Annotated in this window: 44 protein-coding genes (1 of these 44 only partly in view); 19 read left to right on the top strand and 25 right to left on the bottom strand. The window is 67.5% G+C overall.

Annotated features, from left to right (window positions below; genetic code table 11):
* From EEJ31_RS04975 to EEJ31_RS04965, 3 genes are all read right to left on the bottom strand, one after another.
* Positions 1-1,162 (bottom strand): DUF222 domain-containing protein (locus tag EEJ31_RS04975; protein WP_148040130.1); only part of this gene is annotated, 1,162 nt, incomplete at its 3' end.
* 230 nt (positions 1,163-1,392) lie between these two features.
* Positions 1,393-2,121 carry a hemerythrin domain-containing protein gene (locus EEJ31_RS04970; protein ID WP_233563739.1) on the bottom strand — a complete coding sequence of 243 codons (729 nt, stop codon included), beginning with the start codon at positions 2,119-2,121 and terminating at the stop codon, positions 1,393-1,395.
* Between the two features lie 43 nt (positions 2,122-2,164).
* Positions 2,165-2,548, bottom strand: coding sequence for a hypothetical protein (locus tag EEJ31_RS04965; RefSeq protein WP_123045172.1), 384 nt, complete (start codon positions 2,546-2,548; stop codon positions 2,165-2,167).
* Positions 2,549-2,641: 93 nt separating this feature from the next.
* Here EEJ31_RS04965 and EEJ31_RS04960 point away from each other — a divergent pair, with 93 nt between their 5' ends.
* The gene (locus EEJ31_RS04960; RefSeq protein ID WP_123045171.1) at positions 2,642-3,085 is read left to right on the top strand and encodes a DUF1294 domain-containing protein; all 444 of its coding nucleotides are present in this window, start codon (positions 2,642-2,644) and stop codon (positions 3,083-3,085) included.
* A 177-nt stretch (positions 3,086-3,262) separates the two neighbouring features.
* Here EEJ31_RS04960 and EEJ31_RS04955 read toward each other — a convergent pair whose 3' ends face one another.
* Complete coding sequence (locus tag EEJ31_RS04955; RefSeq protein ID WP_148040129.1) at positions 3,263-3,706, bottom strand: protein-tyrosine phosphatase family protein; 444 nt, start codon at positions 3,704-3,706, stop codon at positions 3,263-3,265.
* A gap of 245 nt (positions 3,707-3,951) precedes the next feature.
* On the opposite strand from EEJ31_RS04955, the gene EEJ31_RS04950 reads away from it, so the two are divergent.
* Positions 3,952-4,869, top strand: coding sequence for a YDG/SRA domain-containing protein (locus EEJ31_RS04950; protein ID WP_199727278.1), 918 nt, complete (start codon positions 3,952-3,954; stop codon positions 4,867-4,869).
* Positions 4,870-5,127: 258 nt separating this feature from the next.
* Here the strand turns inward: EEJ31_RS04950 and EEJ31_RS04945 are convergent, their stop codons facing one another.
* Positions 5,128-5,931, bottom strand: coding sequence for a nuclease-related domain-containing protein (locus EEJ31_RS04945; RefSeq protein WP_158603903.1), 804 nt, complete (start codon positions 5,929-5,931; stop codon positions 5,128-5,130).
* Between the two features lie 192 nt (positions 5,932-6,123).
* Between EEJ31_RS04945 and EEJ31_RS04940 the strand changes: the two genes are divergently transcribed.
* From EEJ31_RS04940 to EEJ31_RS04920, 5 genes are all read left to right on the top strand, one after another.
* The gene (locus EEJ31_RS04940) at positions 6,124-6,546 is read left to right on the top strand and encodes a (deoxy)nucleoside triphosphate pyrophosphohydrolase (protein WP_123045168.1); all 423 of its coding nucleotides are present in this window, start codon (positions 6,124-6,126) and stop codon (positions 6,544-6,546) included.
* Positions 6,547-6,646: 100 nt separating this feature from the next.
* Entirely contained in the window at positions 6,647-7,132 is a 486-nt protein-coding gene (locus EEJ31_RS04935) for a DUF2510 domain-containing protein (RefSeq protein ID WP_158603902.1), read from the top strand.
* A 119-nt stretch (positions 7,133-7,251) separates the two neighbouring features.
* A complete protein-coding gene (locus EEJ31_RS04930) occupies positions 7,252-8,109 on the top strand; it encodes a uracil-DNA glycosylase (RefSeq protein WP_123045166.1) in 858 nt (285 codons plus the stop codon).
* Between the two features lie 642 nt (positions 8,110-8,751).
* The gene (locus tag EEJ31_RS04925) at positions 8,752-9,246 is read left to right on the top strand and encodes a bifunctional nuclease family protein (protein ID WP_123045165.1); all 495 of its coding nucleotides are present in this window, start codon (positions 8,752-8,754) and stop codon (positions 9,244-9,246) included.
* A gap of 140 nt (positions 9,247-9,386) precedes the next feature.
* Positions 9,387-11,711 (top strand): EAL domain-containing protein, encoded by a 2,325-nt coding sequence (locus tag EEJ31_RS04920; protein ID WP_148040128.1) that lies wholly within the window; start codon positions 9,387-9,389, stop codon positions 11,709-11,711.
* Between the two features lie 4 nt (positions 11,712-11,715).
* Here the strand turns inward: EEJ31_RS04920 and EEJ31_RS04915 are convergent, their stop codons facing one another.
* A complete protein-coding gene (locus EEJ31_RS04915; RefSeq protein WP_123045163.1) occupies positions 11,716-12,561 on the bottom strand; it encodes a hypothetical protein in 846 nt (281 codons plus the stop codon).
* Positions 12,562-12,768: 207 nt separating this feature from the next.
* On the opposite strand from EEJ31_RS04915, the gene EEJ31_RS04910 reads away from it, so the two are divergent.
* On the top strand, positions 12,769-13,539 hold the full coding sequence (locus tag EEJ31_RS04910) for an N-acyl amino acid synthase FeeM domain-containing protein (RefSeq protein WP_123045162.1): 771 nt from the start codon (positions 12,769-12,771) through the stop codon (positions 13,537-13,539).
* A complete protein-coding gene (locus EEJ31_RS04905) occupies positions 13,539-14,477 on the top strand; it encodes a ThiF family adenylyltransferase (RefSeq protein WP_123045161.1) in 939 nt (312 codons plus the stop codon). The genes EEJ31_RS04910 and EEJ31_RS04905 overlap by 1 nt, the downstream gene beginning before the upstream one ends.
* A gap of 90 nt (positions 14,478-14,567) precedes the next feature.
* Here EEJ31_RS04905 and EEJ31_RS04900 read toward each other — a convergent pair whose 3' ends face one another.
* The 6 genes from EEJ31_RS04900 to EEJ31_RS04875 form a co-directional block, all read right to left on the bottom strand.
* Positions 14,568-14,984, bottom strand: a complete 417-nt coding sequence (locus tag EEJ31_RS04900) for a type II toxin-antitoxin system VapC family toxin (protein WP_123045160.1) — start codon at positions 14,982-14,984, stop codon at positions 14,568-14,570.
* A complete protein-coding gene (locus EEJ31_RS04895; RefSeq protein WP_123045197.1) occupies positions 14,981-15,223 on the bottom strand; it encodes a FitA-like ribbon-helix-helix domain-containing protein in 243 nt (80 codons plus the stop codon). Before EEJ31_RS04895 ends, EEJ31_RS04900 begins: the two co-directional genes overlap by 4 nt.
* Positions 15,224-15,330: 107 nt before the next feature.
* Positions 15,331-17,262 carry a glycoside hydrolase family 127 protein gene (locus EEJ31_RS04890; RefSeq protein WP_123045159.1) on the bottom strand — a complete coding sequence of 644 codons (1,932 nt, stop codon included), beginning with the start codon at positions 17,260-17,262 and terminating at the stop codon, positions 15,331-15,333.
* A gap of 59 nt (positions 17,263-17,321) precedes the next feature.
* Positions 17,322-18,215, bottom strand: a complete 894-nt coding sequence (locus EEJ31_RS04885; RefSeq protein ID WP_123045158.1) for a carbohydrate ABC transporter permease — start codon at positions 18,213-18,215, stop codon at positions 17,322-17,324.
* On the bottom strand, positions 18,215-19,180 hold the full coding sequence (locus EEJ31_RS04880; RefSeq protein WP_123045157.1) for a carbohydrate ABC transporter permease: 966 nt from the start codon (positions 19,178-19,180) through the stop codon (positions 18,215-18,217). The genes EEJ31_RS04885 and EEJ31_RS04880 overlap by 1 nt, the downstream gene beginning before the upstream one ends.
* A 38-nt stretch (positions 19,181-19,218) precedes the next feature.
* A complete protein-coding gene (locus EEJ31_RS04875) occupies positions 19,219-20,523 on the bottom strand; it encodes a sugar ABC transporter substrate-binding protein (protein ID WP_158603901.1) in 1,305 nt (434 codons plus the stop codon).
* 171 nt (positions 20,524-20,694) lie between these two features.
* Here EEJ31_RS04875 and EEJ31_RS04870 point away from each other — a divergent pair, with 171 nt between their 5' ends.
* A complete protein-coding gene (locus EEJ31_RS04870) occupies positions 20,695-21,714 on the top strand; it encodes a LacI family DNA-binding transcriptional regulator (protein ID WP_233563738.1) in 1,020 nt (339 codons plus the stop codon).
* A gap of 114 nt (positions 21,715-21,828) precedes the next feature.
* On the opposite strand, the gene EEJ31_RS04865 is transcribed toward EEJ31_RS04870, so the two are convergent.
* The 5 genes from EEJ31_RS04865 to EEJ31_RS04845 all read right to left on the bottom strand — a co-directional run bounded on the left by EEJ31_RS04865 (position 21,829) and on the right by EEJ31_RS04845 (position 27,285).
* On the bottom strand, positions 21,829-22,743 hold the full coding sequence (locus EEJ31_RS04865; RefSeq protein WP_148040127.1) for a hypothetical protein: 915 nt from the start codon (positions 22,741-22,743) through the stop codon (positions 21,829-21,831).
* 135 nt (positions 22,744-22,878) lie between these two features.
* A complete protein-coding gene (locus tag EEJ31_RS04860; RefSeq protein WP_199727277.1) occupies positions 22,879-23,796 on the bottom strand; it encodes a GntR family transcriptional regulator in 918 nt (305 codons plus the stop codon).
* A 53-nt stretch (positions 23,797-23,849) separates the two neighbouring features.
* Positions 23,850-24,875 carry a 4-hydroxythreonine-4-phosphate dehydrogenase PdxA gene (gene pdxA / locus EEJ31_RS04855; RefSeq protein WP_123045154.1) on the bottom strand — a complete coding sequence of 342 codons (1,026 nt, stop codon included), beginning with the start codon at positions 24,873-24,875 and terminating at the stop codon, positions 23,850-23,852.
* Positions 24,876-24,877: 2 nt separating this feature from the next.
* Complete coding sequence (locus EEJ31_RS04850) at positions 24,878-26,209, bottom strand: four-carbon acid sugar kinase family protein (protein ID WP_123045153.1); 1,332 nt, start codon at positions 26,207-26,209, stop codon at positions 24,878-24,880.
* Between the two features lie 2 nt (positions 26,210-26,211).
* Entirely contained in the window at positions 26,212-27,285 is a 1,074-nt protein-coding gene (locus EEJ31_RS04845) for a 2-keto-3-deoxygluconate permease (protein ID WP_233563737.1), read from the bottom strand.
* A gap of 191 nt (positions 27,286-27,476) precedes the next feature.
* Here EEJ31_RS04845 and EEJ31_RS04840 point away from each other — a divergent pair, with 191 nt between their 5' ends.
* Positions 27,477-28,841, top strand: a complete 1,365-nt coding sequence (locus tag EEJ31_RS04840) for a protein kinase domain-containing protein (protein WP_158603900.1) — start codon at positions 27,477-27,479, stop codon at positions 28,839-28,841.
* A gap of 4 nt (positions 28,842-28,845) precedes the next feature.
* Here the strand turns inward: EEJ31_RS04840 and EEJ31_RS04835 are convergent, their stop codons facing one another.
* Positions 28,846-29,346 (bottom strand): TspO/MBR family protein, encoded by a 501-nt coding sequence (locus EEJ31_RS04835; protein ID WP_123045150.1) that lies wholly within the window; start codon positions 29,344-29,346, stop codon positions 28,846-28,848.
* A 95-nt stretch (positions 29,347-29,441) separates the two neighbouring features.
* Between EEJ31_RS04835 and EEJ31_RS14285 the strand changes: the two genes are divergently transcribed.
* The 4 genes from EEJ31_RS14285 (at position 29,442) to EEJ31_RS04815 (ending at position 31,984) form a co-directional block, all read left to right on the top strand.
* Complete coding sequence (locus tag EEJ31_RS14285; RefSeq protein WP_123045149.1) at positions 29,442-29,675, top strand: FitA-like ribbon-helix-helix domain-containing protein; 234 nt, start codon at positions 29,442-29,444, stop codon at positions 29,673-29,675.
* Complete coding sequence (locus tag EEJ31_RS04825) at positions 29,575-30,081, top strand: type II toxin-antitoxin system VapC family toxin (RefSeq protein ID WP_199727276.1); 507 nt, start codon at positions 29,575-29,577, stop codon at positions 30,079-30,081. Before EEJ31_RS14285 ends, EEJ31_RS04825 begins: the two co-directional genes overlap by 101 nt.
* 200 nt (positions 30,082-30,281) lie before the next feature.
* Complete coding sequence (locus tag EEJ31_RS04820; RefSeq protein WP_123045147.1) at positions 30,282-30,653, top strand: DUF7715 family protein; 372 nt, start codon at positions 30,282-30,284, stop codon at positions 30,651-30,653.
* 59 nt (positions 30,654-30,712) lie between these two features.
* The gene (locus EEJ31_RS04815) at positions 30,713-31,984 is read left to right on the top strand and encodes a phospholipase D-like domain-containing protein (protein ID WP_123045146.1); all 1,272 of its coding nucleotides are present in this window, start codon (positions 30,713-30,715) and stop codon (positions 31,982-31,984) included.
* An 18-nt stretch (positions 31,985-32,002) separates the two neighbouring features.
* On the opposite strand, the gene EEJ31_RS04810 is transcribed toward EEJ31_RS04815, so the two are convergent.
* Together EEJ31_RS04810 and gdhA are read right to left on the bottom strand one after the other, a co-directional pair.
* Positions 32,003-32,743: a hypothetical protein gene (locus EEJ31_RS04810; protein WP_148040126.1), complete on the bottom strand. Its 741-nt coding sequence runs from the start codon at positions 32,741-32,743 to the stop codon at positions 32,003-32,005.
* Positions 32,744-32,992: 249 nt separating this feature from the next.
* Complete coding sequence (gene gdhA, locus EEJ31_RS04805; RefSeq protein ID WP_123045144.1) at positions 32,993-34,333, bottom strand: NADP-specific glutamate dehydrogenase; 1,341 nt, start codon at positions 34,331-34,333, stop codon at positions 32,993-32,995.
* 125 nt (positions 34,334-34,458) lie between these two features.
* Between gdhA and EEJ31_RS04800 the strand changes: the two genes are divergently transcribed.
* On the top strand, positions 34,459-34,812 hold the full coding sequence (locus EEJ31_RS04800) for a DUF488 domain-containing protein (protein ID WP_123045143.1): 354 nt from the start codon (positions 34,459-34,461) through the stop codon (positions 34,810-34,812).
* A 183-nt stretch (positions 34,813-34,995) separates the two neighbouring features.
* Here EEJ31_RS04800 and EEJ31_RS04795 read toward each other — a convergent pair whose 3' ends face one another.
* Entirely contained in the window at positions 34,996-35,670 is a 675-nt protein-coding gene (locus EEJ31_RS04795; protein ID WP_158603899.1) for a TetR/AcrR family transcriptional regulator, read from the bottom strand.
* A gap of 144 nt (positions 35,671-35,814) precedes the next feature.
* On the opposite strand from EEJ31_RS04795, the gene pdhA reads away from it, so the two are divergent.
* From pdhA to EEJ31_RS04780, 3 genes are read left to right on the top strand one after another with little or no spacing between them, the layout of a single operon-like run.
* Positions 35,815-36,936 (top strand): pyruvate dehydrogenase (acetyl-transferring) E1 component subunit alpha, encoded by a 1,122-nt coding sequence (gene pdhA, locus EEJ31_RS04790; RefSeq protein WP_123045141.1) that lies wholly within the window; start codon positions 35,815-35,817, stop codon positions 36,934-36,936.
* Positions 36,933-37,928, top strand: a complete 996-nt coding sequence (locus tag EEJ31_RS04785) for an alpha-ketoacid dehydrogenase subunit beta (protein ID WP_123045140.1) — start codon at positions 36,933-36,935, stop codon at positions 37,926-37,928. The genes pdhA and EEJ31_RS04785 overlap by 4 nt, the downstream gene beginning before the upstream one ends.
* A 17-nt stretch (positions 37,929-37,945) precedes the next feature.
* Positions 37,946-39,385 (top strand): dihydrolipoamide acetyltransferase family protein, encoded by a 1,440-nt coding sequence (locus tag EEJ31_RS04780; RefSeq protein WP_123045139.1) that lies wholly within the window; start codon positions 37,946-37,948, stop codon positions 39,383-39,385.
* A 254-nt stretch (positions 39,386-39,639) separates the two neighbouring features.
* Here EEJ31_RS04780 and EEJ31_RS04775 read toward each other — a convergent pair whose 3' ends face one another.
* The 4 genes in view from EEJ31_RS04775 to EEJ31_RS04760 are tightly spaced (at most 6 nt apart) and all read right to left on the bottom strand, a layout consistent with a single transcriptional unit that may run on beyond the window.
* Complete coding sequence (locus EEJ31_RS04775) at positions 39,640-41,016, bottom strand: LLM class flavin-dependent oxidoreductase (RefSeq protein WP_123045138.1); 1,377 nt, start codon at positions 41,014-41,016, stop codon at positions 39,640-39,642.
* A gap of 6 nt (positions 41,017-41,022) precedes the next feature.
* Complete coding sequence (locus EEJ31_RS04770; protein WP_123045137.1) at positions 41,023-42,687, bottom strand: dipeptide ABC transporter ATP-binding protein; 1,665 nt, start codon at positions 42,685-42,687, stop codon at positions 41,023-41,025.
* On the bottom strand, positions 42,687-43,580 hold the full coding sequence (locus tag EEJ31_RS04765; RefSeq protein WP_123045136.1) for an ABC transporter permease: 894 nt from the start codon (positions 43,578-43,580) through the stop codon (positions 42,687-42,689). Before EEJ31_RS04765 ends, EEJ31_RS04770 begins: the two co-directional genes overlap by 1 nt.
* Positions 43,577-43,722 carry the 3' end of an ABC transporter permease gene (locus EEJ31_RS04760; RefSeq protein WP_123045135.1) on the bottom strand. 859 nt of this gene lie beyond the right edge of the window, so the window shows 146 of its 1,005 coding nt (coding positions 860-1,005); the start codon falls outside the window, past its right edge; the stop codon is at positions 43,577-43,579. Before EEJ31_RS04760 ends, EEJ31_RS04765 begins: the two co-directional genes overlap by 4 nt.

Raw genomic sequence — 43,722 nt, 5'->3', positions numbered from 1 at the left:
AGCGCCTCGCCTTCCCGAGGTCGAGCACCTCGCTGTCGCCGCCGAGGACCATCGGGATGATCTCCGCCTCTACCGCCAGACGCCTGGCCGTTCCGGCGGAGATCGGCTGCTCGATACCGTCGATCTGGGCTTCCCCCAGGCCCGTCATGAGTTCGTCGAGGCCGATCCGCACGATCATCGTCGTCGTCACCCCCGGCCCGAGGCCCGGGACGGTGCGGTCCGTGCAGGAGAGTCCGTGCCGGACGAGGTCAACGATCGCGTCGGCGCGAAGCTGCGGGAACGTGCGCGGGTCAGGCAGCTCATGGTTCTCCCCGCACTGGTCAGGGTCGTGCGCCGCGGTGTCGTGACCGGTGTCGGTCGTGTCGGGCACGGCCTCCGCCTCCCGCATCCGCACCCCGCGGATCGCGTTGCCGACGTGCGCGTCGACCCAGGCGTCGACGAACCCGGCCGAGAGCGGGTCGGCGTCGAACACGTAACGCACCATCCCGTCGCGCCGGTTGATCCGATGCCAGCCCCGCTTGGCGACGAGCTGCTCCTCCCTTGGCTCGATACCATCCGTGTCGAGCCGGTCCCGGGTGCGGATCGCAAGCTTCCGCACCAGATCCGCCGGATTCTCGGTGGCGAACTCCACCAGAGCCTCCTCCGCGAACGCCAGATCCTCCGGGTTAGCGTTCGCCCTAGCCTGCTCCAGGTTCGACATGATCGCCTCGGCCGCGTCCACCGGGATCCGGCCCGCAGAGAGCGCCTCGGCCACCGCCGGGAACGCGACCGGCAGCCGTTCCCCCAGCAGGGTCACCGGCGTCGCCGTCGCCGACCCGACCCGACACAGGCGGCTCGCCTCCGCCACCGTGATGCGGCCGATATCGGCCAACAGCATCGCCGCCGTCGCATTCCCGGTGCGCTTGGCCAAACCCTCCTGCCCGAGCGACGGGCGCGACCGCTCCACGACCTGCCCGGCCAGTCTGGTAAGCAGCGCGTCATTCTCACGCTTGACCGCGAAACCCGCCCTAAGCGCCTCCAGCAGACCCGCATCGCTCATCCCGATCGCGTCGTTCTCCGCATCGGATGCGCCCCCGACCGGCTGGGCGAAGTTCAACGCACCCGCCCACGCATCGGCGAGCGCGCCGACCAAGGCGACCACCGCATCCGTTGAACCTGACATACCCTCACAGTAAAGGTGACCACTGACATTCCGACCCTCTACCGATTCCCCACCCCACCAGCGGATACACCCTGTGGACAACTCCGCTCGGAGCGCCCCTGTGGAGGAAGCGACACAGGGTGCAGGTGCTGTCGCCGATACCACCCCGGAGGCTCCCCTGTGCAGCCAAAGCGACGGGCGACGGATGCCTGGGCGGAACGCGTGGGACCGCTCGCCCCGCAATCCCCGTCTCAGCGCGTGCCGATTAGCGCAGCGCGGTTCCGCTCGTACTTCCCCTTGCCGATGACGCGCCAGATGACACGCACCGGCGCCGGCAGGTGTGCACGCAGCCAGGCGTCGCCGCCATCCGGTTGGGCCGCGAGGATCGCGCCCAGCTGCATGAAGGTCTTGCCCTTGGGCGTCGCCTTGCGACCGTGCTCAGACAACCCGTCGACCTCCGGTTGCGTGAGGGTGGTCTCCATCACCGGCACGATATGCGTCTCCTCGTCGGGCAGGTGCACGGCGAGCGCCGCGTTGATCCCGTCAAGCGCTGAGACAACGGATGCCGCATCCGCCGCCCGGCCGCTCGCCCGCCAGGTCGGCAGGCTCGCGTCGAGCTCCTTGAGGTGCGCGAGCATCGCCGCGTGCTGCGCCTTCATCCGTTCGACGTGCGTCGCGCACGACGGGGCACGGGTTTCGAGGCGGTCCCACACCATCGTGTCCTCGCCCTCGTGATGCGCGTGCAGCGCGGTGGAGAGCATCGCAAGGTGGTCGCCGACGACGTCAGCATGGGCGGCGTCGCTGTCGGCGACGCCGTCGACCAGCGTCGGGCCTTCGCGAAACCCGGCCCGGAACATCCGGTGGATCTCGGCCATGCCGCGCGCGTCGCAGGTCTTCGTAGTGGCCGATCCGTCGTCGGGTGTGCCGCCGCTGGAGGGCAGCCGAGTTGCAGCCATGATGCTCCGATCGTCATCGATCATTCGCCGGAACTGTACTGCGTCTGCCCACCGGCAAGCAAGAGCCCTACGCGATGGCGAGCACCAGAAATAGCGCGGCCAGCACAAGTGACACCGGCGTCATCGTGAACCGCTCGGGCTTGCTGCGGGAGATGCCGTTCATGACCACGCCGAGCGCGAAGTAGCCGGCGAGTACCCAGGTCGCCACGGCGATGAACGTCGCGCTCGGAACGAGCGCGATGAGCTGCGCGCGTTCGAGCGCGACGCCCGAGAACGCTGCGTAGAGCACGACCGACACGGCGCTGCCGATGCGGAGCCGCGGCGGCAGCACGACGTGCTGACCTCCCCAGGCGAACCGGCCGAAGGGAAGCCCGGCGACGAGGCCGAGCTGGAAGACGGCGAGGAGGCCGAGAACGGCACAGACCAGCACCGCGGCAACGCTAGGTGTCATGAGCGAAATCATAGGGACCGGGGCCGAAAACGGGCAACAGACAGGGAAAACACGCCGGCCCGCTAACGCTGTCGCATCAACTACGCTCGCATCATGGCTCCCAGACCCGCGCAGACCCGGGCGCGGGAACCGCTCCGGGCGAGAACCCGTCGAGAACGCGGAGCCGCGAGCTACCTCGTGATATTCGCCCTCCTCGTCGGATACGCGACTGTCAGCGTCCGCTGGCCCCTGCCCCCTTGGGTAGCCGCGATCTACGTCGTGGCGAGCGTCGCCTGCTTCTGCGCGTACGCCGCCGACAAGCGCGCGGCGCAGGCCGGGCGGTGGCGGGTGTCAGAGAACACGCTGCTATTTCTGAGCGCCATCGGCGGATGGCCGGGCGCCATCGTCGCGCAGCAGACCCTGCGCCACAAGACCAAGAAGGCCAGTTTTCGCTTCGAATTCTGGGTAACGGTGGTGGTGAACGTCGTCGCCTTCATCGTGTTCTGCACGCCGGTGTTCGCGCTCCTGACGCGAGCACTGTCGCACCTGGCGACGTGAGCCTCTCACTTCGTCCGTAGACATGCGGAATCAGGGAAGCTGCCATCATCTTCAGCCCATCCGATCGACACCTCTCCTATGCTCCCGGTCAACCGCCACAGCGCCAACCGCACCTCGAAGGTAGATCCTGAGGACTTCCGTGGCTGACGTACAATCCAGTGTTCGGCCCGAGGTGCCCTAGGCGGTTGCCTCGGCGATCGGCACGCGCAGGTGCCGCGCCGCGTACAGCGCCGCCACCGACGGTGTGCGGCTCTGCGCCTGAACGCAATGCAGCAACACCGTGCGGCCTTCCGCCCGAAGCGCTGCGATCGCATCCGCTGCGTCCAGCAGCACGTCGTCGAGGTTCGGATTGTGCGCAGCGTCGTCGTTGTCGATCAGCCACTCCTCCACCCGGTTCGACTCCTCGATCACCGCGGGAACCTGCGCCGCCCCCACCCGGCAAAGCGACACGACCGCGTCGACGTCATCGGGAAGCGTGTCGAGGGCGCCCACGGCTCCCAGCCACACGCCCGGGTCATGCGGATGCTGCACCAGCGTCGACAGATCCCCGTAGCCCGTGTAATCCACGCGTTCGCCGCCCGTGCCATGGTCGGGCGCGACCGCCTGCAGCGCCAGCCGCACCAAGTCTCTGCCACGCAGTCCTGGCCAGCCGTGGATGATCCGCCGCCACTCCGCAGGCACAGCGGATGCGCCCAAAACCCTGTCCAGATTACGAGTAATGGGCGTTCGCTCTACGGCAAGGGGTACGCAGATCGCGGGGATTGTGGCGTTGGCATTCAACTGGTTGGCGGTGCACCCATGGAGCACATAACGTCTGCGTGAGCCCATGATTGGGGCTACCTACCCGCGAACCACACATCTATGGTGTGCTGGGGGTTGAAATGACACGGTTTTTTGGAACGCCAGCAGACGTGCATGTGGGGCAGCAATTCATCGATCGTAGAGAGCTTCACGATGCTTACGTCCACAGGCCTCTCCAGGCAGGAATCTCAGGCACAGCAGCAGAAGGAGCCGACTCCATCGTCGTTTCCGGTGGATACATCGATGACCAAGATAATGGTGACTACATTCTCTATACCGGCCACGGCGGAAATGATCGTGGTACCCGGCGGCAGATCGCGGATCAGAGCCCAACGGCAACTGGAAATGCGGCGCTCATCACCAGCATGGTCAACGGCTTTCCTGTGCGCGTCGTCCGCGGCGCGCACAAGAAGTCGGCCTACGCGCCGCTCGCCGGATACCAATATGCAGGGCTTTTTACGGTCAGCAATTACCTGACCCACCCGGGCAGGGACGGCTTCCTAATAATCCAATTCAGACTCGACCGGCTGGCAGAGCAGCCTCCTCTGGTTACTCGCGGACCGGCTGAGAGCGATCCAGCCTTCGCCACAACAACCGTGTCGAGACGGGTACGCGACTCCGCGCTCTCCCGCGAGATCAAAGCGCAATACGGGCATTCGTGCCAAGTGTGTGGAACCGCCGTTCCCGCATCTGGCGATCGACTCTATGCAGAGGGCGCTCACGTGCGCCCCCTCGGACGCCCCCATTTGGGCTCCGACAGTATTCTGAACATCCTCTGCCTATGCCCGAATCACCACACTCAACTTGACTTTGGAGGCATGGTTATCCTCGACGACATGTCGGTGGCACCCACCAAGACCCTAAAGCCGTTCGCAGAGCTCACGTGGCGGCGGGGGCACCGCATCGACGCGGAGAACGCTGCGTATCATCGGGCGCTTTGGGTTCAGGCCGTGCAGGAATCACTGGAGACTTCAGCGGCGTGACGCCGTTTAGAGTCCAGTGTTGACCATGCCAACGCCCTAGGCAGCACACTCGTGAGCACCAGCCAACGTTCCGAGCTGCATGGGTGCTAACGAATGCGCTCTAACTCAGCGACGCCGGTTCCATAGGCCGCGGCTCAGACGGCGCGAAGGCCGACCGAGGGCTAGACGCCATTTCGCTTTGCGCGCGTGCCGCTCGGCCAACAATGCCTGCTTCTAAGTTGGTGCCGAAGTGTCCGTTCCACTCAGACTGCACGCGCCCTATCCGAACCTCACCGCTCGGAAGTATGCACCGAGAAGCGCGGTGAGCAGGGGCGGCCCCGCGAGGACCGCGCCTGCGATCAAAAGGAGACCGCAGGTGAACGACCAGACGCGGCGCCGGAACTGGGCGCGCTGCACCTCATGGTGGAGCTCCGCGAAACGTTCGCTTGAATCGCTAAAGCTTGGGAGCGCGGTCGACGGCCATGTGGCCGGGTCATCCATGACCGTCGTAATTTCTCTGAGTTTGGTCTCTGAGAAAACGGAGGTGCGTTCTGTCAGCCACCTTCGAAGTCGAGTGGCTCTGATCACTGTCACGCGTTCGGGTTTCGTCTTGATCGTCAGCGACTTGGGGTTGACTAGAACCAGCACGGGCTGCACAGCAGGGATTTGCGGCATCCGCTGTCTCAGCAGCTTTGTGACTCGCTTAGCCTCGAATTCCGCGTTGCGGATGTGGCCCTGCTTCTGGCCGGAGACCATCAGTGTCGACCCTGCGACCCACACCGCCTTCTTGTTGTGGTGCTTCGTGTTGATCGAGAACACGCCACCGGGCCCGACCACCATGTGATCGATGTCGGAGCCCTTTGTGCCGATCGGAAGGGAATGGAACGCCTTCCATCCATCGGGCAGGGTCGCGAGTATCTGCCCGACGATCAGCTCGCCGCGGGCGCCTTCGTACCAACTGACGCTGCCAGCTGCGAGCGGGGAGGCACCGAAGAAGCGAGCCAGCGTCGAGCGCGGCTTCCTTCCTAACTGCTGCCGCAACAATTCCTCGATCACCGCTTGCCCGGGTGCGCGGTCCCCCATTGTCGCTTTGTGAACTGGCATTGATTTCCTAACCCCGGGATCGAACCTAGCGGAGACGACGCACCACAAGGCATCCCCGCTACGGGCGCAACCAGCGAGTGGCGTTCAAAACGTGGGCGAAGATGGAGGTCCAAGCGTCAGTTGGGAGGAGCCGCCCATATGGGACTGCGAGACCGAGGAATGCGAGCAAGAATGAGGCAAGTCGATCCTGCGACCGCACGAATCGAGGTTGTCGCTGCCGTGATCGTCTCCGGGGGGAGGATTTTCTGTTGCCGGCGAGCAGCCGACCGCTCTGCGGGCCTGAAGTGGGAATTCCCGGGCGGCAAAGTCGAGCGCGGCGAGAGTCCACGTGATGCTCTCGTTCGCGAACTGAGGGAAGAACTGGATGTCGTCGTCAATGTAGGCGAACTCATCCACCGTGGAATGACGACCATCGGAGAAACTCTTATCGAATTGAGCTGCTTTGCGGCCACCCTCGCCGGCGCCGCACCCGAACGTAGCACCGACCACGACCAGCTCGGCTGGTTCCTTCCCCAAGACCTGATCTCGCTCGACTGGGCAGCACCAGACATTCCCGCTGTACACGAAGTGGTGCAACAGTTCGCCGCGGATTGACGACTCGATCTCCCCCACCCCCGAAGTAGCGTCTATCGCCGTTTCTCGCCGCGCCAGTACCGTTGTCCGGAAGACCTTCGGTCTGCCTAAAGGAATGACTTTGACGCAGCCAGACGCTGGATGGTACAACGATCCCGACGACACGACGAGTCTTCGGTGGTGGAACGGCGTCTCCTGGTCCGAGCAAACAAAAGAGCGGGTGAAGCAGGCCGGCCCCACCATCGCCGAGCCTGCCGCCATGGCTAGCGGCGGCAACTTCCCTTCGGTGGCGCCGTACGTTCCCGGAAGCAGCTATGCGGCCACGGCCCCGAGAGACCATCGCCCCAACCGTAAAGAGAAGGACAGGCAAACGCGCAAGAACAACCCGATGGCGTACACCGGGCTGTTTCTCTCGGTCCTCGCCTTGCTGATCAATCCTCTGGCTCTGCTCAGCGTCCTTGGGATCATCTTCTCGGCCATCGGGCTGGCCAAGTCGCATGAATTGGATGGCTTGAGAGTCCGTGTGACAGGCAAGGGCACCGCCATTGGCGGCCTGATCGTCGGAAGCATCGGAGTCGTTCTGTTCGGCTGGTTCTTGACGCACTGACCGAGGGTGGATACCACCCAGTAGTGGGAAGGCACGAAGCCGCGTCATCCGCCCGACTGAAGAGGGGCAGAGGTAAGCTCTCCTCCCGAGGTTGGGGCACGCGGCCTTAGGCTCTGAGCATGACGCGTCGAATGGCAGATCCGACATTCCTAGCTCAGCAGCGCGGGATGATCTATGCGCCTCAGGTCAAGGCGATCAACGAACTTTGCGATCAGCTGATGAAGGAACTGACTCGCTTCAAAGTTCCCTACGTCGCGCCGCACTACAACGCGGAGACAGCACGGATTCTCGCGCTCTCATCCAATCCAGGGCCGCAAGCGGGCGGTGAAAAGGGTTCGGGATTCCTTTCGATTGAGAATAACGACGGCTCGGCCGAACGCATGGGAGACATTTGGAACTCAGTGGGTCTCTCCGACGCGGACGTGCTGCCTTGGAATGCCTACCCGTGGCACGTTCATGAGAGTCATCCCAACGGGCTGACAACGGAACTCATTGACGCCGGCTTAGAGCCTCTCAAGCGAGTGCTTGAGCTCTACCCCAGAATCAGTGCAGTGATCGCGCACGGCGGCGATGCTCACCGAAGCATGAGGCGCTTTGTGCGAAAAAATGATTTCGCAAGTTTCGTCCACGAGCGTGGTATCAGGGTGTGGGAAACCCGTCATACGAGCAATCGCGCGTACATTCTCAGTACGCATGACAAAGCGGCCGCCCTTGACGCCGTTCGGAAGGCATACCGCGAGGCCATGCGGTTCGTCGGACTCACCCCGATACGTGCGTCTCCCCCAGCGCGAGTCACGAGCGTCGAGAGCCGGGGGTGGGCGTCCGGAGAACTGTCAGAGATGGCGAAGGTCGTCGATGTCCTCTCGCGCGAAGAAAGCGGACGATTGATCGCTACCTTCGTGGAAGAACTATCACCAGCAAAGCGCAACGCCCTGCTGACCGAACTGATTGTTGAGCATTTCTTGGGCGCCAGCTAGAAATGGAGTGCGATTCCCTGCGTTTGGGCGGTCCGGCAGGCAATTGAACAGACTTGGAGGAGCGCACTTAGCCCTTGATCAACTGCACCAAGCCGTGCTCGCCGACGACCGGAATGCCGTAGTCATGAGCCTTCCTGGCTTCCCGGACAAGGGATCGGTGTCCGCGGCTACCACGAACTTGACCTTCTTAGTCACGGCTTCGCACGGCATGAACCCCGCTGCTTGCAAGTCTCCGTGCCAAGTGTTGCCAGGCCGCCGCATATAGCCGTCAGGCACGGAAAGAATCAGGATAGTAATGACTGTTGAGATGAGGTAGACAAAAGCGGGCATTGGCGTCTGATCGTTTGGGCGTCGAAACCGTTGGAGTTTGGCCTACCACGAGGACGCGCGAATGCTGTCGATCTAACGCCCGCAGGTTCATGAGAAGAGCGGAGCGTTCCTCTTTAGAGGAGGATCGGAGCAATTCGACAGTAGAACTTGCAACGGGCCCTTTTCAGCAATTACAGACCCCCGTGCTGGTGGCATCCCGATCTGCGAACTGCCGTTGGTCGCTTCGGAGGCCAGCTTGGGGCGTCCGGGGACAGCACCTGGTTCCCTGACCTACCATGGGTCGAAACGCTCGATCGTTCACGGGGAGTCACCATGGTTCAGGTCCGAGTTCTCGGCATAGCACTGGACGCCGCCGGGCAGCACGTCGTTCTTTTGAATCCCGTTCTCGAGCATTCCGATGCCCATCGCGTCCTGCCGATCTGGATCGGTCCGCAGGAAGCAACCTCCATCCTCGTCGCCATCGAGGGCCAGGAAGTGCCGCGCCCGCTGTCGCACGATCTCATGAAAACATTGCTCGACACCCTCGGTGCTCAAGTCGAGCGCGTGGAGGTGACTCGCATCGACGAGGGCACCTTCTATGCCGAGATCACCCTCCTCACCCCGAACGGCCGGCGAACAGTAGACGCTCGGCCCTCCGATGCCATTGCGCTCGCCGTGCGCACGGCGGCGGAGATCTGGGTCGCCGACGACGTGCTGAACGATGCAGGAATCCCGGCCGAGTTCGCTGATCCGCGCCCCGACGAGGAGAAGCTCGAGGAGTTCAAGGAGTTTCTCGAAGACGTCGATCCGGAGGACTTTCGCGGCTGAGCCTGCCTCGACTCGCATCATTGCCCGGCGCTCAATGCGGCGACGGCGGGTGCCAGGCATGCCATGATTGACCCAGCCAAGGTGTTGCACCTCGCGCCATACCGGGATGCGCGGGCTCGGTGCGATGTGGGAGGAGATCCGTGCCCAGACATAAGGGTGCGACGACGTGGGACATCGTCTTCGGAGCGCCTTTTGTCGTCTTCGCCCTCGGCCTCATGGCCTACGGCATCTATCAATTGCTCGGTTCGACGCCGACCTCGTGGGCGCTCGCGCTGACCTTGATCGCTAGCGTGATAATTTGCGGTCCGTTCCGGATGCACGTGGGTCGCGTTCCCGGCCTTCCGCTCCTGGGCGTGGCCATCACGATGCTGGCGATCCAACCCGAGGAAGGGTCCCCCGGGCTGGGTGTACCCATCTGGGCGGTCGGCCTGGTCATCTCTCAGACGATCGCGGGACGCAACCTCCCGCAAGCCCTGTACTGGGCGGGACTGAGCTCCGCGGTCGCCTTCGTTTTCGTGGCGGTGCAGTCGGGCCTGGCGACCCTGGGCGTCCCGCTGCTGCTGAGCTTCCTCATCGCGACCGCCGTCTTCTACACACTGTTCCTGTTGGGCGAGTTCACCCGCCAGCGGGGCCGCTGGGGGCTGGACCGTCGATTCGGACTCTCCGCACTCAGCCCCTACCGCGTCGGGTTCGTCGTTCTCGTGGCCACCGTCGCGGCCACGCTCGTCACATACGTCGGCTCGTCGGTCATCCCCGGGCTCGATCCGGATGCGCGCCTCACACCGCTCGTGCTGCTGCTGACGGCGCTGCTGTTCTACGCGGTCGCCCAGCGCACGCGGTTCATGAGCATGGAGCGCCGGCTGAGCGCGATCGTGGATGCGGCCATCGACCTGCCACGCGACGACACCGGCGGCGGCCTCGCCGCCGCACTCACGAGCCGGGCGCTGTCCATCGTGGAGGCCAACGACGTGGAGCTCCGTGGTCGAGCGCCCGAGCAGAACGAGATCGGCGCGGCGGTGAGCCTCACGCCCGGCGTCGAACAGTACGTGATCGCGTCCCGCAAGCGGGGCAAGGCGCCCTTCGCTCCGGGCGACGAGCGCGCGCTCGTCGCCCTCGCTCATATTGCGAGCGAGGCCGCACGCATCCGGCACAACGTCGACACCCTCGAGCAGCGGGCGAACACCGACCCCCTCACGAACCTGCCCAACTACAGGGCCTTCCAAGAAGCACTCGTCGAGGCCAACGAGAACCGCCCGTACCACGAGGGCATCGCGGTGCTGTTCATCGACCTCGACGATTTCAAGAAGATCAACGACAACCGCGGGCACCATGCGGGAGACGAGCTGCTGCGGACCGTCGCCGACCGGTTGCAGGCGGCGTCGGGCGGCGGAGACTTCGTGTCGCGGATCGGCGGCGACGAATTCGTCGTCATCCTCGCTGACCTGGTGTCGCTCGCGCACGCGAAGGAATCCGCCGAACGCATCGTCGCGGAGGTGAGCCAGCCGCTCGTTATCGATGGCCATGACCTGCGCCCGGCCGTGAGCGCGGGCCTCGCGTTCTCGAGCCATCGCGAGCTCGATGCGCAGACCCTCGTAGTGGATGCCGACCGCGCCATGCTGCAGGTCAAGCGTTCGCGTCACCACGGCGGCCGCGGCGAGCGCAGCAGCGTGAGCATCGCCGCGCACCGCTCCACCCGCACGAACGACATCGTGGCGAGGGCGATCCGCGACAACAGGCTCGGTCTCGCGTTCCAACCGATCGTGAACATCGACGAGGGCACGATCTGGGCGTTCGAGGCGCTCGTGCGCTACGTCGACCCGGAGCTCGGTCCCATCTCGCCGCCATCGCTCGTAGCGCGGGCCAAGAGTCTCGGCCTGATGAACGAGCTCACGAGGCAGGTGGTCACGAAGGCACTCCACGCGGCCGAGGAATTCCACCGGCTGGAGCCGGGCATCCGCTGTATCACCGTGAACATCGAATTGGGCCAGATCAGCGAGACTGAGCTCGGGCCGTTCATCCGCGACGCCGCCCGCGCGCATCCCGATCTCTCGCTCTGCATCGAGCTCAACGAGCACTCGCTTCGCTCTGTCACCGCCGACCTGCGGCGTGAGGCCGAGCTCATGCAGCAAGCGGGCGTCACCATCGCCCTCGACGACTACGGCTCCGACGACTCATCGGTGGGCGCCCTCGTGCGCATTCCGATGGACATCCTCAAGATCGACAAGGGGCTTATCGACGACCTCGACGATGTGCGTCAACGCGAGGTCATCAAGGCCCTGCAGGGCTTCGGCGACAACCTGGGCTTCACGACGGTCGTCGAAGGCATCGAGACCCACAGCATGGTCGATGTCATCGTCGAGCTCGGCGTGCGCAGCGCGCAGGGCTACTACTACGGCAGGCCGCTCTCGTTCGCTCGCACGGTGGACCGCCTCCGGCGGTGGGGCACCCGCGCTGAGCTCGACTGAGGATTCAGTCGGACTGCGACTGCGGCGTCACGTCGATGCCGCCACTGAGCCGTTCGATGCCTTCCTCGGGCACGAACGCCGGGTCGGGCTCGATGAAGGCATCGACAACGCCCATGAACGCGAGGGACGCAACCGACCAGGCTTCGACGCCGTTCTCGACGGGTAGGTCGAAATGAGCCTCCACGAGGGCGGGAACGGTGGTGCGGACGATGCCCAGTCCCTCGATGACGGATGCTGCGGCCACCACAAACGGCTGGTAGTCGTTCTTGAACACAGGCTTGAGTCGGTAACCGATCGTCGGCAGCACGTTGCGGTAGAAGCTCTCCATCGTCTCGACGAAGGACAGCTCGCTGGCTCGAAGCGCATCGAGCACCCGCGTCCTCGCATCGCCTTCCGGCCACGACAAGATCGTCACGGAAAGCGCGGCATAGGTTCGCCACTTGCTTGAAGCGGTGACCGCGTCGAAGTTGTACTCCGCGGCGGAACGGGTGACGTCGATCAGAACCCTGCGGCGCCCCTCGATCGAGTGGAAGTCGTCGACGCGCATGCTGAGGTACTGCCAGGTAGACAGCAGCGTCTCGGAGTCTGCCCGGTCGATCTGCGCCTGGTTGGCCAGTTCGCACAACAGATCGGTGAGGAAGGCGTCGCGCGTTGGCCAGATCTGGGCGAATTGTGCGGTGGTGACCCCCGCATCCGTTGTGAGCTTCTCGATGAGCGCCTCGTCAACGCCAAGCGAGAGACCGACCGACTCCACGTGCTCGGTCGCGCTGTGCAGAACCTTGGCGCGCACGCCGTCGAGACCCGGTCGGGGCCGCAGGCTCGCCGTCAGGTTCCACTTGCCTCCCGGCATCGTCGCCCCAATCGCCAGGTCGTCGTCGGTACATGGTACATGCTAGCAATTCGCGTCGGCCGGGCGGAGGCGCAGGTCGCTGCCAAGGCGCCATGACTCGGTAGGGCAGAATGGGGCGTCGGGGAGCGTTCAAGCTCACGACCCGCGCGGATGCATGAGCCATCTGTAGGAGCGGTGGTATCTGCGGAATCCAGGAGGATCACGGCGTTGTCTCACGTTGATCGCACGGTCTCAAACCACGAGGTGATTCCTGTCATCGACTCTGCCCTCTTCTCTGAGGAGCCAGGGGCGCGGATGGCCTGCGGCGTTCTCGCCGTCAACGGTGTGCCGATCACCGGCCTCGCGGCGGAGTACGCGGCCCACTTTCAGTTGCGCAGAAAGGTCTACGTCGATCAAACCGGCCAGTTGTCTGCGAGCGAGATCCACGAGGATGGCACCGATCGCGATGCCGACGACGCACGCTCGGTCACCTTCGGTGTGTTCGAGAACCACGAATCGGGGGTGCGGGTGGTCGGCGTGGCCCGACTCATCCTGCGGCGAGGCGAACGGCCCCTTCCGATTGAGAGCTTCTGCCCCGACGCCTTCGCCCACGGCGACCTCACGGGCACGAGCGTCGAAGTCTCGCGCGTGATCGCGCGCCACGAGAGGGCCGCCCTGCAAGATCTGGTGCAGTGGCATCTCTTTGCGCTCATGCTTGCGTACATCGCGAACCACGACCTGGAACGCACGTTCGCCATCATCGAGCCCTGGCTCGAGCGCCATCTGAAGGCCGCCATCGCCATCGACCGCATCGGCGAGGTGCGATACGTCGAGCATTACCTCGACTACAACGTGCCGGTCGAGATCGACATCCCCACATCCATGGAGCGGGTGAACGCTCGAAACGGCGGATTCATTGATCGCTACCGCGCTGCGGAGCCGGACATGACCTACGTCGGACGCGTGCCCGAGCGTTCCCGCGTCTCGAGCGTCGTCTGATGGCGAGAACCGCATCCTCGCCGGAATTCTCGCGCAATTACGGATTCTGGAACGAGGACGAACAGCGCGCACTCATGGCGGCGCGCGTCGCGATCGCCGGTGTCGGCGGAGATGGCTTTCAGTTGGGGCTGAAGCTCGCCAGGATGGGCGTCGCGCGGTTCAGCATCGCCGATCCGGAGGTCTTCGAGCCGGAGAACGTCAATCGCGTCGCGGGAGCGACCACGTCGTCGATCGGCCGGGACAAGGCGGAGGTGTTCCGCGAGCGCGTTCTCGACATCAATCCCCACGCCGAGGTCGAGACCTTCCACTCCGGTGTCACCGAGGACAACATCGAGTCGTTCATGGACGGGGCATCACTCGTGCTCGACGAGTCGGAACTGACGAGGCCGGAGATCGGAACCCTCATCGCGCGCCAGGCGAGGAGGCAGGGAATTCCCGACCTCCTCGTGATGAATGTGGGATTCGCCGCCCAGGTCACGTCGTTCGCCCCCGCGTCGACGTGGACCTTTGAACGGTTCATGGGTTTCACCCCTGCGACACCGCTCGCGGAGATCGCCGCAGCCGGAGTCGATCTCTCCCGCTGCCTTCCCTACATTCCCGCGTACACGGACCTCCGCTCGCTGACGGCCGTGCAGGGCGAGAACGGTGCGCCGCCGGCGTCGCTGCCATCGATCTCGATCGGCGTCGACCTCGCCTCCGCGATCGGCAGCGCCCAGGCGTTCCTGCACCTGACCGCGAAGGTGTCGAACCGCCGCCGCTCGCCCGTCTGGGCACCTCGCGTGGCCTACACCGACGCATACACGCTGCGCACGCGCACTCTGCGGGCCGGCCCGTTCTCCCACTGGCGCCACTTGCTGCTGACCGCAGGCCGGCAGCAGCTCGGGATGAATCCGCTCGGCAGTTACACGGTCGCCGACATCGCCCGCCGCAGTTCCTGAAGCTCGCACTCGCTCGCTGCACCACGATGAGGAGAAGACCGACCTGTCGTGACGTACGACAAGATCGTGCCCGGAAGCCGGCAGAACCCGTCAGTTCGACTCAAACGGGTTCACGATAGTCACTCCTGTGTCGGCGAAATCGCGGACGTTTCGCGTGGCGATCATGGCGCGATGGACGAGTGCAATGCTCGCGACCTGTGCGTCGGGAACGGAAATGGGCCGACCCGCTCGTTCGCGGCTCGCAACAAGAACTCCATACCGGTCGGCAGCTGCCGAGTCGAAGACCAGGATGCGCTCGTCGATCTCGCTGAAGAGCAGGTCAGCCCGTTCACGCAAACCAACCTGACGACGGCCGCGCGGCAACCGCTCGATTCCATACCTGATCTCAGCGCGGGTGATCGCCGTGGTGAAGAGTTCGGGGCCGGATACCGTGGCGAGCCATGGTTCCAACCGCTTCGCGTCGTCGGACATCAGCGCGGAGAACACGTTGGTGTCGACGATGATCATTCGGCTAGCTCAATGGGTCGCTGAAGCGCGGTGCGGTCAGGAAGGTCAAGTTCAACATGCGCCTCCGCGAAATGCTTGCGAACAGCGGCAGCCAGGTTGACCGGCTCTGCATCCCCTAGAACGGATTCTGCCAGCACAGCCCGTGCTTCTGCCTCCATGGAGCGGCCGTGCAAGGCAGCGCGCTCGCGCAACCTGGCGTGAACTTCTGGATCAAGATTCCGGACCGTCAGCATGGGCATGTGGCTCACCTCTATCCACCATTGTAGCCAATGCATGCATTGCATGCACGCCGCCCGGGCCAGCAACCGCGCTCCCGGAGCATCGAGCGACGGCCTACGGCACGTACTCAGCCGGGCACCACGGAGTCCGCCCCCGCGACGGGAAGCCACACCCGCATCGTCGACGGGCCGCGGTTCGCCCAGGAGTAGTAGGGAACAAGCGTGACTCGCTCGGCATCCGCCGCGAGCGTCGCCCCCGTTGCCCCGAACGGCCACGATTCGTCGACCGGAGCGAGCGGCCGCACGCCGACGGTGACGTGTCCGTTGTCGTCGTCGAGCTCGGGGACGACCCGGGCGTCATTGACGGAAGCGATGGTCGGCGCGTCCGTCGATTCGAGGCAGAGCACGACTGGACCGCGTTCCACCGCCAGCTGACCGCGGAGCGCGTCGATGCGGGGGTCGGGAGCCGTCCACCGTGCGGCGACGGGCAGCGACAGTGTGACGACGTCGCCGACTTCGAAGGCGCGGTGCACCGTCACGGTGCCGGGCGACACAGCCTGCGTCTCCCCGGCCACGGTCAGCTCGGCGCCTGAAGCGGCCCAGCCCGGAACGCGCAGTGAGAGGGTCCACTCCTTCCCCACGGTCTCGGTGACTTCGACGGTGATGAGCCCGTCAGCCGGGTACCGCGTCGCCACTCGCACGGCGACGGTTCCCGCGTCAATGGCGGCGCGCACCGTGCCCTCCGCGTACTGGTGCAGTTGCAATCCCTGCGCATCAGAGGTGGCGACGTAGGCGTCGAGGGAGGCGAAGGTGCGTGCAACGTTCGGCGGGCAGCACGACACCTCGAACCAGGGCGCGCGCAGGCTCGACGAGGCCCGCGGGCTGGCCTCGTCGTCGGAGGGCACCGTGCCCGGCTCCCGCTGGTGGAGCGTATTCGTGTAGAAGAATGCCTCGCCGTCGGCGGCGGGCGAGGCGGCCACGACGTTGAAGAGGGTGCGCTCGATCAGGTCGGCGTACTTTGCCTCCCCCGTCGCCAGCAGGAGCCGGTAGTTGAGCATGATCGAGCCGACGCCGGCGCAGGTCTCGGAGTAGGCCCGGTCGCTCGGCAGCTCGAAGTCCGACCCGAAAGACTCCCCCTCGTGGTGCGCTCCCATGCCGCCGGTGATGTAGGTGCGGCGGGCGACGGTGGTGGCCAGCTGGCGGATGACGGCGTCCAGCAGCTGCGAGTCATCCGTTTCGACGGCCACGTCGACGGCACCGGCCGCCAGGTACATGGCCCGCACGGCGTGGCCTTCCATGACGGATGCCTCGCGCACCGGCACGTCGTCCTGGAAGTAGCTGCGACCGAATTCGATGTCGCCGAGCACGCCGTGCCCGCGCCGCTCGACGAACAGGCGCGCCTGCTCGAGGTATCGCTGCTCCCCCGTGTACCGGGCGAACTCCACGAGCGCCGTCTCGATTTCAGGGTGCCCGTCGACCGACTCGATACCACCCGGCCCGAACACGTCACAGACGTGGTCGGCCGCGCGACGGGCGGTCTCCACCAACAGGTCGTCACCTTTCGTGCGCCCGCGGGCGATGGCGGCCTGTAACAGGTGGCCGTAGCAGTACAGTTCGTGCCCCCACTGCAGGTCCGTGTACCGGGGCTCTTGGCCAGGGCGGCCGAACTTGGTGTTGAGGTATCCGTCGGCCTCCTGCACGGGGGCGATCCGAGTGACCAAGGCCTGCAGGCGGGCATCCATCTCCCGGTTGCCCGTGCGGCCGATCTCCCACGCCATGGCTTCCATGACCTTGTAGACGTCCGCGTCGGAGAACTCACGGCCGCGACGGTCGGCGGCCAGCCGGCCCTCGACGGCGGCGTCGAAGTTCGCGACCCAGCCCATCCGCTCGACCCAGTGCTCGCTGTGCTCGATGATGGCGGTGGCGTTCAGCTCTTGGCGATCGCCCCAGAAGCCGCCCTCGATGCTCACGTCGTCGAGGCCCAGCGGGCGGAGCGCGCCGTGGCTGGGGGCGACGGGACGGCCGTGTGCGGCGGTGACGGGTTCGGTGGTCGAAGTCATGGGTGCCTCGGTTTCTGACGAAGGTTCTGAGGAGAAGGAAGGAGTGCGAGGAAGACCGGTCACTTGACGGCGCCGAGGGTGAGCCCCTCGCGCAGCAGCCGGTAGGTACAGACGAAGAGGATCAGGATCGGCACCGAGGTGATGACGGCGAGCGCCATCAGGCCGGGCCAGTTGATGCCGAACGCCGACACCTGCTGCGCCAGGAGCGCTGACAGCGGGTAATTGCCGGGCGAGAGGAAGAAGTTCACGGCATAGAGGAATTCGCCCCACGACAGGAGGAAGATCAGCGTTCCGGTCGTGGCCACGCCGTTGCGGGCCACGGGCAGCATCACCGAGAAGAAGGTACGAAGCGTGGAAGCGCCGTCGATCGAGGCGGCCTCCTCGAGCGCATCGGGGACGGCCCGGAAGAACGGCCGCAGCAGCAGCACCGCGAACGGGATCAGCAGCGCCGTGTCGGCGATGATGACGCCGAGGTTCTGGTTCAGCAGCCCCCAGGCGCCGAAGATCTGGAACAGCGGGATGACGTTGGCCGTTTGCGGCACCATCTGTAAGACGATGAGCAGGCCGAGTCCGATCGTCGTGACGCGGCTATCGACGCGGGCGAGCCCGTAGCCGGCCGGGATCGCGATGGCGAGCGTGAGCGCGGTCGTTCCTGCCGCAATCACGATCGACTGCTGGAGCGCGGTGAACAGCCCTGCGTTGCCGAGCGCCTCGATGTAGGCGTTGAGGGTGGGCGTGAACACAACGGATGCCTGCGACGAGATCACATCGCCGGGGCTCTTCAGCGAGGTGAGGATGATCCAGAAGATCGGCACGGCGTAGATGAGAAACAGCACGAGACGAAGCGGCCCGGCGACGGGTTCGAACCGGCGACGGCGGCGGCGCGCGGGCCGGCCTGCGGCATCCGTTGCGTCGTCATGCGTAATCGTGGGCGCAATGGCGGGGATGCTCATCAGTGGGCCTCCTCACTGCGGATGCTGCGGGCGTAGATGAAGGCGAGCACCAGCACCAGGAGCACGGAGATGACCGCAGTCGCGGCTCCGAGCCCGAAGTCGTAGCGCACGAATGCCTGCAGGTAGCTCAGGAACGGGAGGGTGTTCGTGGCGGTGCCGGGGCCGCCGTAGGTCATCACGTAGATGAAGTCGAAGGAGCGGAACGCGTAGACGACCGTGAGCACGGTCAGCACCAGCGTGGTGGGCCGCACGGCCGGCACGATCATGTGCCGGATCTCCTGCCACCGATTGGCGCCGTCGATGCGGGCAGCCTCGAACGTCTCGGCCGGGATGCCGAGGATCGCGGCGCGGAAGACCAGCGCGTTGAACGGGATGACGGCCCAGGAGTTCACGATTGCCACAGACATGAGCGCGAAATGCTCGTCATAGAGGAAGGGGACGGCGTGCTGAGTGAGGCCGACACCGCCGAGCATGGCGTTGATCAGCCCGGTGTCGCCGAGGAGGAACTTCCACACGCTGCCGTTGACGACCGGCGGGAGCGCCCAGATGAACACCATCAGCCCCAGCACGAACGCCGACATGCGGGTGGATGCCGCGAGGAGGATCGCGGCCACCAGCCCGCCGAGCAGGCCGAGCACGGTGACGACGACCACGAAGATGGCCGTGTTGCCGAAGGCGATGCCGAGATCGCCCTGCTGCACGCCCTTCGCGAAGTTCGCCAGGCCCACGAAGTCCCACGCGCTGTTCAGCGTCGAGGAATTGACGGTGCTGACACTCATGCGCAGCAGCTGCACCATCGGGTAGAACGAGAACAGGGCCAGGAAGATCGCGGCGGGCAGGATGAACGCCAGCTTCTTGCGGTTGCCCGAGGGCGAGCGGCGCTTGCGCGTGCCTGCGGGCCAGGCGGGCCGGGTTGCGGCCCGCCTGGTCGCCGGCGACAGGGTCGACGACGTCTCAACGGTCATGGTTCACCTCACTCAGATTCGTCATCGACCGGATGCGGTTACTTCTTCTCGAGGAGCGGCTGCAGCTGGGTGACCAGCTTCGTGGCCGCATCGGCCGGAGCGGTCTGCCCACCGATGACCGCGCTCCACACCTGCCCGACCGCGAGCTGCTGGTCGGCGACGCTCGCCGGAGGCACGGCGTCAGCGGGGTAGCTGGCGCCGTTTTCGGCGATCGTGGTGGCGAAGGCGGCCAGCAGCGGGTCGCTGCTGATCGACGTGTCACTTGCGGCGTCGGTGCGGGCCGGGAGGCTTCCCACGTCGTTCAGGGCGATGAGCTGGCCCTCGGGGCTGTAGTAGGTCTCCTCAAGGTACTTCCAGGCTAGGTCGGGGTTCTTGCTGAACGCGCCGATCCCCTCACCCTCGCCGCCGAGGTACACCTTGCCCTCGGATCCGACGGGAAGCGGCACGACGCCATAGTTGAACTTCGCCGTCGACTTGGCGGTGCCGATCTGCCAGTTGCCGTTCTCAGCGAACGCCACATCACCGGCCGCGAAGGTCTGGAACGGCACGGTCTGGTCCCAGGTGACGGCCTGGCGGGTGAGTGCGCCGCTGTCGGTCCACGATTTGATCATGTCGAACGCCTGCTCGAGCTTGCCGGCATCCGGGTTGTCGTAGCTGAAGCCGGTGCTGGACAGCCACGGGTACGCCTGCCACTCGCCCTGGGACTGCGGCAGCCCGGAGAGGGTGATGCCGCCGTGACCGGCGTCGACGGCCTTCTTGAGTGCGGCGTTCAGCTCATCCATTGTCTTCGGCGGGGTGACGCCGATCTCGTCGAGGATGTCGGCGTTGTACCAGAGGCCGAGCAGGTTCACGTAACCCTGCACGGCATAGGTCTTGCCGTCGAGCTTGTGTACCACCGAGTCGGGGAACTGGCCCTTGTCAGCGAAGGAGTTCCACTGGTCGTCCATCGGGGCGAGGGCGCCGCCGAGGGCGAGTGTGCTGGCATCCGCACCATTGAACACGACAACGTCGGGTCCGGTTTTCGCTCCGACGGCGGAGATGAGCTTGGAGTTCAGCTGGTCGTACGGCACGTAGACGTTCTCGACCGTTACGCCGTCGTTGTTCTTCTCGAAGAGGTCTTTGTAGTCGGTCATGACCTTGACCTGGTTCGGGTCACTGAAGTAGTGCCAGACCGTGATGGTCTTGTCTCCCCCGGAGTCCGACGAGCTGTTGTTCGACGAGCCACTGGAGGTGGGAGTGCAGCCGGTCAGCGCCAGGGCACTGGCCGCGAGGACTGCACCCGCGGCCAATATCGCACCTCGTCTGCCGCCCCGGTTCGAGGAGCGGTGGCCGATGAGTTTCATGTCAGTTCCTGTCTCTAATCGTCGTTGATTGCAGAGCACGGTCATCGTGGTGCCCGCCGCGCTTCACCATTCCGAAAGAATCCGAAAAGGTTTTCCTGAATGTAGCACCACCTATTTTGGAGCGTCAAGCACCTATGCTGGGACGAAACCGAAACGTGATAGGAGACGGAAGTGACGGAGCTGCAAGAGCGCGGGGGCCGGGTGAAGAACCCCACCCTGCGCGACGTCGCCCGCCTGGCGGACGTCTCGGTCGCGACAGCGTCGAAAGCTCTCAACGGCCGCAACCACGTGCATCCCGAGACCCGAACCCGCGTTCTCGAGGCCGCGCGCCTGCTCTCCTTCACGCCCAACACGCTCGCGCAGGGGCTCCTGGCCGGGCAGACCGGAACCGTGGGCCTGATCACCGGCGACCTCGACGGACGCTTCAGCATCCCGATCCTCATGGGTGCGGAGGACGCGTTCGGCACCGGCAAGATGTCGGTGTTCCTCTGCGATGCCCGGGGCGACTCCATCCGGGAGCAGTACCACCTGCAGGCCCTGCTCGGGCGCCGGGTCGACGGTCTCATCGTCGTGGGCAGCACCACCAATTCCCGCCCCTCGCTCGGTGACCTCCCCGTGCCGGTCGTGTACGCCTACGGCCCCTCCACCGACCCGAACGACATCTCCCTGGTTCCCGACAACGTACAGGCCGGGGCGGATGCCGCGCGGCACCTGGTCAGCCGGGGTCGCCGGCACATCGCGCACATCACCGGCGACGTCGATTACGCCGCGGCGCAGGACCGAACGCGGGGCATCACATCCGTTCTCGACGATGCCGGCATCGAGCTCGTGGGCGGGGAGGCCCGGTACGGGACCTGGTCGGAGGAGTGGGGACGGACAGCGACCGCCCGGCTGCTGGAGGAGCATCCGGAGACCGACGGCATCCTGTGCGGCAACGACCAGATCGCCCGGGGTGCCCTCGACACGTTGCGCGACGCCGGCTGGGATGTGCCGACCCGGGTGGCCGTCATGGGATTCGACAACTGGGAGGTTTTCACCTCCGGTGCCCGCCCGCACCTCTCGAGCGTCGACATGAACCTCGAGGTGCTCGGCCGCACCGCGGCCCGGCGGCTGTTCGAGGCGATCGAGGGCACGGCGACGCCGGGCACGGAAGAACTCCCCTGTCGCGTGGTCGTGCGCGAGACGACCTGAGCTCCGCAGCGAGAACAGGACGAATCGACGCTGCTGCACTGAAAACAGGACGGATTTCGTCGAACCCGATGCGGGTCCCTGCATTCACAACGCGGTTCCCTGGAGCGTGAGCCCCTACGGGAACAGCAACGGCGCGGCAGCCGTCGCGGCGCCCTTGTGGGAGTGGCCGACGCCGGGGATCACCCCGAGCTTCCAGTTGAAGGGCCGGCTGAGGCCGGCGTACGTGCGGGCGGCCGCGTAGAACTTCAGGCCACGCGCCAGCCGGGTGATGCCCTGCGTGTCGGTCTTGCTGTCACGCTGCAGGTCCGCCGCATTCGGGTCGATGTCGTCCGCCCCGAGCAGGAGGGTGAAGTTGCGCGTGAACGCGACGTTGAGGTCGGCCCGGCCGGTCGGCAGGTTCTTCAGCCCGTACGGGTAAGCCGCGGCGGGATCGGGCATGGTGTGCCAGCCCGGGTTCGCCGCCACGGCCTGACGCACGCGCGCCTTCGGCATCAGCTCCACGAATCGCTCCACGAACTGGCCCCCGGCGGAATGCCCGAAGATCGTGTAGTTCTTCTGCGTGCTGTGCACGCGCTTCACCACGTCGTCGAAGACCGCCTCGATCATGCTGAAGCTCCACGCCGCTCGCGGCTGCAGCCGGCCGTGGCTGTCGAGCACCGAACCCTGGTTGTAGGTGCGCGAGCCGGGAAACTGGCTGGCGGAGAACTCCGGAGTGATCAGCAGCACGTTCTTCTTCGCCAGCAACGGGATCCAGGTGTTGCGGTAGCTCTCCGCGGTGCGGCTCATGCCGTGCATCACGAAGTGGATCTTCGCGTTCTTCAGGGCACCGAGACTTCTCGACGGAACGTTGTACCAGACCTTGACGCTGTGACCGGCGAGCGCGCCCGTTCCCCGGTAGGTGTAGCTGCCCGGTCCGGGCGCCGTGCCGGCGGTGAGGTTCGTCGTGGCCGCGTGGGCCGCGGCCGGCGCGACCAGCGGCGTCAGCACGAGCGAGACAGCGAGCGCCGCCCCGAGCAGAATCCTGCGCATCGACACGGCGCCTCCCCCAGATCATCGGCAACGGATGCCGTCGGCGCAGTCGCCGCTGCCCCTCACTGTCGGCCGGAGCGTTCCTCAGGTTAGGATCGCGTCGGTTGCGCGCCACCGACGACGCATTTGCCCGAACTACTGCCGTCGCTCGAGCTCGGCGGAGAGCGCGCTGAGTTCGGCGGCGAGAGCCCGAGCGCGCGCGGCCAAGTCGTTGTGACCCTCGGAGCAGGACGCGTGCGACGGCGTTGCGTCCGGCCCCGACGGATAGGTCTCCCCCGAAGCCGCAACGGGCAGGCTTCCGGCTGCGCCGTCATCGACCACGTCGATGTCGAAGATCACCCGGTCGGCTCGGTGCCACGTGGAGAACACCTCGACCGGGCGCCCGTCGGCGTCGACGCTCGTGCCCTCGAGAAGCAGCACGGGAGCGCCCTCGGCGGTTCCGAGGGCGCGGGCCACGACCGGCATCGCCGCGACGGCACGCACCTGGCGGCGGCCCGACGTGACCACGACGCCGAGCTTCTCCCTCATGACGGCGTGGAGCGACGCATCCGTCAGCTCATCCGCGGTCAGAGCCGCCGCCAGTGGCAGCGGCAGCCAGGTGTGGATGAGCGCGATGGGCTCGCCCGCGACCGAGCGGATGCGTCGCAGCGCGAGCACCCGGCTCACCCCGAGTTGGGCTTCCGCTCGCGAATTGCGCTCCGGGCCGAGGTCGACGATTTCGGTCGTCGAGACCTCGCCCTCGGTGGCGATCTGGGCGGAGAGCCCGGCAGTGCGTTGCACCAGGCGGTGGTGTTCGCCGCGTGGCGCGACGACACTTCCGCGACCCCGGCCGCGGGTGATCAGACCCTCGGCGGTGAGGGCCAGCAGCGCCTGCCGCACGACGGAGCGGGAAATGCCGAACTGCTCCTGGAGCTCGGCCTCGGTGGGAAGCGCGGAGCCGGGCGGCAGGGAGGTGTCGGCGATGCGACCGCGCAGGATCGCGGCGAGCTGCGCGTGCAGGGGCGTGCGGCTGGATCCGTCGAGGGCGCCGTCCGCCACGTCATTCAGCCACACGGGCTCATCCTAACCATCGCACGGGCCTCCTCAGGTGCGGCGCCGGTGTGCGCTCACATCTCCTGGGCGGTGCGCCAGACGTGTTCCCACCCGGGGGCGAGTTGGGCGGCCCGCTCGAGCGACAGCACCAGGCTCGCCTCGCGGGCGATGCCCTTGCCGGCGATGTCGAAGGCGGTGCCGTGGTCGACCGACACCCGCACCACGGGCAGCCCGACGGTGATGTTCACGCCGTCGTCGCCGTAGACGGCCTTGAACGGCGCGTGTCCCTGGTCGTGGTAGCACACGACGACCAGCTTGTACTTGCCGCGCACCGCGGCGGGGATCAGGGCATCACCGGGCAGCGGACCCACGACGTTGAGGCCCTGCTCCTGCGCGGCCTTCACGGCCGGCGCGAGGATGTCGGCGTCTTCGTTGCCGAAAAGCCGGTTCTCCCCCGCGTGCGGATTGAGGCCGGCGAGTCCGATGCGCTCGTTCGGCGTGCCCATCGACCGGGCGAACGCGCCGGCGAGGTTCAACACGTTGAGGGTGCGCTCGAAGGTGATGTTCTCGATCGCCTGGCGCATCGACACGTGCGTGGTGAGGTGGAAGAAGTAGAGGTCGCCGGCGGAGAGCACCAGCGAGAAGTTCTTCACGCCGAATTCGTGGGCCAGAAGCTCGGTGTGGCCGGGCCAGTTGTGGCCGCCGGCGTGCATGGCGGCCTTGTTCAGCGGCGCGGTGACGATGCCGTCGACCTCACCCTCGCGGGCAAGCCGGCACGCCTCGACGACGAACCGGTAGGCGCCGTCGCCGGCCTCGGGGCTCAGCTGACCGAGCGCCACGTTCGCGAGGGACGGCCCGGTCTGCAGCAGCTCGATCGTGCCCCGGATGTTCTGGGCGTCGGCAGGCTTCTCGATCACGCGCACCTGGTCGGGGTCGCCGCCCACGTTGCTGACACCGCGGCGCATCGCCGCCTCGTCTCCGACGACGATGGGGATGCAGCGGGTGCGAACGTCATCGTGCCCGAGCAACGACTTGGCGGTGATCTCCGGGCCGATGCCGGCCACGTCACCGAGGGTGAGCGCGAGTCTGGGAAGCGTCATGGTCAGTTCTCTCCTGGTTTGGCGTTCGGGAAGTCGGGTGTCTCAAGGAGTTCGGGCACGATCTCGGCCAGCGAATCGGGTGTGCCGAAACCGCCGGCCTTCGTCACGACGGTGAGCCGGTCGGCGCGCCCGCCTTCGACCAGGCCGATGGGAATGCCCTCGCGGATCGCGGACGTCACGCGGATCGACTGGGCACCGAAGCGGTCGAGTACGGCGCGTGCGCCTTCGCCGCCCATGAGCACCAGCGCATCGACCTGCGCGTGGTCGAAGACGGCTTCGGTGATGACGGCGAGCGAGCTGGCGATGGCCACCGCCGCCCTCTCCCGGTCTGAATCGTCGATCGCCGGGGCGGGACGGACATCCGGCGACCGAATCACCACGACCTCGGGCAGCCGGGCGGGCGCCGCCAGCTGCTGCGCAGCCCAGCCGGCGATGGTGCGCGGGTCGAGCGCCGCCTCGAGTGGCGGTTCGAGAAGACGGATGCCGTCGGCCGGCAGCGACGACCGCAGGCGGGCGAACTGCTCCCGCGACATGTCGTGCAGGGAGCTGACCACGACGGCCACCCGGCGTGCGGCAGCCGGCCGGAAGGCGGAGGCCACGGAGTCACCGCTTCCGCCCCAGACCGTGGACATGGCGACGGCGAGGCCGGCCGACCCGACAGGCACGCAGCGCGGGCCGAAGCGGTCCGCGGCATCCGCTATCGACGCCAGGTCTGCCGCGGTCGAGGCGTTCACGACGATCACGCGGCTGCCGCCCGCCACCGCGTCGGCGATGCGGTGGACGAGGCTGTCGACCCCGTCGGTGCCGATCACGATGCCGGTGCTGCCGGGCAGCAGGAGCGCCATGTCGCTGGTGGGCACCGGCGTGACCGGGTCGCGCCCGAAGGCGGTGGTTTCGACGCCGGCGCCGTTGACGAGCAGGCGGCCGGCTTCCACCGTGCGTCCCATCGCCGGATAGGCGGGGCAGACGAGAGCGAAAGCGTCGGGGTGAGCCCTGCGCCAGGCGTCGAGGGCGCCGCCAACCTGCTCGGCGACCGAACCGCGCATGGTGGAGTCGATCTTGAGGAACAGCCGGGCCGCGCCGGCGTCCCGCAGGCGGGCGACGCACTCGGTCGTGCTCGCCGTCGCAGCCCGGGCACCCTGGGCGCGCGCGTCGCTCACGAGCGCGAGCACCGACCCCGGCGTGCGGGCGTCGAGGGGACCGTCGACGAGGACGAGACTCGTGGCCCATCCCCTGGTGGCGAACTGGACAGCGGAGTCGTTCGCCCCGGTGAGGTCGTCGGCGACGATTCCGACGCTCACGCCGGGCGCCGCATCCGCTGCCCCGTTCGCCATTCTCAGCGGCCTACGGGCGCGTCGGTCACAACAGGGTCGCCCGCTTCGATCCGGCCGGAGCGGCGGGTGGGTGCCGGCTCTGCCGCCTCGCGGTCGGGGTCGTCGGAGAGTCCGCCCTGGCGCTTGAGCACCCAGGCGGCCAGCAGCGGGGCGAACACGGCGGTGACGAGCACGGCCGAGGCGACCTGGGCGGTGGCGATCTCCACGTACGGGGCGAAGGAGGGGTCGGCCGCACCGATGATGGCGGGCGTGGCGATGGCGTTGCCGGCCGTGGTGGCCGAAGCGATGCCGATGCCGGACTCCTTGCCGCGGCGCAGCAGGAAGCGGTAGCCGAGGTAGGCGAGAACGCCGGTGAACAGCGTCGCGACCACGCCGACGAGGAGCCCGGAAAGGCCGCCCGTGATGACGTTCTGCAGGTTGATGCCGGTGCCGAGCGCGAAGGCGAAGAACGGGATGACCATGTTCGGGACCGGGCGCATGACCTCGGTCCACTTCGCGTCGAGGTTGCCGACGATCACACCGGCCAGCAGCGGGATGACCGCCGCGAGCAGGAGGGTGAAGGGGATGTCGGCGAGGCCGGCGGCGCCGAGGAAGAGCATGGAGAAGAACGGGCCGTCGTTGACAGCGGATGCGATGTACGCGCCGCGGTCACGGGCGTCGCCGTAGCGACCGGTGAAGGCCAGCCACAGGCCGCCGTTGCTGTTGTCCATCGTGGCGATGAGGGCGAGGATCGAGACGCCCAGGATGCCGTCCAGGCCGGTCAGCTGGCCGATCAGCACGACGACACCGGCCGGGATCAGCGACTTGCAGAGAAGCAGCACACCCGACGTGGCCAGGACCGGCCCCGACGTGCGGAGGGTGATCTGCATGCCGGTGGCGAAGATCAGGAGCCCGATGAGCGGAAGCGCGCTGTCCTTGAACAGCGCGGTGGTGAAGTTCCCGAGCTCGAGGAACCCGGGGAAGAAGGTGCCGATGATGGAGCCCAGAATCAGCGGGATCAGCATCAGTCCGCCCGGGATGCGGTTCATACCGTCGAACAGGGGAACCTTGCTCTTGACCTGCAACTCAGCTGTCACTTCGAATCTCCTTTGATTGAAGGGCATCACTGCCCGCTCTATGTACGTACTCAATGTACTGACAATAAGACGAGCGGTGCCCCGAGGTCAAACCGTGTCGCGCTCCTGGCGCGGGCACGCGCGCGCGTGCCCCTGTTCCCCGGGTTATATTTGCGATGGGTGCACAACCAGCCCGGAGAGCGGTGGCGAGGGTGTCTGACACGGTTGGCGTTGCCGCCAGGGTGCTTGGCGGTCGCTATGCCCTTGAGGAGCCGATCGGATACGGCGGCATGTCCACCGTGTACCGCGCCCGGGACGAAGCCCTCGGCCGGCCGGTCGCCGTGAAGCTCTTCCACCCGGCCAAGGCCGACCTCCCCCGCCAGGAGAGCGAGCTCGCCGTGCTGGCAAGCCTCGACCACCACAGCCTCGTGCACCTCTTCGACGCCGGCACCGACACCGACCGCCGCGGCCGCGAGTCCCGCTACCTCGTCATGGCCCTCGTGAACGGCCCGACGATTCAGCAACGCCTGGCGCAGGGGCCGCTCGGTGCCCGCCACGTCGGCGAGATCGGCTATGCCATGGCCGAGGCGCTGGACTACATCCACGCGCACAATGTGATCCACCGCGACGTCAAGCCGTCCAACATCCTGCTCGTGGACTACGGCCACGACACGCAGCGCGCCCACGCCAAGCTCACCGACTTCGGCATCGCCCTCTCCGAAGACATCGAGCGGATGACGGCGCAGGGCCTGACGACGGGCACCGCCGCGTACCTCAGCCCTGAGCAGGCCATGGGCGATGAGGTGGGGCCGGCCACCGATGTCTACGCGCTGGGGCTGGTGCTCCTGGAATGCTTCACCCGCAGCGTCGAGTTTCCCGGCCAGGTGATCGCATCCGCCATGGCCCGACTCACCCGCGACCCCGTCATCCCCGAGGATCTGCCCGGCCACTGGCGCCGACTCCTCACCGCGATGACCGCCCGCAACCCCGCGGAGCGGCCGGTGCGGAGCGAACTCGTCGGCGCGCTACGGCAGATCGTGGTGAGCGACAGCGCCCGGCACCGCGAGCCGACCGAACCGCTGTTCATCAAGGACGGCGTGCTACAGCCGGCCCCGCCCGCACCGGACATCCTGGAGGCCATCCCCGACCAGGCACTGCAGCGCGCCACGGCGCTGGCCGCTCGGCTGTTCTCTGCGCCCATCGCCGTGGTGAGCGTGGTGGACAACGACCGGCTCTGGCTCAAGTCGTACTACGGGCACGAGGTGGAGGACATCGCCCGGCAGGTGGACGTCTCCTCCTCGATCGTTCCCCTCGACGACGTCATCGTGATCGAGGACGGCCGCACCGACCCGCGCGCGAAGGACAGCCCCCTCGTGACCGGGCCCCTCGGCATCCGTTTCTATGTCGGCGTGCCCCTGAAGCACTCGGACGGGCGCACGATCGGCACCCTCAGCGTGCTCGGCATCGTGCCGGGAACCGCGAGCGAGGACGACATCGCCAACCTGGAGGACATCGCGGCGCTGGTCGTCGCGCAGCTGGAGCTGCGCCGGGAAGGCATCCGCATCACGGAGGCCTGAGGCGTCACTTGTTCAGTGCGGCCACGCGCGCGGAGAGCACGGTCGCGAACGCGCACCAGGCGGCGTACGGCGCGAGCAGCCAACCGAGGGCCGGCTTCACGCGTCCGGCCCGCCGCGCGAGGCCGACGCTGCTGAGCGCGAGGCCGCCCGCGACGCCGACAGACAGCGGCAGATTGCGCATGCGGAAGAAGCACCACGACCAGGCGGCGTTGAGGGCAAGGTTCACCGCCAGCGCCCCGAGATAGCCGCGCGCCGGGTTCTCGGCTGGTGTCGGAGCATCCGTCGCCAGCTTCGCGCCGTCGGCCAGAACGGATGCCGATGCCAAGGCGATATCGGCATAGAGCGTCGACCAGACCACGGGGAACGCCGCGGGCGGGGGCTGGATCGCTGGCTTGCGGAGCGTCTGATACCAGCGGCTCTTCACGGCGCCGGTTGTCGCGAGCGAGCCGGCAGTGGCGGCCGCGGCAGTGAGGGTGCCGGTGACGACGAGGGACTTCAGGAACATGGTGTCTGCCTCCGGTCTAAGCGTTTCGTGGCACACAGTACGCCTTCCGCATCTGGCAACCTGCAATGTGCATGCACCGCTGCTAAAATAGCGTCATGTCCGTTTCCATTACTATCCGCGCGGTTCCCGCCGATGTCCGTGATGAGCTCGCCGCGCGAGCCGCTCGAGCTGGTCAGTCGTTGCAGGAGTATCTGAGCGGCGAGCTTCGCGCTATCGCTGCCCGACCCAGTGTCCCTGAGGCGCTGGCGCGAATCCGCGCTCGCGCCGCTCATTATCCGCCAGTCGACCAACCCGACCTCATGGCGGACCTCGATGCGGACCGCCGATAGTCCGCGCGCCGACGAGCTGATCGTCGTCGACGCATCCGCTGCTGTCTCGCTCATCATCGATCCCAGCCAGATCGGCGATGCCATTGCCACACGGCTGCGACACGCCACCTTGCTGGCGCCCGCCGTCCTTCCATTCGAGGTGGCCAACGTACTTCGACGGCGGCGCAACGCCGGCTTGCTGTCAGACGCCGAGGCGGTGCTGGCGCACAGCGCGTTCCTGGAACTGCCGATCCAGTTGTGGCCCTGGGAAGTTCTTGCCGAACGCGCCTGGCACCTGGGAAGCAATCTGTCCAGCTACGACGCCGCCTACGTCGCTCTCGCCGAACAGACCCAGGCAACCCTGCTCACCCGGGACAGGCGGATCGCCGGCGCGCCAGGCCCCTTGTGCGCCATCGAGGTCCTCTGAACCCGCTGGTGCCGAGCTCAGCTCCTACCCGTGAGTGCTGGCTGGCCAGGTCGCGGACAGGAAGCAGCGGACGAACCTGCTTCTCCCGGTCTCCCACCGCGGTGCTCGTCACACCTCGCGGTCGCGATGTCGGTGGGTGCGTTTATCCTGCGTGCTGTGCCGGTCTCATCTCAACTGAGGAGGACCGAATGAAAGTATTGGTGGCAACGAGGAAGACGCAGGGCTCGCGTGAGGGTGACTTCTCGCGAACGATCGAAGGCGAGCTCGTCTTCGACGCCGGACCCTGCACGGGCGTGGCCGATGACGGCGAGTGGGACTGCGAGTGCTCGATCGCCTTCCGCGGCGTCGCAACCGGCGAACTCACGACGACCGCGGTGGTGGCCGACCTGCCGATGCGACTGAAGGAGTACCAGGAGGCCGTCTGCGACGGCCTCGCCCTCAAGGGCGTCTGCAGTGACTGCGCCCTCGAATGCGCACGCGCAGCCTGGAAGTTGGCGATGCGCTGGCCGACGGGCACGGTCATCGAGCGGCACCAGACGCGCTTCGCACCGCGCCAGAGGCAGCAATCGTGACGAGGCAAACACGAGACCTCCCCTGACCGCTCCGCCGCATCCCGACTAGGGTTTTGCACATGAGCCAGCACGCCGTGCACCGCCTCAAGCATCTCTTGTTCACGCTCGTCAAGCGCGGCATCCTCGCGTTCTTCGCCGTGCAGGCGACCGTGATCGCGACCCTGGTCACCATCGATACCGTCACCCGTCATCGGCGCGTCAAGCGCACGCGCTTCCCGCACCCGGGAACGTTCCAGAGCCAGGTCGCTCGGGCGGACATGCGGCTGTACACCTTCGGGGAAGACCTCTACCGCGACATGCTGCACGAGATCGAGACAGCCGAACATCTCGTGCTGCTTGAGACCTACATCTGGAAGAACGACGAGGTCGGGCAGAAGTTCCTCGACGCGGTGAACGGCGCCGCCCGGCGCGGCGTCGACGTCTACGTGATCTACGACGGCTTCGCCAACCTCGTCGTGCCGCCGGCGTTCTACGACTTCCACCCGTCGGTGCACGTGCTGCGCTTCCCGGTGTTCCGGGCGTCGATCCTGTTCACCAATGTGCGCGGCACCGGTTTCGACCACCGCAAGGTGCTCGTCGTCGACGACCGCGTCGGCTTCGTCGGCGGCTACAACATCGGTTCGCTCTACGCGACGCAGTGGCGCGACACGCACCTGAAGATCATGGGCCCCTCGGTGTGGGACCTTCGGCAGGCCTTCGCGAACATGTGGAACAGCAACCGCAAGACCGGATGGGGGCGGGCGACCCGGGCGATCCTGCCGGAGATTTCCGCAAACTTCTGGGAGCCGCGAATCCGAGCGGTCAACAACATCCCTTCCAATCTGGTCTTTCCCACGCGCGGCGTCTACCTCGACGCCATCAATCGCGCCAGCCGGCACATCTTCATCACCACGCCGTACTTCATCCCCGACCAGCAGATCCTCGACGCCATCCTCGCCGCCGCCAGGCGCGGTGTCGACGTGCGCGTGCTCATCCCCGAGACGTCCAACCACGTGCTCGCCGACTGGCTATCGCGCGGCTTCTACACCGACCTGCTGAAAGCGGATGTCTCGCTCCTGCTTTACGAGAACGCCATGATCCATGCCAAGACGGCCACCATCGACGGTGAATGGTCGATCGTGGGAACGGCGAACCTCGACCGGCTGAGCCTCACCGGAAACTACGAGATCGGCATGGAGATCTACGACACCGACCTCGCCGGTGATTTGGAGCGGATCTTCGAGATCGACAGCTCCAACTGCCGCGAGCTCACACTGAAGGAATGGGGATCACGCCATGTGGCGGCGCGGTTCAGCGAGGCCGTGCTCGCGCCGCTGCGACCGCTGCTGTAGGCCGCAGCCGGCCACTCGCTAGGCCTTTCGGCGTCCCCGGGGCTTGGCCGCAGCATCCGTCGCCGTGCCGCGCTTGACCGGCTCTGAGCGCTTGGACGTCGCCGGGCGCTTCGCTGTCGCCGGGCGTTTCGCCGGGCGCTTGGCAGGCGCGGCACCGCGGAGCAGGCGGACGCCGAGCAGCACATACCAGACCGGCCAGACGGCCCACACCCCGCCGGCGAGGAAGATGCCGGGCGCGAGGAACAACAGCTGCGGGATCGACAGTTGCGGCAAGGTCAGGCCGATGCCGGCCAGCAGCAGGCCCACGACGAGGCCGGCGCCGATGAGCCAGCCCCAGGTGGCGAGGAGCCGCCCGAACACGCCCTCCTGCGCCAGGCGCCGGTTGACCCAGAACATCCAGACGCCCTGCAGCAGGAGCACGACCGCGGAGCCGAGGATCGAGAGGCCCGGGTCGATGCCGTGCCAGACGAAGAGCAGCGCGGAGATGGCGTTGAGGATGAGCGCCGCGGCCAGCAGGATGACCAGGCCCCAGGCCACAGGCGAACGGGAGGCCGTGCGGCTGAGCTCCACGACCAGCACGGCGCCGAGCACACTCCCGATCGCGGCGACCACCTCGTAGGCGCTGCCGAGCCGGTATGGGCCGTTGTTGGGCACCTCGAGGAGGAACATGAGGACGAACAGCACGCTGCCCGCGAGGCTGACCACCGCCAGGGTGAACGGCAGCCACGACATCCGTGCGTCTTGCGTGTTTCTCGACATTCTGCTCCTGGCCGGCCTCGCGGCCCGCCGGTCAGCGAGCCCCTCCCCATTATTCCAAGCTCCCGGGCCGTGCGGCGCCCTCCCCGAGCGCTTCTCGGCCCGCGCCCGGTCGCCAACTCCGGAAATTCTTACCCGGGGCGGCCTCGGGCCGCGTCGTTCTGGCGGTGGGCCTCGCACCCGCGGGCGCTTTTCCGGAGTTAGCGGCGGGGAAAGGCGCTGAGAGCCCGGGAGTGCCGGACTGTCGGCTGGCTAGATGAGGCCCTGGGCGAGCATCGCGTCGGCGACCTGCACGAATCCGCTGATGTTCGCGCCCACCACGTAGTTGCCGGGCTGGCCGTACTCCTCGGCGGTCGCCGCGCACCGGTCGTGGATGCCGACCATGATCTCTGTGAGTCGCTTCTCGGTGTAGTCGAAGCTCCAGGCGTCGCGCGAGGCGTTCTGCTGCATCTCGAGCGCCGACGTCGCGACGCCGCCGGCGTTCGCCGCCTTGCCCGGGCCGAACAGCACGCCGGCGTCTTGGAACACCGCCACCGCTCCGCTCGTGCTCGGCATGTTGGCGCCCTCGGCCACCGCGACGAGCCCGTTCTTCACCAGGCGGATGGCGGCGTCCTCGTCGAGCTCGTTCTGCGTGGCGCAGGGCAGGGCGACCGCTCCGTCGACGTCCCAGACCGATCCGCCGTCGACGTAGCTCACCGAGGAGCCGCGGCGCTGGGCGTAGTCGGCGACGCGCCCGCGCTCCACTTCCTTGATCTGGCGCAGCAGCTCCACGTCGATTCCGGCCTCGTCGACGATGTACCCCGACGAGTCGGAGGCGGTCAGCACCGTCGCACCGAACGACTGGGCCTTCTCGATCGCGTTGATGGCCACATTGCCGGCGCCGGAGACGATGACGCGCTGCCCCTCGAACGTCTGCCCGCGGGTCTTCAGCATCTCCTGCGCGAAGAGCACGGTGCCGTACCCGGTGGCTTCCGGCCGCACCAGCGAACCGCCCCAGCCGATCCCCTTGCCGGTGAGCACGCCGGATTCGTAGCGGTTGGTGATGCGCTTGTACTGGCCGAACAGGTAGCCGATCTCCCGGCCACCGACCCCGATGTCGCCGGCGGGAACGTCGGTGTACTCGCCGATGTGCCGATAGAGCTCCGTCATGAACGACTGGCAGAAGCGCATCACCTCGCCGTCGGACTTGCCGCGCGGGTCGAAGTCGCTCCCGCCCTTGCCGCCGCCGATCGGCATGCCGGTGAGCGCGTTCTTGAAGATCTGCTCGAAGCCGAGGAACTTGACGATGCCGAGGTACACCGACGGGTGGAACCGCAGGCCGCCCTTGAACGGGCCGAGCGCCGAGTTGAACTCGACGCGGAAGCCGCGGTTGATCTGGATCTCGCCGGCATCGTTCACCCACGGCACCCGGAAGATGATCTGCCGTTCCGGCTCGCAGATGCGCTGCAGGATCGCCGCCTCGGCATAGTGCGGATGCTTCTGGGTCACCAACTCCAGGCTCTCGAAGACCTCGGTCACCGCCTGGTGGAACTCGACTTCGCCCGGATTGCGGCGGAACACGTCATCCCTGATCGAGAGCAGGCCAGCTTCCATACGTGTTCGTCCTCGCAGTCATCCGTTGGTGGGGTCCGTCCTCACTATACGGAGTGGCGCGCGACCCTCGATCCGCAAGCTGAGGCGGCGTTAGGTTTGAGACAGGCAGGAACGGAGGGCGCCCGGTGACGACTGTTCGCGTGCGCCGCGCCTACGATCCGGCCGAGACGGCCGACGGATGCCGCGTGCTGGTCGACCGCATCTGGCCGCGGGGCGTCAGCAAGAACACGCTGGCGCTCGACGAGTGGTGCAAACAGGTGGCGCCGTCGACGGAGCTGAGGAAGTGGTACGGCCACGACCCGGAGCGGTTCGAGGAGTTCGCGGCCCGCTACGAGACGGAGCTGGGCGATGCCGAGCGCGCCGCAGCGCTGCAGCACCTGCGCGAGCTGGCCGCTGCTGGGCCGGTGACGCTCCTCACCGCGACCAAGCGCGCCGACATCAGCGAGGCCGCCGTGCTGGCCCGCCTCCTCGACTCCTGACCTGCGCCCGCTGCGCCTCCCGCCCCGAGCGCGCCGCCCCGCGCGCGTAGCGGAGGGCGTGTCGCGCATCCGCCGCCGCGTGTTTCCGGCGTGCGGTTCGCGACACACCGCACCATCTCCTGAAGACGGAACCGGGCCCCGGGTGTGGTGGGGAAAGCGGGGGGGCCGGGAGGCGGCGCGGGCTCAGTCGCCGGGGATGTGCGCGAACGGATGCGAGAACTCGTGCGCAAGGGCGTCGGCAGGCGCGGCAGCCCCGGCAACCGTGGCCGGACGCGACAGCCCGGCCAGGGTGAGGGCCTCGTGGGCGTGCTCCGACGCATCCGCCGGCGTCGCCGGCCCCAGCAGGCCGAGCAGCCGCTTGCGGTGCCCCTGCCCGAGCAGCAGGGAGAACAGTTGTGGGGCCCGGTCGGCGTAGGCCTCACCGAACTCGGCGCGGATGTGCTCGGCCAGGCGGCCGATGTGCCGGGCGTCACCGTTCTGGTGCAGGGTGCGCGCGAGCTCCGGGAACCGGGTGGACTCCGCGATGACGAGCCGGTGCAGGCCGATGAGCTCGGCCGAGTTCAGGCGGAAGACGATGCGGGTGGCCAGCGTCTCCAGGGTGTCGTCGTCGGGGGCGCTGCTGGAGACCGTGACGGCCAGGCTCTGCACCATCTCGCTGAAGACCCCGGCCTTGTCGGTGAAGTAGCTGTAGATGGTGCGCTTGGTAACGTGGGAGGCGGCCGCCAGCTGGTCGACCGTTGCATTGCCGAAGCCGTTCTCGAGGAACACGCCAAGCGCGGCATCGAGGATCTGCGCCCGCCGTTCCACGCGCTCCGCGGCGGTCGGACGGCCGCGTTTGCGGGCGGGAGAAGATGTCACCCCACTCGTCACCATGCGTCGGCCTCCGATCGGACGTAGGATGCGTTGCATCTCATCCCCACATATACAATGATACTAACGAGTGTCATTCAATCAATACTTGGACACGTGCGACCCCACAAGAGTCGACGAAGGGAGTCCCCGATGACCGCACAGACGCGGGCGCCACGCAAAAAGACGGGGCAAAAGACCGCCGCTGCACAAGACTCGACGTCAGGTGCCAACACTGTCCAGGACAGTGCCAAGCTCCTTGACTTCTACCGGGAGATGGTTCTCATCCGCCGGTTCGAGGAACGGACAGCACGCGCCTACACCCAGGCGCTGATCGGCGGCTATTGCCACCTCAACCTCGGAGAGGAGGCGGCCGTCGTCGGCCTCACGTCGGCCATGCGCGACTCCGACTACCTCTTCACCAACTACCGCGAGCACGGCTACGCGCTTGCCCGCGGCATCGACCCCAACGAGGTCATGGCCGAGCTCTACGGTCGCGCCGACGGCGTCTCCAAGGGCTGGGGCGGCTCGATGCACATGTTCGACGTCGACAAGCGGATGCTGGGTGGCTACGGCATCGTCGGAGGCCAGATCCCCCTGGCGACCGGCGCCGCCCTCGCCATCGACTATCGCGGCGAAGACGACGTCGTGGTCTGCACCATGGGTGACGGCACCACAAACATCGGCGCCTTCCACGAGTCGCTGAACATCGCGGCGCTCTGGAACCTCCCCTGCGTGTTCGTGATCATCAACAACAAGCTGGGCATGGGAACGACGGTCGACAAGGCATCCGCTGAGCCCGACCTCTACAAGCGCGCCAGCGCCTACCGCATGCCGTCGGAGCGCGTCGATGGGCTCGACCCGATCGCCGTGGCCGAGGCGTCGCAGCGGGCCATGGACTCGGCCCGGGCCGGAAAGCCGTTCCTCCTCGAGATCATGACGGAGCGCCTGCGCGGCCACTCGGTCGTCGACCCGGCCAAGTACCGCCCGGCCGACGAGGTCGCCGCCCTCAAGGACCTCGACCCGGTGCACATGTTCGCCGACCGTCTCAAGAAGGACGGCGTGCTCGACGACGAGAAGATCGCGAAGATCGACGAGGAGGTCATGGCGGTCGTCGCCGAGGCCGCCGAGTTCGCCGAGAAGAGCCCCTTCCCCGACGTGTCGACGCTGTTCGACTACACCTACGCGACGCCCGTTCCCAACGACTCGCGCCGACTGCCCGGCCAGCCGCTCTTCGATCCGGCGCCGGCCCTCAACGAAGGAGCCGCCAAATGAGCATCATGACCTACCGGCAGGCGCTGCACGACACCCTGCGCGCCGAGATGCTCCGGGACGAGAACGTCTTCCTGATGGGCGAGGAGATCGGCGTCTTCGAAGGCTCCTACAAGATCACCGCCGGCATGCTGGCGGAGTTCGGCGAGAAGCGCGTGCGTGACACGCCCATCGCCGAGGAGGGCTTCACGGGTGCCGCGATCGGTGCCGCGATGCTGGGCCTGCGCCCCGTCGTCGAGCTGATGACCATCAACTTCTCGCTGATCGCCCTCGACCAGATCGTGAACCACGCCGCGAAGATCTACGGCATGTTCGGCGGCCAGTCGAAGGTGCCGATGGTCATCCGCACCCCGGGCGGCGGCGGCCAGCAGCTCGGCGCGACGCACTCGCAGAACATCGAGCTGTACTACGCGTTCGTTCCCGGCATGAAGGTGGTCGCCCCGAGCACCCCCGCCGACGCGAAGGCGCTGCTGCTGGCGTCGATCCGCGACGACGACCCGGTGCTGTTCCTCGAGAACCTCGCGCTCTACAACACCAAGGGCGAGGTTCCGGATGACGACACCCCGGCCGTGATCGGCAAGGCCAAGGTCGCCCGCGAGGGCAAGGACCTAACCCTCATCGGCTACTCCCGCATGGCGTACGTCGCCCGGCAGGTGGCCGAGCAGCTCGCCGAGTCCGACGGCCTCGACATCGAGGTAGTCGACCTGATGAGCCTGCGCCCGCTCGACCGCGACACCGTGATCGAGTCCGTGAAGAAGACGCACGCCGCCGTCATCCTCGAAGACGACTGGCTCACTTACGGAATCGGTGCGGAGATCGCCGCATCGATCTCCGACGGCGCCTTCGACTACCTTGACGCGCCGGTGCGGCGCGTGGCCATGGCCGAAGTGCCGATGCCGTACTCGAAACCACTGGAGACGGCCGCGTTGCCGTCTGCGGACGACGTGAAGAACGCCATCCGTCAGACTCTCGACGCCGTTGGCCGCCGCCGCTAGACGATGGGTGAAGAATCATGATCGAAATCACCATGCCGCGCCTGTCGGACACGATGGAAGAGGGTGCGATCGCGACCTGGCACAAGAAAGAGGGTGACCAGGTAAACGTCGGCGACATCCTCGTCGAGATCGAGACCGACAAGGCGACGATGGAGTACGAGGCCTACGAGGCCGGCACGCTCGCCAAGATCCTGGTGCAGGAGGGCGAGCTCGTTCCGATCGGGCGCCCGATCGCGCAGCTCGACGACGGCAAGGGCGGCGCGCCGGCAACGGATGCGCCCTCCTCGGCCGCCGGGAACGTGCAGGACACCGACGAGGCCGGCTCCGTGCAGGCCGCTGAAGACGCCGCACGTCAGCCCGAGGCACGCGCCGGCGCGACCGGCGGTGCCGCTGAGCAGTCCTCGGTTCCGACCGACGAGGCGAAGCAAGCCCAGATGGGTGGCAGCGCCACCGGGGGCGAGCAGCCCGCGAACGCCGAGCTGTCGGCGGCGGAAGCGCCGGCCGCCGGCGAAGCGGCCCCCGCCGCCCCGAGCGGTGAGCGCCAGTTCGCCTCGCCCTACGCCCGCAAGCTCGCCCGCGAGAACCAGCTGGACCTCAGCCAGGTGCAGGGCAGCGGCCCCGGCGGGCGCATCGTGCGCACCGACATCGACGCCCTCCTCGCGAAGAAGGGCACCGCGGCTCCCGCCCCGGCCGCCGCTCCGCAGCAGCAGGCGGCCCCTGCCGCCGCGCAGGCGCCGACCTCCGCCGACCAGAAGCGTGGTTCGGAGCAGGTCGAGGTCAGCAAGGTGCGCCGCGTCATCGCGCGCCGTCTCGGCGAGAGCGCCCGCAGCATCCCGCACTTCTACGTGACGGCCAAGGCCGACGCCGAAGCGCTGGTGCAGCTGCGCACCGCGCTGAACACCCAGCTGGTCGCGGCCGGGCGCCCGAAGGTCAGCATCAACGACCTCGTCGTGCGGGCCGTCTCGCTGGCGCTCCGCGAGCATCCGCTGGTGAACGCCTCGTATGTGAGCGACGAGAGCGCCCACATGCTGGTGCACAAGCGCATCAACGTGGGCATCGCCGTCGCCGGCGACAACGGACTCGTCGTGCCGGTGATCACGGACGCCGACCAGAAGACGGCGAGCCAGCTCGGCGTCGAGACGAAGCAGCTCGTGGCGCTGGCCAACTCGAAGAAGCTCACCACCGAGCAGATGTCGGGCGGCACGTTCACCATCAGCAACCTGGGCATGTTCGGGGTGGAGGAGTTCACCGCCATCATCAACCCGCCGGAGGGCGCGATTCTCGCGGTCGGCGGAACGAAGCCCGAGGCGGTCGTGGTGGACGGCGAGATCGTCGCGCGCAACCAGATGCGCTACACGCTCTCGGCCGACCACCGGATCATCGACGGGGCCCTGGCTGCGCAGTTCCTGCAGACGCTCACGCGCCTGATCGAGAACCCCTGGACGATCATCGCCTGACGCTCGCTGAGTGCCGTAGCGGCCGAGAACCCCCGTTTCGCGGGCGGTTCCCGGCCGCTTCGGCGTCCCCCCGGTCGTTTGGATGGGTTGCCGAATGTGCGCCGCCGAGGTTGCATCGCCTCCGCCGCTCAGGTAGTCGGTTCCGGACGAGGTCGAACGGCACGCTGATCAACCTCGTCCGGAACAGTCATCCTCGGGGAAGGTGGGGTGGCGGCACGGGCGCGTCGGCGCGAAGGGAGCAGCGGAGCGACCGGCTACGAGGCGGGGATCGGGGTCGGGAGGCGGCGCCGCGCCTGCCCGGCGGGGTGCGCGTCGGGCGCGAGCGGGCCCTTGTCGAACAGGCGCTCGCGGAGCGTCTCGCCGTCACGGTACGCGGTGCGGTACCGGCCGCGCTTCTGCAGCTCCGGCACGACGAGGTCGATGAAGTCCTCGAACGTGCCCGGCGACAGGTACTGCACGAGGTTGAACCCGTCGAGGTCCGCCGCCTCCGCGATCTCCTCGATGCGGTCGGCGACCTGCTCCGGCGTGCCCGAGACGAAGAACGGGTTCTCGGTGGGGTTCTCGTAGTAGTCGATGATGTCGCGCACCTGCTTGTTCGCGAACGCGGCCTCGCTCGACTGGATGTGGTCGCGCCCCTTGTACTCGATGTACTCCTCGGCGCCCATCGCCGCCAAGTCGATGCCGCTGCCGCCGCCCAGGTGCACGAGGTAGCCGATGAGGTCGCGGTACTGCAGCAGGTCGGCGACCTTCGCCTTCGCCTCGGCCTCCGTGCGCCCGACGATCACGTCGAGCCCGATCAGAAAACGGATGCTGTCCCGACCGCGCCCGTTCTCCTCCGCGAGATCCTTGATCTGACCGACGACCTTCTTCGCCTGTTCGATGGTGCGGGCGCCCACGAAGATGGCCTCGGCGTGCCGGGCCGCGAACTCGCGGCCGCGGTCGGAGGCGCCGGCCTGGTAGATCACGGGCGTGCGCTGCGGCGACGGCTCGGAGAGGTGCGGCCCGTCGACCGTGAAGAACCGGCCCTCGTGGTTGACCTCGTGCACCTTGCTCGGCTCGCTGTAGAGCTTGCGGCCACGGTCGCGCACGACGGCGTCCGGCTCCCACGAGCTCTCCCACAGCTTGTACGAGACCTCGAGGAACTCCTCGGCGAGGTCATACCGGTCGTCGTGCTTCACCTGGGCGCTCAGTCCGTAATTGCGCGCGGCATCCGGCAGATACCCGGTCACGACGTTCCAGGCGACCCGGCCGTTGGTGAGGTGGTCGAGCGTGCTGAACCGGCGCGCGTTGCCGAACGGCGGCTCGTAGGTGGTGGTGAACGTCACCGCGAAGCCGAGGTGCTCGGTGACGGCGGCCATGGCCGGCACGAGTAGGAAGGGGTCGTTGTTGGGCGACTGGATGCCGCGGGCGATCGCCGGGTCGCGGCTGCCCCCGTAGACGTTGTAGGTTCCGACCACGTCGGCGAGGAAGATCGCGTCGAAGAGGCCGCGCTCGAGGAGCTTCGCCGTGTCGGTCCAGTAGCGGAGGTCGGTGTACTCGTGCCGCCGGTTGTCGGGGTGCGTCCACAGGCCGTGGTTGATGTGGCTCGGCGTGTTCATCTCGAAGCCGTTGAAGTGGAGGATCTGGGACATGGTTTCCTAACGGGTGACGGGGATCGGGGCCGCGGGGTGCGGCAGCTCGGGGACGGCCGCGAGGAGCGCCCGGGTGTAGTCATGCTGCGGGTCGAAAAAGATGTCGTCGGCCGTGCCCGACTCGACGATGCGCCCGTCTTTCAGCACGATGACATCGTCGCTCACATGGTAGACAACGCCGAGGTCATGGCTGATGAAGAGGTAGGAGAGTCCGAACCGCTCCTGCAGGTCGGCGAGCAGGTCGAGCACCTGCGCCTGGATCGACACGTCGAGCGCGGAGACCGGCTCGTCGAGCACGATGACCTCCGGTTTCGGCGCGAGCGCCCGGGCGATGGCCACGCGCTGCCGCTGCCCGCCCGACAGCGTGAGCGGCCGGCGGTCGGCGACGCTGCGGGGCAGCCCCACCGCGTCGAGAAGCTCGCCAACGCGCACCTGCCGTTCCGCCGTCGGCAGCGACTCCCCCGACCGCACGGCGTCGTCGAGGATGCCGGCGACGGAGAGCCGGGGGTCGAACGAGCTCAGCGGATCCTGGTAGACCACCTGGATCCGTTGCCTGCGTCCCCTCCGGTCGCGCTCCGGGAGCGCCGACCACGGTTCGCCGTCCAGCAGCACCTCCCCCGCGTCGGCGTCGGTGAGGCCGAGGGCGAGCCACGCGGTCGTGCTCTTTCCCGACCCCGACTCCCCCACGATGCCGAGGGTGGTGCCGGCGCGGAGAGTGAACGACACGTCGCGCACGACCGGGCGGGTGACCCGGTCCGGTCCGCGGTAGCTCTTGCACAGCCCGCGGGCCTCGAGCGCCGGCGCGACGCGACCCGCGGCATCCGCGTGTCGACGCGCCGGTCGCGGCTCGTCGTCAGCCCCTCCGCAGAGCCGCTGGCCCTTGGCGGCGGCGGTCGGCACGGCATCGATGAGCTGGCGGGTGTACGGATGCTGCGGGTCGGTCAGCACGTCGCGGGCCGGCCCGTACTCCACGACCTCGCCGTGCCGCAGCACGAGCACATCGTCGGCGAGGGAGGACACCACGGCGAGGTCATGCGAGATGACGATGAGGCCCTGGCCGCGGCCCTTCAGTTCGCCGAGCAGCGCGATGATCTGCGCCTGTACGGTCGCGTCGAGGGCCGTGGTGGGTTCGTCGGCGATGATGATGCGGGGTTCGAGCACGAGCGCCTGGGCGATGAGGGCGCGCTGCCGCAGGCCGCCGGAGAGCTCCCCGGCGCGTTGCCGCATCCGCAGCTGCGGCTCGGGCACGCCGGCGGCGGTGAGGGCTTCGATCACCCGCGCGCGCCGCTCGGCGCGGCCGCGCACGCCGTGCACGATGAGGGCCTCCTCGAGCTCGTCGCCCACGCGGCGGAGCGGGTCGAGCGAGACCAGGGCGTCCTGCAGCACGAAGCCGATGTCCTTGCCGCGGAGCGCCCGCCAGTCGCGCTGGGTGTGGGCGCGTGCGTCGCGGCCGAGCACCTCGAGCCGGTCGGCCGAGACGGCGGCGGTGTCGCCGGAGAGCCCCACGAGGCTGCGGGCGATGACGCTCTTGCCCGAGCCGGACTCCCCGACGATGGCCAGCGCCCGGCCGGACTCGAGGCTGAACGACACGTCACGCACGACGGGTGCCGTCGGTGTGCCGCCGCGCGGGAACGAGATGGAGAGGTTCTCCACGTGGAGCAGTGTGGACATCAGCGGTCGCCCTTCGGTTCGAATCGGGTCTGCAGGTGCCGGCCGATGGCCGTCGCGCTGAGCGCGGTGAGGGTGATGACGAGGCCCGGGAAGAACGCGATCCACCAGGCGACCTGGATGTAGCTGCGACCGTCTGCCAGCATGGTGCCCCACTCGGCCGTCGGGGGCTCCGCGCCGAGGCCGAGAAAACCGAGAGCGGATGCCCACACCACGGCCTGCCCGATGCCGAGCGTGACCATCGCCAGGAGCGGCCGCATCGTGTTGGGGATGACGGTGGCGACGAGGCGTCGGGCCGGTGACCAGCCGAGCGCGCGGGATGCCTCCACGTACCCGGACTGCTGCACCTGCAGCACCTGTCCGCGCAGAATGCGGGCGTAGCCGGGGATGGAGCCGATGCCGACGGCCACCGCGGTCGGGCCGATGCCGCGGCCCAGCACGACGATGAGCACCAGGGCGAGCAGCAAGCCGGGGAAGGCGAACAGCACGTCGATGAACCGGCTGGTGACGGCATCCGCGATCTTGCCGCCGAGCCCGGCGACCAGGCCGAGCACGAGGCCGCCCAGCACGCCGATGGCCGTGGCGAGCACGCCCACCCAGAGCGACTGACGGGCGCCCCAGAGGATGCGGCTGAACTCGTCGCGGCCGGACTGGTCGGTGCCGAACAGGTGCGCCGGCCCGGGCGGCTGGAAGGCGTTCGCCGGGTCGACGGCGTACGGGTCGGCCGGCGCGATGAGGCCCGGCGCGACGAGGGCCGCGAGCAGGAGGAGCGCGAAGGCCGCGGCGAGGACGATGCCGGGCTGGAGCGCGGGCACGCGGAGCCGTGCCGGGCGCGCGACGGCGGTGGCTTCGCGCGTGTCGGTGTTCGACGGCGGCGTGACAAGGAGGGCGTTCATCGGGATGCCAATCGGGGATCGATGATCGGGTAGAGGATGTCCACGATCGCGTTGACGACGACGTAGACGGCCGCGATGACGACGACGACGCCGAGCACCACCGGGATGTCTCGGGAGAGCACCGCCGACAGCAGCACGCGGC

The organism is Cryobacterium tepidiphilum (assembly GCF_003716325.1).
GTDB classification, from domain to species: domain Bacteria; phylum Actinomycetota; class Actinomycetes; order Actinomycetales; family Microbacteriaceae; genus Cryobacterium; species Cryobacterium tepidiphilum.
The sequence above is the reverse complement of the archived record's forward strand: the minus strand, read 5'-3'. Positions and strand labels throughout refer to the sequence as shown.

Coding starts and splice junctions, on each gene's coding strand:
- EEJ31_RS04970 (WP_233563739.1), bottom strand. CDS start 2,121: ATGATCGATGACGATCGGAGCATCATGGCTGCAACTCGGCTGCCCTCC.
- EEJ31_RS04965 (WP_123045172.1), bottom strand. CDS start 2,548: ATGACACCTAGCGTTGCCGCGGTGCTGGTCTGTGCCGTTCTCGGCCTC.
- EEJ31_RS04960 (WP_123045171.1), top strand. CDS start 2,642: ATGGCTCCCAGACCCGCGCAGACCCGGGCGCGGGAACCGCTCCGGGCG.
- EEJ31_RS04945 (WP_158603903.1), bottom strand. CDS start 5,931: ATGGGGGACCGCGCACCCGGGCAAGCGGTGATCGAGGAATTGTTGCGG.
- EEJ31_RS04940 (WP_123045168.1), top strand. CDS start 6,124: ATGAGGCAAGTCGATCCTGCGACCGCACGAATCGAGGTTGTCGCTGCC.
- EEJ31_RS04930 (WP_123045166.1), top strand. CDS start 7,252: ATGACGCGTCGAATGGCAGATCCGACATTCCTAGCTCAGCAGCGCGGG.
- EEJ31_RS04925 (WP_123045165.1), top strand. CDS start 8,752: ATGGTTCAGGTCCGAGTTCTCGGCATAGCACTGGACGCCGCCGGGCAG.
- EEJ31_RS04915 (WP_123045163.1), bottom strand. CDS start 12,561: ATGCCGGGAGGCAAGTGGAACCTGACGGCGAGCCTGCGGCCCCGACCG.
- EEJ31_RS04905 (WP_123045161.1), top strand. CDS start 13,539: ATGGCGAGAACCGCATCCTCGCCGGAATTCTCGCGCAATTACGGATTC.
- EEJ31_RS04900 (WP_123045160.1), bottom strand. CDS start 14,984: ATGATCATCGTCGACACCAACGTGTTCTCCGCGCTGATGTCCGACGAC.
- EEJ31_RS04895 (WP_123045197.1), bottom strand. CDS start 15,223: ATGCCCATGCTGACGGTCCGGAATCTTGATCCAGAAGTTCACGCCAGG.
- EEJ31_RS04890 (WP_123045159.1), bottom strand. CDS start 17,262: ATGACTTCGACCACCGAACCCGTCACCGCCGCACACGGCCGTCCCGTC.
- EEJ31_RS04885 (WP_123045158.1), bottom strand. CDS start 18,215: ATGAGCATCCCCGCCATTGCGCCCACGATTACGCATGACGACGCAACG.
- EEJ31_RS04880 (WP_123045157.1), bottom strand. CDS start 19,180: ATGACCGTTGAGACGTCGTCGACCCTGTCGCCGGCGACCAGGCGGGCC.
- EEJ31_RS04875 (WP_158603901.1), bottom strand. CDS start 20,523: ATGAAACTCATCGGCCACCGCTCCTCGAACCGGGGCGGCAGACGAGGT.
- EEJ31_RS04865 (WP_148040127.1), bottom strand. CDS start 22,743: ATGCGCAGGATTCTGCTCGGGGCGGCGCTCGCTGTCTCGCTCGTGCTG.
- pdxA (WP_123045154.1), bottom strand. CDS start 24,875: ATGACGCTTCCCAGACTCGCGCTCACCCTCGGTGACGTGGCCGGCATC.
- EEJ31_RS04850 (WP_123045153.1), bottom strand. CDS start 26,209: ATGGCGAACGGGGCAGCGGATGCGGCGCCCGGCGTGAGCGTCGGAATC.
- EEJ31_RS04835 (WP_123045150.1), bottom strand. CDS start 29,346: ATGTTCCTGAAGTCCCTCGTCGTCACCGGCACCCTCACTGCCGCGGCC.
- EEJ31_RS14285 (WP_123045149.1), top strand. CDS start 29,442: ATGTCCGTTTCCATTACTATCCGCGCGGTTCCCGCCGATGTCCGTGAT.
- EEJ31_RS04815 (WP_123045146.1), top strand. CDS start 30,713: ATGAGCCAGCACGCCGTGCACCGCCTCAAGCATCTCTTGTTCACGCTC.
- EEJ31_RS04810 (WP_148040126.1), bottom strand. CDS start 32,743: ATGTCGAGAAACACGCAAGACGCACGGATGTCGTGGCTGCCGTTCACC.
- gdhA (WP_123045144.1), bottom strand. CDS start 34,333: ATGGAAGCTGGCCTGCTCTCGATCAGGGATGACGTGTTCCGCCGCAAT.
- pdhA (WP_123045141.1), top strand. CDS start 35,815: ATGACCGCACAGACGCGGGCGCCACGCAAAAAGACGGGGCAAAAGACC.
- EEJ31_RS04785 (WP_123045140.1), top strand. CDS start 36,933: ATGAGCATCATGACCTACCGGCAGGCGCTGCACGACACCCTGCGCGCC.
- EEJ31_RS04780 (WP_123045139.1), top strand. CDS start 37,946: ATGATCGAAATCACCATGCCGCGCCTGTCGGACACGATGGAAGAGGGT.
- EEJ31_RS04775 (WP_123045138.1), bottom strand. CDS start 41,016: ATGTCCCAGATCCTCCACTTCAACGGCTTCGAGATGAACACGCCGAGC.
- EEJ31_RS04770 (WP_123045137.1), bottom strand. CDS start 42,687: ATGTCCACACTGCTCCACGTGGAGAACCTCTCCATCTCGTTCCCGCGC.
- EEJ31_RS04765 (WP_123045136.1), bottom strand. CDS start 43,580: ATGAACGCCCTCCTTGTCACGCCGCCGTCGAACACCGACACGCGCGAA.